This is a genomic window from Myroides odoratimimus, from assembly GCF_038039805.1.
In the GTDB taxonomy this organism is placed as follows: domain Bacteria; phylum Bacteroidota; class Bacteroidia; order Flavobacteriales; family Flavobacteriaceae; genus Flavobacterium; species Flavobacterium odoratimimum_B.
Genome location: NZ_JBBPHK010000021.1, coordinates 1 through 57,671, shown reverse-complemented (window position 1 = coordinate 57,671; position 57,671 = coordinate 1). Strand labels below are relative to the sequence as shown.

Here is a 57,671-nt window from a genome sequence, read left to right as displayed (position 1 = left end):
TTAAAAGGCTTAATCAAAATATTCTGACAACTGAATTGCTATATCCGTAGAGCCTTTACCTATATAGGTTAAAAACATTGATTCAGAACCGTGACCTGTCATATTCATTAAAAACACTGTTGGAATACTTCCATAATTATTGGTAGCAAAAGAACGTCTACCAATATGAGAGCTAACTAATTCCCATTTATAAAAGATACCCTTTTGATTTCGCCAAGAGCCATCTTTTTGTTTTACTTTTGATTTCCCTTCTAAGCGCGTATTAATACCTGCTTCTTTACAAACCTGTTTTATTAATAAATTATAAGATGGCGCACTTAAACTTTTAGGAAATTCTCCTACTCTTCTATCTAGTATATCTATTACTTTTGAGCTTAGTGGTATTGTCATTAGCTTACCTGTCTTTTGTTGAATAAACTCTAGTAAAGGCTTAGTGTCGCCTTTCCTATTTTTCTGATATCGAATCATTGATTTATCAAAACGCATAAAATCAGAAATACGCTGTCCTGTGTAATAAGATATAAGTAACCAGTCTTTTGCTCTCTCTAATTTTCTATTGCTAAACTCTAATTCTTCTATCCATTCTATTTCATGTTTTTCTAAATAAATACTTTTTACACGCTCTCTTTTTGTTCTAACTAATTCCAATGTTCCACTAACTGGAATATCAAAAATCCTAGCATGATTGCATATAGTTTTTATAAACACCAGGTTTCTTGCTATTGTATTTTGAGCATATCCTTGCTCTTTACAATATTCAACAAATTTGAGCGAAAACTTAATATCAATATCTTTTACGTTTAGAACCTCTCCAGTGGATTTCTCAAAACGAATAAGTAAATTTTTAATTGACCTTGCCTTGCTTAGTGTCGCAGTTGTTACATCGCTTCCCTTATCATAGACATATTGATCAAACCAACACTTTAATTCTTCACTAGTCGTTCGTTCTTGTATAACTTCAGTTTTTGGAGTATAATATTTTTCAACAATAGATTCAAGCCACTGTCTTGTATACAATTCAACCTTAGTGGCTTCTTCTAAAACAAGTTTCTTTAATTCTCTAAGCTTCATTGATACTTCCTTTTTTATTTCTTTATAGATAGGATGACTAACGTTTCTTGCAATATGATATTTAACCCAATACGTTTTATCCACTTTAACTCTAGAATCGGCCTCGACAAAAAAGGTTTCATTTTCTACCTTATATAAGAATCTTATTTTTAAAAAACATTCTTCATAATTACGCCTATATATAAATCTAATATTTACCATTATCTTAATAATATAAATCGTTAAACACCAACCATAATCTTAATGATGAAATAGCTTTAATTCATCAAACTCTCATTGAGATAATAACACCTGAAAATGTTTAGGAAATAGTTACTTAATAGAATTAGAGCAACTATAAAATTTGAAGTAGTCCAAATTAACCTCTTATAGTAATAAGTTTTAGCAAGACTGTAGTAAAAGGTTACACTTGGCTATACTATAAGATAATAGGATTAAACCATAAAAGGCTCATTGACTGTAATCAACTTAAGAGATAGATACAAAGCAAACATAGCTAATTAAACAGCAGCAAATTAAAGCAAAACGATTTTTAAGGAATATTCAAGACATTTTGTCTTCTGTTGAATTAACGTAAAAGTTGATTTAAGTTAAATAATATGTTATTTTTAGTACTAAAACGCCAACAAATTCCTCTTAATGACAAAAAATCATCTTTTTAACAAATTAAATAAATTAATTTTTTGCACAAAAAAAAGCCTTAATAATTTGATAATCAAATTATTAAGGCTCTATAGTTGTGGAGTCGCCGAGAATCGAACTCGGGTCCAAACAAGCAATCAGGAAGCTTTCTACACGCTTAGTTTTTTATTAGATTTTCGACCGTTGGCTTGGCAAAAAACAGCCACCAAAAGCTTAGTTCCTAAGATTTCGAAATGCTAGCGAAACAATAGACATCTCTAGGTTTACTTTACGGTTCCCCTTAACAAAGCGCCATAAACCAAGGCTCTTTAGGAGAATTCAGCTCTTCCACCTGGTGGAAACTAAAGGCAATCTTACTATAATTCAGATTAAGCAGCTAAAGCGTAGTTATTTTCGCCGTTTAAAAAGTTCGTTAGATGATATTTACGAGCAATCTAACAACGCTCGACGTGCTTACTAACTAATTCCACTCGCTGTCAATACCGATCGACCCCAATAATTGCCTTAGTTAGCAATGAAGTGCAAAATTACAATTTATTTTTAAAAAATCAAACAAATACTATTTCTTCCTCTTAGAATATTCACATACTGTATTTTATTCGTGAATACCTATTAAAAACTGTATATAATTCTAAAATTATGATTCAAAATAGTTGTGTGAGTCCGAAATAATTCTATATTTGAAAAACCAACCAAAAAACAAACAAACAAATTATGAAATTAGGAATTATTAAGGAGCGTAAATCGCCTCCTGATAGGAGAGTTGTGCTTTGTCCTAAGCAAGTAAAAAAAGCTTTAGATAAATATAACGAGCTGTCTATTAAGATAGAGCATTCAGATATTAGAGTTTTTAAAGATGAAAACTATGCTTCTGAAGGATTAGTACTATCAAGTGATATGACAGACTGTGATGTTCTCCTTGGAGTAAAAGAAATTCCTGTTGATTACCTTATACCAAATAAAACTTATGTCTTTTTTTCGCACACAATAAAAAAACAAGAACATAATCGCAAGCTGTTACAAGCTTGTTTAGACAAGAACATTACATTAATGGATCACGAGACATTTGTAGACGGAAAAAACACTAGAATTATTGGCTTTGGTAGATATGCAGGTATAGTAGGTGCATACAATACGCTAAGAGGCTTTGGGTTAAAGTATGAATTATTCGAATTAGCCAAGGCAGAGACATTGCTTCACAAAGAAGATTTGATCTATCGATTAAAAAAACAGTACTTCCCTCCTATTAAGATAGTTGTAACTGGAACTGGAAAGGTAGCACATGGTATTATGGAGATACTAGACGGGATGAAAATGAAGAAGGTTTCTAAAGATCACTTCTTAACCCAAAAATATGATAGACCTGTATATACACAGATAGGTGTTGAAGACTATTACAAAAGAATAGATGGGACAGAAGGAAACAAACAAGATTTTTATGACCACCCAGAACTATACACTAGTGATTTTGAAAGATATACTCGTGTAGCAGATATCCTGATGACTGGGCACTTCTTTAAAAAAGGAGCTCCTGTTATCTTGACAAAAGAGATGCTAAATTCTCCTTTTAATCAAATTAAAGTAATTGGAGATATCTCATGTGATGTAGATCATGGTCCCATAGCTTCTACATTAAAAGCATCTACTATAGCTGAGCCCTTCTATGGATATCATCCAGGAAAAGGTACAGAAGTAGAATTTGACCATCCTGCTGCAATAACAGTAATGGCTATTGATAATTTGCCATGTGAATTACCAAAAGACGCTAGTGAAGGATTTGGTGAAGTATTTGTAGAACAAGTATTACCTGCCTTCTTTAATGGAGATAAAGATAAAATACTAGCAAGAGCTACTATTACTAAAGGTGGTAAACTAACAGATAGATTCAATTACCTACAAGACTTTGTAGATGGTAAAGAATAAAAGAAGAGGATGCTAAGGCATCCTCTTTTTATTTAAATATAACTTGTCTGTAAAATTCCATTTTACATTAATATTTTAAGTGTAATGTATTTCCATTATACTCCAAAATATAGTACCATATAAAATAATAAATACTAACAATACTACTAGACCAAATAATAGTATAGATTATCTTACTCCTTAACAAGGCTCAGCTAAAAGTTGGAAAGCTATAAAAAGTAAAGTAACAAAACTTTCCTTGCCGCTTATAAAAGTTTTTGGGAAGGGGATTTTATTTGCATTGGTACTACCTTATTTTTGGTACCTACTTTTGATATCTCATTTATGACTAAAAGCAATACAATTACTTTACTTAATCAGACTTTCAATCTCTCTAATACTATTTTTAGCATTATCATTAGTATCATCTAGCTCTAGCGATTTCTGGTAACTCAATAAAGACTTTTTATAATCCTTCATGAGAAAGTAAGCTTCTCCTAAGCTATCGTATAAATTATCGTTATTAGTATCATACTGAATCGCTAATTCAAATACTTTTATTACCTTATCAATCTCTTTTCTATTCAGAAAGTTATATCCCAAATTATTTAAATAGAATGACCCTGAGAGATAATGTTCTTTATCTGCTTCTAACGTTCTGTACTTCTCTAAAGCTACAGTAAAGTTATTTTTAAACTCTTTTTCTAGCAGGGACACTAGGTTTATCTTAGGATAAGTAATTAATGCTGTTTCTATTTTATTATATAATTCTAACCAATCATCTTGCGCAGCATCCGAAGTATTATTCATCATTATTATCATTCCATAACGTGAATCTGGACAAACAAGAATACCACTTTGTACCCCTATTGACGTTCCTGTCTTTCCATAATACGCACCTTCCTTCAGACCGTATCCCACATCCCAGAAATACCCTTTATCATCGCCGTCTTCTTCTTCTTTAAATAATAATCGAGAGGCTTCCTTTATAAAAGGTTGATTGCTTTCTAACTGAAACTTCATAAACTTAGTTAAGTCAGGTAAACTACTTATCATACCATACGATCCACCTAATAGAGGATTTCTTAGTAAAGGAGCTATTTCCCCTTTTTCGTTATAACTTATGGCTAATTGTTTCTTATACCTATCATACTCATTTAAAGAAGTCTGCTTCAAGTTAAGCTCATCTAGTAACTCCTGTAATAGCTCTTTATAAGGCTTGTGATATACCTGCTCTAAAATATAAGTAACTAATTCTGGACCTATTGAGTTATAGTCGTAGAATGTACCTGGTTTCTTATCTAATTTGACCGTTTTTAATTCTTCCAATAGATCAGACATTGTATAACTAAATGGTCTATTTTCATAATATCCCTCTCTCGTCTTCTTATATATTTTATCTAACTCTTTAGGAGCTTTATCTTGAAGTCCCAAAGTATGTGTTACTAAATTCTGAATGGTAATAGGAGTTCCTTCAAACTGTAAATTTGGATAATCTCCTTTTAAATAAATTCTAATATCATCATTTAGTGTAATCTTTTGCTCTAAGACAGCTTTAGCTACTAAAGAACCTGCAAAAACTTTAGAGATAGAAGCAATCTCATAAAGTGTACTGTCACTAGGTCGTTGTTTTGATTTCTTATCTAATTCTCCATAATACTGTTGATAAACTTCTCCATCTCTATAAATAGAAATCGCTAATGAGTTGATATGGCCTTTCTTAAGAGTACTCTCCGCATATTGATCTATGATCAGACATAGTTCTTTAAAAGATTTATCTACTCCCTTTTCTTGTAATATTTGTTGAATATTATAGGGATTCCCTTTCCTGTCTTTATATACATCGTATGCCATTCCTGAAGAAGAAATAAACAAAAACGATAATGGTATTAGTAATTTATAGTTCATATTAAGAAGGATTAGGTACTTATATTCTAAAGTACTATAATACGATTTATTTTTTATTAACTAATAAATAATCACTCCTTTCCCCTTCATATAGAACGAACAAAGCCTATAAACACACTCTGTGCTTATAGGCTTTGTTTAAAATACTTGATTCGTTTTGATATTAAACTACATAGTCAGGCCATTCATTAGGCACTTCACCACTGAATCCCATTTTAGGTAAATTATTGATTTGAACCATATCTTGATCACTTAGTTCAAAATCAAAAATATTCATATTATCAATAATTCTTTCTAGCGTGTTAGACTTCGGTATTGCTATTGTATTATGTTGTAAACACCATCTTAAACATACCTGAGAGATTGACTTATTATGTTTCTTTGCAATACTGATTAATACCTCATTGTTAAACACTTTACCTCTAGCTAGTGGTGACCAGGCTTCTATGACAATATTTTTCTTTTCGCAATATGCTTTTAATTCTGGCTGCCAATACCCTGGATGAAATTCTAACTGATTAATAGAAGGGATAACTTTAGCCGTTTCTAATAAAGCCTCTAAGTGCTCTTCCCAAAAGTTACTTACTCCTATTGATTTTATTTTACCTACAGCTTGTAATTCTTCCATAGCACGCCAAGTATCAGCATTCACTTTTTTCCAATTATCACCGAAGTTTTTATAATTAGCTGGCCAGTGAATTAAATAAAGATCGATATAATCAAGACCTAGTTTTTCTAACGAAATATCAAGTGCCTTTTTTGTCTCTTCATATCCCATATTTTCTCTCCATACTTTTGTAGTCACAAAGATGTCTTCTCTAGAAACACCACTCTCTTTTATACCTTGTCCTACTTCTTCTTCATTCTGATATATAGCAGCTGTATCTAGTAAGCGATACCCTTTACTTAAAGCATTTTTTACTGCTAAAACCCCTTCTGTTTTAGTTGCTTTGTAAGTTCCAAATCCGATTGACGGAATTAGATTTCCATCATTAAGTTTTATTTTATTCATCATGTTTTCTTTTAAATAAACTATTCCAAGTGAACTCTCCTAAAGGTAATATAAAAAGTCTTTTTTTTAAACAGAAATTAACTTTCAAAAGTAAGATAGGTATATCTTTATAGGTCAGTTATAAGGCGCCATTCTTATAAATGACGCTGTGAATATTCACTATAAATTACTTCAATTTATATCTCTAAGTAGCTTTAAAAATTGGAATTATATGAAGGTAAAGAACTATATTCTTAACCAATTATAAAATGGATATTAAACAGAATTTAATGGATTATTAAAAGATACCATATCTAATACTAAAATGAATACAAATCTTTTTAATGTATTTATTTCAGTGATTTAAACAGAGGAAAGTTAATCAACTGTTCATCAGAGGATTTTATAAATTCTTTTGGACTAATCCCTGTAAATTCTTTAAACTCCCTTATATAATGAGATTGATCATAATAATCACTCTGATAAGAAAGTGTCGTTAAGTTCTTAAACCCACTCTCCCTTAACAAATCAAGGCTAGACTGAAATCGTATAATTCTTGAAAACAACTTAGGAGACATCCCTATATGTTGTTTTACAAGTCGTTCTAATGTTCTCTCAGAAGTATTTATTTCATCTTGTATTTCTTTTAATGATCTCCCCTTTTGTAATAATAGAGAGATATAATCTACCTTTTTATTCTCAAACCTATTATACTGAATCTGCTCCAGTAGAAAGGAAGATAATAAACCTATCTTCTGCTCAACAGTATCCGTGTGTACTAGTTGTTCTAAAAGCGTATTAGGGACAATGTCTTCTAAGGCTATATTCTTATTACTAAACTCAATAGCATCAAATTTAAATAATGCTTTTAAAGCTGTAGGTTCTAGATATGCTCCGATTATCCTGAAACTCCCCTCTACACTCTGATCTGTAAACTGACTAAACTGTCCATAGACATAGAGCTGTGGAGCTACTTGATGATATTGATCTAAAAATAAATTAGGCCTATCTTGATAGATTAAGGTAGGTATACCATCAGGAAGTATCTTAAAAGTTTGTTTTTCTGCCTTATCATTTGAGTTCTCTAATACCCAAAAATAACGGACATAATCTCGTAAGGGCAATATTGGGAGGATCTCTCGATAATGCATAACTAAATCTTATTATTACATCAAAGATACTATATTTTTAGACCTTTAATTTCTTCTTTTTATTATACTACAACTATTAATGTAATAGAAAAAGAAATATTATTCTAAATTGCTTGGCTTAAATTGACAAGAATATGATAACGATACAACCTTATGATCCTAAATACTTTGATGAACTAACTTCTTATGAATTAGACGAGCAACAAGCTACGTTTGCTCTTGTGCCAAAGTATATGCTGACTAATCCTGATATTATGGAGAATACAATGCGTACTCAATATTGTATCTTATCTGATGATACCCCAGTAGGCCTATTTTAATTAGATCTTTCTGATGATCGTTTGATTTATACAGATAATAAAGATTCTATTTTACTACGCGCATTATCTATAATACCTAATCAACAAGGCAAAGGAATAGCTAAAGTTACTATGCTTCTATTACCTGACTTAGTAAGAGAATATTATCCTACTGTAAATGAAATAGTCTTTGGGGTTAACTATGAGAACGCTCTCGCTTATAATCTATACTTAAAAACGGGTTATGAAGATTCAGGTAAAACATATCAAGGGATGAAAGGCTCTCAACACTGTATGACTAAAAGTTTATAGTCTTTTAAAAACTTTACAATTATAGTAGGACGAGACAAGACAGGTGTTCTTCCTAAGAGATGAAAGAATTATTACAAGACTAATAAACAAAAAACACAACCTGTACAGTAATAAAAGGATTAATAAAAATCTGTACAGTATTAAGTAGGATTATTAACTATAGCTGTACAGTTATAGTAGGACGAGACAAACTACTAATGGATGCTTACAAGCCTTGAAAATGGTATTAAAGAACAGGATTTATACAGAGAAACTTATTCATCATTCAGATCGAGGATGTCAATACTGCAGCAGTGTTTATACTAAATTACTGATAGAAAACAACATATCTATTAGTACAACACAAAGTGGTGAACCAAGAGATAATGCCATAGCAGAGCGAGTAAATGGTATAATTAAAGGTGAATTTGATTTAAACTATTCAAGTTTAGGTTATCAGAAAACGATTGATAAAATTAAGAATAGTATAGAAGCTTATAACCAAATTAGACCTCATGATAGTTGTGATAGGTTAACTCCAAATCAAGCTCATCTAAAGACAGGTGTTCTTGCTAAGAGATGGAAGAATTATTACAAGACTAATAAACAAAAAAAACAACCTGTACAGTAATAAAAGGATTAATAAAAATCTGTACAGTATTAAGTAGGATTATTAACTATAGCTGTACAGTTATAGTAGGACGAGACAGCTTTAGTTTTGAATGAGTCCGTAGTGAGTCCGTTATGAGTCTGTACTTACTCCGTTAGAATAGCATATTTAACGGAGTAAGTACAGACTTAATCTAGAAAGAATAAGAACCTATTTGCAATTAAATCCAATCAGAAGTACATAAGCTATAGGATAACAAAAAAAGAGCTAACTTGTTTAATTAACAAGCTAGCCCTTATCTCTTTATTGAATATACAACTCACATTACGCATTAGCCAAATACTACAAAGCAATTCTACTTCATAGTTCTTTCATTAGCTCTAAAGCCATACTATAGTATGCTTTTATCACTAATTCAGACCTATTTTGTATAATTACTTTTCGTTTATATGTCTATTGCATAATCTGGGTTTAAAAGTAAATTATTTGGCAGGTGTAATATATTTTACTGTTATTTTATTACTTCCTATCGCATAGTATTTGTTTAATTGACCTTCGTATTTTTTATTAACCCAAAGTTCTTCGATATCATCATAGTTATATACATCAGATAGTACAATTTTTCCATAATCGTCATCTAAACTATCTAAACGGCTATAATCTAACACTTTCTTCCCTTCGTGCTCTATTAACTCCACATTACAACCAGAAATATCTGTAATCGTTAATAGCTTAGAACAGAATCTTAAGTCTAAAGTTAACTTTCCTTCTAGTGATGGAGCTGGTATTACTAGAATAGTCTCTAAGTTAGTCTGTACAGTAAGGTCAAGTTCTTTTAATCCTTTTATTCTATTCGCTTGGAAACCTGTTAATGAATTATCGGCAAGGCCTAGTTTTCCTTGAATATCTAAATAATCAACAGACATTCTATTTAAGCTCTTACTACCTGATAAATTAATATCCTGTATAACAACATCTTCAGAATTTAAATTAATTCGCACCAGTTTAGGAGCATTTAGATTTACATTTTTAAACTTGTGATCTTGAATTTCTAATAATTCTAAACGGCTAGCATTCATTGTTAAGTCACCTTCCATTCCTAATACATTAGCATATAGTTCTTTTGGTTGTGTCTTACTAACGATATCAAATAAATTCTCTTTGATAGCATAACAACGATTTACGTTTAATGTACCTACTAAACTCCCATTTAAATCAATAGACTTAAGGTCATTATTATTAAATAAATCTAGCATTCTCAATTCTTTAGCCCCCTTGATAGAGATAGTTTTAATACTTTGATTATTATATCTACCCATAGACAAGTCTTCTAAACTAGCTGGTACTTCTAGTACTACATCCTCTGCTAGAGTATGGTAGTTTATTTCTAATACTCTTAGAGAAGTAAAGTACTTTAATGTATTCAAATCTTCATTTTTAAGCGCATACTTAGTTCCGTTATAACCCATCTCATCGTGGTTCATATATAAAATCTCGATTTTTTCTAAATCAGATTTTTTAAATATATTCCCACTTACGGCTTTAGGTGCTTTCTCCCCTAAAACAGCAGTAATCGCTTTAGCAAAATTATCTGATAATTCTATCTCCGTTTTTGCTTTTACAGTGATAGATAAGTTAGTAGATATTTTATAGTTACTATCTGCTATAGCAGCTAATACCGCATTCCCTTCTTTTACTCCAGTTATCGTATTATCACTATCTATAGTTACAATATCTTTTCCTTCTACTACCTGAAGTTTAGCTGCTTGTACAAGAGCTCCTTTACTATCAATAATTCTAAAAGGAATTACCTCACCTTCTGTTAACTCTATCTTTCCATCTGCAAAAGCATTTCCATTTTGATCTACTATTTGTAGTGTTTCTAGTTCTTTTACTGAATTGTCATCGCTAGAACAAGAAGCTAATACAACTGTTGATGTTAGTAAGATAGTAGCGACTTCACGAGAGTAGTGTGTCATTGTCTTCATTTAATTTTAGTGTTATAGTTATTATTTAATTAATTTGTATTCTACGTTAACTTTGATAAATCCAGAAGCTTGATAATGGTCTATGATAAACTGAAATGCCAGCTTGTCATCCGTTAATTTAGTTTCTGTTTTATACCAAGTATTATTATTATATTGATCATCTTTTTCTAGAATAGATCCTGAGTTTAGATATTGAACAGGATTTACAGAACCACCTTGTTCAAAGTTTTCTATCGCTATAGGGTTAGCTTCTTTTAATAGTTTTTGAAGTCTGTCCCAAGCTGTGTATTCATATTGAAAAGGAATAATAATGATTGGATTATCATAGGTATCTTTTCCTTTCCCAATAACTTTAACTTCTTTAGTTTTTAAGTCTATCTCTATATCATCTAAAGACATCGAAAAGCTCTCATCAGAAGAGGAACTCAAATTTATTAGTTCCATGATAGCCATAGGAGCTGGCTGTTGTGTCCAGAATTCTTTATCATTAACAGTAAGCTCTCTAAATAGATAATGACAGTATGACTCTATTCCCATAGCATTACTTACCATTTTAAGAATAGGTCTGTCAGCAGTAGCCTTCTCACTTAAAGTAATAAAAGTCTTTCCGTTCACAGGTATTTTTACAGGAGAATTGATAGGAGTCAAATACTCATTCCCTTTAAAATCAATTAACCCTGTTACCTCTAGTTCTCCTATCATAGTATATAGATCAAGGCCGTGCTTCTTATATCCTTCTATTAATTCTTTCTGTGCTGGTGTTAAATCAAGAAGCTCTGCTATCGGTGTTATTACTATTTCAAGTGATTTCTCTAGTTTGATTTGACTATCGTTTTTAGCTATTTCAAGTTTTACATAAGCATTGTTTTTAAGTGCTCTTCTCGTTTTACTGCTAATGGCTAGGACAGCCTTTTTTTGTCCAGGCTCTAGTACTATTTTAGGATTGTCTATTTCGGCAATTACCTGTCCATTCACGACATTACTAGATAACTTGAACTCTAGCTCTACTTTCTCTTTCATAGAACTAACTAAGAGTACATTTACATCAATCTTATCCGTAGAATTATCTTGTAAACTCAGAGTACTCACAGGCATTAAAACAATCTTATTCTCTCCTGTAAATTGACTTTTAGAATTGTCGTCACTAGAACAAGATATAATAGACATTGAGGCAAGGAGTACACTTGCACTTACAATCATTTTTTTAAAAAAGTTACTTTTCATATGTTTTAGTATTAATTATTTAATTGTTTCCCATCTTTCATTCTGAACAGCGTTGGGATTATATCTTAGTTCGCTATCTGGTATAGGCCAAGTCCATCTATAATCTGTATTGGCTACAGTAGATAGTCGATTATTAGAGTCAGGGAGGTATCTTATACTCTCTACATTCCATCTTTTTAGATCAAATAGATTGATCTTTTCTCCAATAAACTCTTTTTGCTTCTCGCTCTGCATAATCAGGTATAAAGAACTTCTAGACTGTCCTTGTTCTATAAGAGGGCAATTAACAGCAGTCAAAAATGTATTTAAATATTGAGTAGCTTCACTTAACTTACCTTGTTCTATTAAACTCTCTATTAAAATGAAATAAGATTCCGTATTACGAGATAAGACGATATTCCTTTGGCTAAAGTCTTTATACTCTGTTTTATACTTTCCTAAAAGGCTTCTGTTTTCCATTTTACCTTCATTATTTAAGGCTAACATTTCAAAAATGTATTGAGATTTATTAGCTCGTATATCTCCTTTAGTAAAAGCCACTAAATGATTGATATATAAATAATCTCCTTTAGTAAGATCATAGCTTAAGTAATCATTGGGATTTTTTTGATTAGTGCGTATCCAGAATACATTTGTTTTATTTTGACTAAAATCAGTATTCCATATACTTCCATAACTAGTTTCTGTATTAGGTAATTCTGGAAACTCTTCAGTCAATGCTCTTGCTGTTTTCTCTGCTAGCTCAAACTCTTTTGTAAAGAGATAAACTTGTGCTTCTAGATTCTTTGCTGCAGCATTTGTCATCAAATAATTATACTGTTGCGTGTGTTTTTTCATCAGATCAACTCCTTGATCAAGTAAACTTTTAATTAGAGTGATAGATTCCTGTTGTGTTAATCGCTTATTATTCTCTACAACTAGATTATCTTTTACTATAATTCCCAATGCTGATGGATCATATCGCTTGCTATAGAGTTGTAATAAATCGAAATAGATATAGGCTTTTAGCACCATAGCATTTCCTTTGATATAATCCCACTCTTCTGTTTTGTTGACTATATACTGTTCGGTAGCTAATAATGCATTAATGTGTACTAAAGCCTTGTAATAAGAGCTCCACACATGTCCTGAGTTATTTCTTATCTCTTGAGCTTGCCAACTGTAAAGCAACTTCGTATCAGGCTTCATGTTAATTAAGTAAGAAGGCTGTAGATCGTTAGAAAGTATTGTAAACTCTTCACCAGATACGGGTAAACTTAGATAAGCCTGCGAAAGAACATTATAAGCTTTAGATATACTATTGATTACTCCATCCCCTGATATCTCTTCTTGATTTTTTTCCTCTAGACTACATGCTGTAAATGCAGTAATAGATAATATAAATACGAATAATCTTTTCATAATTAGAATGTTGCGTTTAATGAAAAAGTAACAATAGGTTGTATAAAGTCATTTAAAGATCCTCGGTCTTTTTCAAATCTATAGGTATAGATATTATCTGCTTGAACATTAAGTTGAAGTGATTTAAAATATCTATTGATAAAAGGATTCTTAGTGAAATTATAACTTAGCTGTACATAGTTAAGCTTGATATAATCTGTTTTATAGATCGTCTTAGAAGTAGCTTGGGCTAGATAATTATGTATATAGCTAGGACCTGCTTGTATCGGATATATTTTATTCTCATCTCCAATTTCAAACCACATATTATCTAATTGTCCTTTTAAAGCATTCTTATCAGAACTTACTTCATCCCTTACAAAAGAATCTGAGTATTTAGCTTTTCCTCCTAACTGATAATTTATATTCACGGATAAAGACCAATTCTTATAAGAGATATAATTATTAAAGAATCCATTATATGGGGCTATTGTATACCCTAGTCTACTCACATGATTAGCACTAAGATCATTAGTTGTATCTATAACATTGCCATCTTGATCTATATACTCAGGTAACCCTGTTATAGAGTGAATCCCATTACTCACTAGACCATATAAAACGCCTAAAGGTTTGCCAACTTCATATTCTGGAAGTATAGATGTCTCATTAGTATAAATACGATCTGTACCATATAGTTTACGCACCTTATTAGCATTATAAGATATCGATGCAGAGGTATTCCATCTAAAATCATCAATAGCTAAAATATCTCCTGACAGTATAAACTCTACTCCTTTATTTTCAAGTTCTCCTATATTCTTAGTATAGGTAGAGAATCCATTACTTGTAGCAATTGGCAAGGCTAGTATAGCCTCTTTAGTCAAATTGTTGTATATGTTTACTAATAAATTAAATCGATTGACTACACCGAAATCAACTGAAACATTGGTAGTATAAGTTTGTTGAGGCTGTAGGTCCTTATTAGGTAATCCACCTAACTCTAGTACTCTATAATCTCCATTAAACGTATTAGAAAGCATATAAGTAGTCGTCACATCTCGTGGTGCAATACCTGCTAGACTAGCTGTATATCCTATAGATCCTTTAAGTTTTAGGCTTGTCAATATATCTTGTGCTTTAAAGAAATCATATTGACTAGGAGTCCACCCTGCCCCTATTGCCCATGCATTATTCCATCTTTTATTACTTGGTAATAGAGAAGCTCCATCTCGTTTAAAACTAGCATAGGCATCATAAGTACCTTGATAGGTATAGCCAACAGCTGCACCGAACCCTAATTGAGTTGTTCTATGTTTATTCCCAAATACCTCTGGTTTATAGCTATTGTTCAAAGCTGTATTAATCCCTGACAAACTGCTTAAATCATCAGCAATACCATGTCCCGATCCTGATAAAGATTTTATATCTGTCAAATAGTAATCTGCATTAATACCCAAGAACAAATCGTGATCTCCAAATTGTTTCTGATAATTAGCACGGATATTGGCGGAGTAATCAAAGTTTTTAGAGTCAATTTCTTTGATATATCCTTTCTCATTTTCGTTCTTTGTTTTTTGGCTATAGGCAGTACTATAGATTCGATCATAAGTTTCTTCTAGGCTATAATCTGCACCAATAACTCCAGACAATTGAAAATCAGGTAATACGTCCCAATACATCACAAGAGAAGAGCTAAAGCGTTTACTTGTCTTTTTTTGTTTAAATTGGTTAATCAAGTCACTATAAGATCTATCTGAATAGCTTGTTAATTTTTTCGTATCTTTAGTTTCATAAGGGTTTAAATTAAAAGCTAAAGATGTAGGGTCATTATCCATTCCATTCCATTCTCTGTATTAGATGTGGATACTCCAAAACTGTTGTTAAGTGATAGTTGAAATGTAGGTGTGATAGTATAATCAAGGTTAGCTCTAGCTGTCAAATGGTTGATATCATTACCTGGTATTCTCCCCCCTTGCTTACTATAATTAAGAGAGTAGAAATAAGTATTCTTAGCCGTTCCTCCACGTACACTAAGGTTGTGAGATTGAAAGTGGTTAGGTTTTATTAATTCTTTAAACCAGTCGGTATTATACTGTCTCAAAGAGTCTAGTTTCATTTGACCTTCGATTAGCTTCTGTTCTAGAAGAGCAGGATTATTAAGATATAATCTTCTAATATTTCGTTCAGAATAGTCATATCCTGGCCTTCCATTAGCCCCTATTCTCTCTTCAAAAGCTAACTTCTCATTCGTATCCATCATCTCTACTGGTCTTGCCCCTCTAAGGGTAATCCCCTGCTTCATAGCGTAACTAAATACAGGCTTTCCATCAAACCCTCTTTTAGAAGTCAATTCTATTACACCATTAGCTGCTTTAATCCCGTATAATGCTGTAGCTGGAGCATCTTTTAAAACCTTGATAGATGAGAAATCACTAGGATTTAAAGTCAAGAAATTTTCTGTAGAAATAACAATACCATCCATCACAAAAAGGGGTTCGTTAGCACTGCCTTTATAGCTAAAAGATGAATTACCTCTCAATCTGATTTCAGGCTTTTTTCCTAGTTCACCACTGTAATTCACTGTTAATCCAGGTACTTGCCCTTGTAATAACTTAGCCATATCAAGTTCTGAACGCTCTGATAACTTGTTCATATCAATTGTCACAACAGATCCAGTTAGATTTCGGACATCTATATCATTGATATTAGTCGACTTGCGAATGATTACTTCGTCTAATTGCTTATAAGTTGGAAGGAGATAGATAATCTGATTTCCCTTTTTAAGACTTACTTCTAAGCTTTCATATCCCTCTTGACTAATTAATACCGTTGAATCGTTTAATTCCTCGATTTTAAATTCTCCTTTCGAGTTTGTAAAATAAACTTTACCTGATGTTATTACTGTGATAATCGCAGTATCGATTCCTTTTCTTGTCTCTAAGTTTAGGACCTTACCTGTATAAACAGGATTTTGTGCAAAAAGATGATTGGCACAAAATAAACTAATCACTAAGATTGTGATAGTTTGTTTTATTGAAAATGACATACGTAACTATTAAGAACTATTCTAAATTGAATCGCAAATTTAGTTACTTTTCAAAATAAACAAAGGTTTATATTGCCTTATTTAGACTAGATATAATTAATTATTCAGAATTTGCGAATTTGAAACAATAGAAAGCGTTACAAATAATTAGGTTTATTTTAAGAGTATCTAACTGTTCTATAACAACTTAAAAAGACTGTTTGTCTAAATAATTATACTATAAAATTGAGATTTAAGAGTAGTCAAAAAAAATGACTCAATATGTCTATCAAGAGTAATTTATAGTCGTTTTCTTGCTTTTAGAGGTGATTTTTATTGTCTATTTAGCTAAAAAAAGAAGAGCAATACTCTTCTTTTCTTCTTAATTTTGCTTTCAAACTAAAAGAGAACACATGAAAGTTAAAGACAAAGTAGTCGATATAGAAACGAATGAAGAGTACATTATCAAAGATATTATAGAGAAAAATAAGTTTATACCTGAGGACTTATACAAGCTTATTTCTGTAACTACGAAGAAAGAAATTCAAGTTTTTAAAAGTACTTTTGAAACTAGTTTTAAATAGTCTTCAAAAGGTATTTAGCACTTTTATAAACCAAAAAATCCTACAAACGTTATTGGTCTGTAGGATTTTTTATGGACTATAAAAACAACCTCAAGTGACTTACTAGATATTAAATCTAATTGTTACTTATTTACTATTAGTAATTTTTCATTTGCTAATACTAAAGCCTCTTCTGCAGTTGAGACTACAAAAAGTTCGTGCCCCCAATACTTAAAGAAGATTTCTTTAAAGTCTATCGCTACTTGGCGTTTTTCTTCATTAGGTTCTACCTGTATCATGGCTAATACATTATTGCGTAGTTCCTCTCTATTCTTTTTCATCCACAGGTTCATCTTCTTCATGTGATCCTTGTTACTCTTAGTGTCCTTTACATCAGGTGCACTCACCTCATTAATCATAACAAATTTCTTCCCTGTTTTTAGTAATGCTTCGTAGTCATTAAAATACTGATCTTGATCATGCCCTTCATTGACAGATTGAATAATTACTTTTACTATAGGGAAGTGCTTTGCATCTAATTGACTCATAAATTTTATTTTTTGTAAAGGACTCCTTTTATGGTCAAATGAAAAATGGACATTCAAAAGAAAGAGATGGATTATTCGAAGTACTTTGTTTATTTACTATTTCTTTGTATGAGTTAATAATGATTCTCTTTCTATAACCACCTCTATAATAGTTCCATTATCTCTTATTATAGATATTTCTTGCTTTTTTACTCTAGGTCCTGTTGATATTTCACACCATTGATTATCAGTAATGAATGTATAATCTCTATCGTTTATTCTAAGTATTCGATCCCCTTTCTGAAGACCTGCTCTATCTGCAGGACTATTTTTATACAAGCTACTAATATATACTTTATTCTCTTTTAGCATTATACCATAACCATGACCTTCAAAATCAGATGTTTTTTCACCTTCCTTTTGCGGAATAAAATATATACTTTTTCCTTTCCAATCCATAATCACTTTATATTCAGATAATTTACCAACACCAATAGCTCTCGTCCTCAATCCAAGGTCAATAACATTATTTTTAATCTCTAAATTTCCTATTCTAAAGCTTTCAATTGGAATATTATAAAAATGAGGAGTCATTACATCACCATAAATACCTACTGTAGACATCCCACTACCATAAGCATACCTTACATCTGGATATTTTTCTATAATCTTATTAAATAAGGAATAATCTAATGAAATGCTTCCACCATAACCGTAATCAATAGTATTATTATATATTTTTATTTTTCCAATAAATGACGTAACACTGGGTACTCCTCCATAGCCAATATACATTTTAGACTTAGCTGTATTCTTTGGGATATCTAAGTTTGTAATATTGTCAGTAAATGTTATTTCTTTTTTTTGATAATCAATCTCCCAGATAGCCTTTCTAAATACATTAGCTCCTAAAAAACCGTCAAATTTCATACATTTAAAGTCTACAACTTTATTATGATCTAGAATTACAGCTCCTACATTCATAAAATTGACTCCTCCTAAAGTCAATGTATCTAATTTAACATAGTCTAACTCTTGTGAATTGATATCAATATCTAATACCTTGACTTTATTGATACTTTTTAAATTAAGCTTTTGAGCTACAGAAGGAATAAACGCAGTAACAGCTCCTGTATCAAATAACATTATATACTCCTCTCCGTCTATAATAGGCTTAACTATAATATGTTTTCCTATTGTTTCGAATTTAATAGTTGTTTTAAAATTACTTTCTTGAAGTACAGTACTATTCATTAATCGTGTAATACTTTGTCCATAAGAAAAGTACATACCAAATAAAAATAGTACAACACATAAAGAAATGATTCTAATATAAAATTTCATAATAAAGGTAAATAATACAATTTGATATTAATAAGTACTAAACAAACGGTATCCTTGGTCTTTAAATTGTATACTATACACAGATATCTCTTTTAAAATGAATTAACAGGAAAAATATATTTAACAAAAGTCCCTTAAGAATACTTTTCTTAAGGGACTTTGTATTACACTTTAGCTGCCCAAATCTCGATTTCTAAATCAATCTCAGGAAGTCCTAAAGCTGAAATATAAGCTACAGTCATAGACGGATTTCCACTTTTAAAGAACTCCCTCCATACGCTATCAAAATAATCCCAATCAATCTCTTTAGTTGCCCAGATATTGACTTTAATAATATTCGCTTCTGCTAATTCTTGACTTTTTAACAAAGAAGCAATATTGCTAAACGTATTGTCTACTTGTTGATTAAAGTCGATTGGTATTACACCATTACCGTCAGTACCTATCTGTCCAGAGAAAGTATAAATCATCGCATTCTTAGGTACAATAGTGATATGTGAATAATTTCCTACTGGTCTTGATAAAGTTGTTGGAGTAATTCTAACTACTTTTTGAATGTCTTGCATAGTTTTATTATTTAATATTCTAGTGCAAAACTAGACTAGGAGTTACAAGTAAAATTGTATAAAACCGACAAGTCTATTTTTTTTTCTTCTTAATCCTATATAAACTTAATGATTATTCTTAAACTAGTTCTGAAATTACTTACTAAACAATATATTAAATGTTTGTATCTATACTACATCCATTAATTACTTCATCTTGTCGTTGAGCAACAATTGAAATATTATCTAATAAATTGCTTAAGATAAGTTTCTCCTTAATAATATCGATACAAAATCAATTATCTTTGTTTAAAATTTACGATATATGCAAGTATCAAAAGATCCATTACACGGAAAGAAATTAGTAGATATTCTAGAAGAATTAGTAGAATACTATAACGGATTCGAAGAGTTAGGCAATCAGATTAACATCAGATGTTTTACTCATGATCCAAGTATTAACTCTTCTTTAAAATTCTTACGAAAAACACCTTGGGCAAGAGATAAAGTCGAAAGCCTTTACTTATATGTTCTACGTCAAAAGGCAAAACAACAAAAATCAAAAGAATAGATTTTGTTTATATTTCTGTTTTTTTAATAGTTTAATTTATTATGATTTACTCTTTACTAAATAGTGCAGAGTAATCATCTTCATATTTTTTCTTTAATTGCTGTTTCGCTTTTTTAACTGCATCAATAGTTACTCCTAGAATATTTGCAGTTTCTTGATTCGTCAATCCCATTTTTTGCAACAATACAATGCGTAGATTAGATTCGGTCAAATCAGGAAACTGAGTAATAATTTCATTAAAATAAACTGCCTGTTCTGCTCTAGATGTTTCTTTAAACAAAACCCAATTCTCCTCAGTCATCAGATGAGAACGAAGTAATTCTTCAATAGCAGGACGCTTTTCCTTAAAGATCTCCTTAGAAGAGTGAGAAGCCTTATTTAACTCATCTTCTAATTTTGCTATTTGTGCAGTTTTTTCACTCAGATATACTTGATAAGATGCTAATGATGCTTTCGTTTCTTTTGCCAATTCATAATAATATATTGCTTGATATAAGCTATCTAATTGAGAATATATTATTCCTAGCCCCATAAAATAGCACTATTATTTATCGTCACCTTTTCCCCTTCTTCTAAAGCTTTTTTGTAATAAATAAATTATAATAATTATTTATTACTCAATAAAAACATAAATGGTTTTAAAATGTATTTTATATCCACAACATACAAATACCGACCTCTGCTCTCTTTCAACCTCTCACTTTTAACCCAGATTAAGCGATAGACATATAAACAAAGCAATTATGCAAATTAGCTCTGAATTTAAGAAAAAGCATACTGTAGTATGGTTTTAGAAGAAATGAAAGAGATATGAAGTAGAATTGCTTTGCAGTATTTGGCTAATGCTTAATCTAGGTTTAACATAGCAACTCCTTTTTTTTATCAAATGATAAATTATTAAATTTATAGAGATGATAATTTTGACCTGTTAAAAAAAAGAGATTGATTATGAAACAAGACAATGTAAACAAAGGGTTATCCTTAGCGAGTATTTTTCCAACAAAAACAAGAATTCGATTAGCTGTAGTATGGCTAATCGTCATCTTATTTATGTTATTCGGAAGTTCTATTACTGGAGTGAGCCTATCCCCTCTATTGGCTACTAGTATTTTCTTAATCTTACTGTTTACGATAGTTGGAGCAGCTTTTGGTGTTGTAAAAGAGGCGGATGAACTCGCTCATAAATTAGGTGAACCTTTCGGAACATTGATTCTTACACTTTCGATTGTATCTATAGAAGTCATCTTAATCTCTGCAATGATGTTAGGCCCAGGAGAGAATCCGACTATTGGAAAGGATTCGATCTTCTCTGTAATGATGATCATTATGAATCTAGTAATAGGACTGTGTATTCTATTAGGTGGACTAAAGTATGGTGAACAAGAGTACAATGCACAGGGAACGATGTCTTACTTGGCCATGATCATCATGTTAGGAGGTATAGGATTAATGTTGCCTAATTTTATTCAAGGTGCTGGCGGAGGTATGTTTAGTGATATACAGGCTATCGTCTTGGCTGTTTTTATTATTATTCTTTATGCTGTGTTCCTATTTTTCCAAATGAAAGGGTATAAACACTTATATGTACAGCCGCTGCAAGGCTCTATGGAAATACCTTTTAAAGATAGAACTATAGCCAATGTACAGTCAGCTGAGGAAGTACAATCAAAAGGTGAAAAATCAGAAATATGGATACGTTCTATTATCCTAATCGGGATGATACTACCTATCGTATTATTATCTCATAATATGGCTGTAGTAGTAGATTACGGGATTAAAGCCGCTAACCTCCCTACTCTATTAGGAGGTGTATTAGTTGCCATCATCGTGTTTACCCCAGAGTCAATGACTGCTGTAAAAGCAGCTTTAAACAATGAGTTTCAGCGTGCGATTAACTTATGTCATGGTGCATTCGTTTCTACAGTAGGACTCACTGTGCCTTCTGTACTAATTATTGGTTTAATTACAGGCAAAACAGTATTATTTGGGATGAATAGTACAGAGACTATCCTATTCGTGATAACCTTATTATTAAGTCTAATGACTTTCTTAGGTAAGCGTACAACCCCTATTATGGGTATTATGCACCTAATGTTATTTGCTGTATTTACACTGCTTATTTTCTATCCATAATAGGGCATTTCTTGTCAAAAAGCATTGATAAAACTTAACCGAGAGATCCACATTCATTATTTCGAACAAGGGTATTACTTATTTTACTCAAAGCTCTCTTTGTGTATGTAAAGAGAGCTTTGAGTAAAATAAGATGAGACAACATACATACGACTTTATCAATTCTTCGTTTGTATATAAATAACAGCTGCTCTTACTTTACTAATGTTTAACTTCCTTAGAATATTAACCTTGTGATAACATTAAAAAGTCTAATCAATAGTGTAATTTGATTGCTAAAAATGAGAAAATCACTAAAAAAATATAAACTTTAAATATTCACTTGGCTCATTAATAAGAGATAACTTATTTTTTATTATATCTATTGTATTTTTAATAAATCCCCTCCCTTAACCCTTTGATAACATAGCAGTAACTTATACATCACAATCACGTAGGTACTTTGTCTCAATGAAAAAACACTATTTATCTATGAGAAAAAGTATAGTTATTTTTTCTTCTTTATTATTACTTTCGTGTGGAGATAAGGATCATTCTATCAAGATGAAAGGTTCTGACACAGAAGTAAATTTAGCAGTAAACCTAGCAGAGAAATACACTCTAATAGATTCTGACTTCAGTATTGCTATTTCTGGTGGCGGTTCAGGAATTGGTATTACTTCTTTACTAAATGGTCAAGCTGATATCGCTAATTCTTCTCGCCCTTTATCAGACAAAGAAATTGCACAATTCGAAAACAAAAATATAAAACTTCGTACCGTCATATTTGCTGAAGATGCTACTGCGTTTGTAGTACATAAAGATCTACCTATAGAGGAAATAGATTTAGAAACTTTAGGCAAAATCATGAAGGGAGAGATTACCAATTGGAAAGAACTAACTTCTGTAAATCTGCCTATTAACATCTATGGTCGTCAGAGTAGCTCAGGTACTCACTCATTTATTAAGAAAAAACTAAAAATAGAGTTTTCTAATGCAGCTAAAGAAATGACAGGAAATGCTCAAATCTTAGAAGGTATTAAAACGGACAAATCTGGGATAGGCTATGTAGGTGCAGGTTATATCTCACATGAGACAGCTACTAGTCCTACTGTTAAGATACTGAGTATTAAAGAAACTCCTACTTCACAAGCTTATTCTCCTATAGACTCCAATGCCATCAATAACAGTCTGTACTTCTTCCAGAGACCACTGTATCAGTTTATCTTAGAAGATTCTTGGAAAAAGGTAAAGCCCTTTATTGATTTTGAAAATAGTGAGTTAGGAAAGCAATTGATCAAAGAACACGGTTATTATATAATAGAACGACCATAATATGAAATATAACGTTAGAATAGGATTGGATGTTACATTTAAGTACATCTTTAAAGCAACTGGTCTTTTAGTACTTTGTTTATTAGGAGGAATATTAGCCATGCTAATATATAATTCTATTTCCTTCTTTATGGATGTAAAGCCCCTTGACTTTATCACTGGGATGGAATGGAACCCTACAGCAAAGAACCCAGTCTATGGAATGCTACCACTTATTTTAAGTACAACAATAGTAACTATAGGAGCTATGCTGATCGCTATACCTTTAGGAATAGGTACAGCTGCTTTTATCTCTGAATATGCTGGTACACGACTAAAGAATATTTTAAAACCAGCTATAGAGATGTTAGCTGCAGTTCCTTCAGTAGTTATTGGTTTCTTAGGAATTGTAGTAGTAAGCCCAGGCTTAGCCGATATGGCAGGGCTTCCTAATGGTCTTAATGCTCTAAATGGTGCTATCTTACTAGCGATAATGGCATTACCTACCATTATTACGATTGCAGAAGATGCCATACATGCAGTACCAAAAACATATAAAGAAGCAAGTTATGGCGTAGGAGCTACCAAATGGCAGACTCTTCGCAAAGTAATCCTTCCAGCAGCCGCTCCAGGCATTATCTCTGCAGTCATGTTAGGTGTAGGTAGAGCCATCGGAGAGACCATGACTGTACTTATGGCGACAGGTAATGCTGCTTTAATTCCTACAGGATTCTTTGACTCTGTAAAAACCATGACAGCGACAATCGCTATAGAAATGGGAGAAGTTCCTTATCAAACAACACACTACTATGGACTATATGCTCTAGCGACTGTCTTATTCTTCATGACACTTATTGCAAACCTAGTAGGAGAATATTTTATAAATAGACTAAGAAAATACCATGCAGTATAATAAACTAAAACTATCCTCTATCGTAGAATGGGGAACATTAGTAGGAACCACTCTTATCGTATGCTTTTTCCTTGTTGTAATCATCCTAGAGATTGTGACAAAAGGAATGGGAAGTTTATCTTGGGAGTTTATCTCTACTATTCCTAAGGAAGGAATGACTAAAGGAGGTATTCTTACACCGATTATAGGTACAGTGCTTATTACCCTTATTACTGCTTTATTCAGTATTCCATTTGGCGTATTCTGTGCGATCTACTTAAATGAATATGCAGAAAACAATTGGCTAACTAGAACCATTAGAGCTGCTATTCGTAATTTATCAGGTGTACCCTCTATTATCTATGGCTTATTCGGATTGGCCTTATTTGTTCAGACGTTATCTTTAGGCACTTCTTTACTAGCTGCAGGATTAACATTAGGGTTATTATCCCTTCCATATATCATAACCACTACAGAGGAAGCATTAATGCAAATACCCAACAGTACTCGTGAGGCAGCGCTAGCAGTAGGAGCTACTAAATTTGAGACTATTAAAGATGTTGTTATTCCTTCTGCGGTACCAGGTATTCTAACAGGTGTAGTATTGACTCTGTCTAGAGCTGCTGGTGAGACAGCTCCTATCTTGTTCACAGGAGCTGCATTTTATATCAGTGATACGAATGGATACTTAAACCAAGAATTTATGGCTCTGCCTTATCACTTATATATGCTATCGACACAACATCAGTCAATAGAAGAAGTAAGACCTATTGCTTATGGAACAGCATTAGTGTTAATTATCGTAGTGTTCCTATTAAACTTAAGCGCATTTTATATCCGTTATAAATTCAGAAAAAATGAAAACTAAATTATCTGCTGAGAACTTAAATATTAGCTTTGGAAGCAAACAAGTTTTAAAAAATGTAAGTGTAGAATTTGAAGAAAATAAAATAACTGCCCTTATCGGGCCTTCTGGATGTGGTAAGAGTACTTTACTAAGAAGTTTTAACCGTATGCACGACTTAGTTCCCTATGCTAAAATAAATGGTTCTATCAAATTAGAAGATATGGATATCTATTCTAAAACCATACCTGTAACGGAGATTAGAAAGCGCATCGGGATGGTGTTTCAAAAAGCGAATCCTTTTCCGAAGAGTATCTATGACAATATCGCTTATGGCCTAAAGATTAATAATCTACCTCATGATAAGAGTGTAATCGAAAAAGCATTGACAGAAGCCTTTCTTTGGGATGAAGTAAAAGATGATTTAAGGATGCCTGCTCATCGCTTATCAGGCGGACAACAGCAGCGCCTTTGTATTGCAAGAGCTGTAGCTCTTCGCCCGGAAGTAATCTTAATGGACGAACCGTGTTCTGCTCTTGATCCTGTAAGTACAATTAAAATAGAAGAACTAATTCTTCATTTAAAAGAGAAATATACTATCGCTATCGTCACACATAATATGCAACAAGCACAGCGTATCGCTGATCAAACTTACTTTATGTATCTAGGTGAAGTAAAAGAAAGCGGTTTGACACAAGATATCTTTGAGAATCCTAAACACGAAATGACTAAGAATTATATCAACGGTGTTTTCGGATAACAAATAAAAATACCAAGTAGACCACTTACCTACTTCGTCATCGATAAGTCAGACTTATCGGTATAAAAACGGATACCTTATTAGGCTATCCGTTTTTTTGTCCCTTGTATATGATAAAATTGATTACCTTCAATAGTTGTAAATAGCTTTCAATATGGCAAAAACAAAAACAGTATATACAGAACAAGATGTCTATGAGTTTATAGACTCTTATGTAGAAAATAAACAAAAGAAAGAAGATTCTCTAGAATTGATTAGATTATTTCAACATTGGTCTGGTTGTCAGCCAAGAATGTGGGGTTCTACGATTATAGGTTTTGGCAATTATCATTATAAATATGCAAGTGGGTATGAAGGCGATACTCCTATTTTAGGATTCTCTCCGCGCAAAGATAAATTTTCTCTCTACGTCTTCTCTGATACCGAGAAAAGTAGATTAGCCTTAACAGAATTAGGAAAGTACAAGATGGGGAAAGCATGTATTTATATAAGCAAAATAGCAGATATTAACTTAGCCGCTTTAGAGATTTTGTGCAATGAATCTATTCATTTTGTAAAACAGCATTATGGGCATTAATTACCTGAGGATGCAGTAAATAACCTTATTTAACGTAAGGTAAATATAAGAATATAAATAGGTAAAATAGTTATAAAGTATTAATTTACAACATTTAATATCCAAAAAAAAGATCTATGTTATTTAATGATAAAATTACTTAAATCAATGATGATACTGATATATACATAAAAGTATATTAGAATGTTTTAGGATAAGGCTAAGCTTGCACTTATTTGAGGATTACTAGGGCTTTTCTTGGAGTTTCCTTGCCTAGAGGGCATCTTTGTCGAAGAATGGAGCAAGAAATCCTCAAGCAATCTCCTAGCACATCGTTACAAACCAAAAGAAAGTTAGCAATAAGTATGAGTAAGCATGAATCTATTTAATTATTAAATGTCACGTAAAACATAGAGTAGACAAAGCCTTAAATGAACACTATTCAAAAAATCATTGATGAGAATAGACTCTACTTGATTAGGATAAAAAGCTTTTGAGCCTCTTCATATTATTATCAAATTTATATACTATATTCCCTTACTATATGATATCCGATTCTATACATATCACGCTTAAAAACAATAACACTGTTACGATACGTAAAGCGACATCTGCAGATGCTGCACAAATACTAAATTTAATTCAACTGTATCTAGATAATGCTGAGTATATTCCTATTAACAGTAGTGATTTTAATAAAACTGTAGAGGAAATAGAAGCTTGGATACAAAAATTAAACAATGCGAATAATTCTGTAATGTTAGTAGCAGAACACAATGGAAAACTTATAGGTAATTTAGATCTTACAGGACATCATAGAAAAGCATTACAACATACGGCTGTGCTAGGAATGGGAGTTTTGTTAGAATGGAGAAATACAGGGCTAGGAACAGCATTATTAAAAAAGGCTATAGATTGGGCTAAAAGGAATACTATTCTTGAGATACTTACATTAGAGGTATATACAGAGAATATAGCAGGCATCGCTCTATACCGAAAACAAGGGTTTAAAGAGGTAGACACTATACCTAACTTTATTAGGGACAATGATAGGTACTATGATAATATGAGTATGTGGATGGCGTTGAGGTAGATACTATTCAGACTTTTTATTTAACCATTTATTCATTTGTTGGATCATTGTAGAGTAATCTACACAATCATAAGTCCTAAAGGATTCCCAATCTTCTAATTCATCTTCTATGGCATAGTGTTCTCCTTCTTCATAAACACCTGTAATAATCTGTCTTTGTATCAATTTTTTTGCAAATTGTTTATCTACTATTCTAGGTAGACCACGTGTACAACTAAATTGATAAAAAGGTTTATAAAAAATTATTCCATCTAATCTGTCTTGATACAAGACTTTATCATCATCACCATAAGGATAATCAAAGTGAGTTTGTCCAAAAGGAGTTCCTTTTAGAGTAAAACCAATAGGTTTATTTCCTGTCAATTCAAAAGCAGCATCCCATTTACCATCATTAGATAATTCTATTTTGTGCCCTTTACCTACTTTAGGGTTTTTATATTCTTCGGACTCATAATTATACCAGTTCAAAGCTACTGCCTTTACTTGATGCTTATATTTTTCTTTTAAATAACCTCCAACAGTCTTTATCTTAAGATTACCAATGATATCATCTATTTTCTCAGCATGAGGTCTATTCTGTATATATAAAGCTTTTTTATGTCCATTAATTGGACGTTGCTTTTCATATAACTCTATAAAGTTATAAGCCATAATACTATCTCGTGTATTCAACTTAGATAAATACTTACGTTCAAAATTTAAATACTTCTCTCTCGTCATTCCTTCCCATTCAAAAGCACAATCTGTAAAACCTATGGTTATCTTCTCTTGAGTAGATAAATCTTTATTTATATCATAGATACCTTTTAGATATTTAATCATATTAAACTTATCCCACAGAGCATTATAATCAAGTTCTCTATATAATAAAACGAACTCCTTTTCGAACTCCTCTTGTTTATTATAATCTCCTTTAACAACGATGTTTCCCCTATTTGTTTGATTAACTACACCTACTTCTGTATATACATGACTGATTTCATTAATAAATCTATTATCCTTTAATATCTCTAGAATCAAATCGTACTGTGTAGACTCTCTATGGTCACGTTCGCCTAGAATAACAATATCATTAGTTTTAAACAGCTCAAAAATATAATCTTTAGGAGACTGTTTTTGCTCTTCTAAGAATTCATAATACTCCTGTACTGTATATTGTGCAGAACAAACAAATGGCAAGAAGAATAAGATGATATAAATTAATTGTCTTCTCATTCTGATACTATTTATTGTATAATATTTTAAGTGTTTTACTCATAGATGCGCCAATTACAGAAGTATGAGTCTCTTCTTCAAAAACTTTAGTTATAATGAAACTGTCTTTTATTTTGTATTGTTTTAAAGCATCTATAAACAAATTAGTACACGAGATAATAACTTCTGGTTCTAAACTACCATAAGATAAGAACACTCGTTTATCTCTTCCAACCAAAGAGTTTTTAACAGCAGAAATCATTTCGTTATTATTCCAAAATAATGAAGCGCTATTTATTCCAAAATGATTAAACAGGTCTGAAGCATTAAGTAAACAATATGCTGCAAATAATCCACCTACTGAATGCCCTGTGATGCCTCTATCCTTAGAAGTCTTATAGTGATTATCAATGTATGGAACAATATCTTGTCTTAAACATTGTAAGAACTTACTAGCACCTCCTGTTGTTACTTCAGATATCTCTAAGCCAAGTCCTGTAGCCACCTCTTCATCTACGTTCAAATCATTAGAGGGAGTATAATCTATCATTCTATTTTTAAACCAAGCGGGTGTAGACTGATCTTTATCACCAATTGCAACTATGATAACATCCTTAATCTCTTGACTAAAATCAAGTAATTTATGCATAGAAGAAATCATAGGAAAAGAATAATATGCATCTAATACATACAAAACGGGATAAACAACATCTGCTTTCTCGTTATAACTAGAGGGCAAAGAAACATATAATTGATATTCGTGATTATTAATACTAGAATGTACGATATGTCCATTCATAGTTAATTGATCATTAGTACTATATTGTCCAAAGCTATCTATACTACTAAATAATAGACAGAATAATAAAAAACAAATCCTCATATTAAAAAGTGACATACAATTATTTCATTTACATTACTTTACATACAAAACTATCTTTATCTTAGTAAATATAATGAAAAACACTACTAACTAAACAATTATGATGAAGATACAGAATAAACTTATCTATCCGATTCTACTATACTGTTTACTATATACTGTTATTACAGCTACCTATTTTTCTTTAAGCTTTATAGGTAATACAGAGTATCAATCAGTACTAGCCTCTGTTCCTTTAATTATTCTAAGTATCCTTTTTATCAAGAAACATACATTACCTATTCGCGTTTCTTTAAAACTAAATACAGATAGCAAGTCTAAGAGAAATCTAATCAAATACACTAGTTTGTTTGCTGTTATTTTTTTGGTAGTCAATAGTCTGCAGATATTTTTATCTGATTCATCTGATATACGCTATGATTACTTAGAACAGATTGGGTTCTTTATTCTGATATGCTTTCCAATAAAAGCCTTAGGTGAAGAAGTCTTATACAGAGGGTTAATCCAAAACTACATTGACAAATACATCAAACCTTCTACTAAAAATATCAGCCCAGGTAACATCATCACTGCTGTATTAATGACTATTGCGCACTTAGGTTTCTTTTATATTATGCCGTTACCTAATGCCATATTAGCTTTTATACTAGTATTCGTTGTTTCACTATTCTTTGGGTATATCTCTAAAATTACCAATCGTAACATCTTATACTGTACTATAATCCATATATTCTTAAACTATATCCATGTAGCTGTACAATGTTTTTACATTCTACTCTTCTTATAGTTTTAGATAAGGATTATTATCCTTATCATGTTCTACCCATATAAGCTTGCTAGTATCATATCCAACTTCTTTTGCTATTTCTAAATACTTCACTTTCAGATCTTCAGGAAAAGTTTTTTCTCTAGATAGAATCCATAAATAGTCAAGATTCTTCCCTGCGATTAAGGCATATTTATAATCTTCGTCTAAAGCAATGACATTATAGCCAGAATAAAAGGGACCAAAGAAGCTTACTTTTAATGCTGCTGTTTCTTTATCTTCTCTAAATTTTGCCACTCCTTTTGCTACAGACCACTCCTTCTCTACATAGTTGTATCCACTATTAAGAACCTCAACATTACCGTCTTTATCTAGGCTGTATTGAGCTGAAGTATTGTTCAAATCTTTTTCAAATCGAAAGTCAAAACGGGCTATCTCATACCATGTGCCCAAATAACGGTCAACATCAAAATTAGTAACTGCTGTAGCTTTCTCTGGAATATCACTATTATTACATGATATTAAGAATGCTCCACAAAAAAATAATAAACTGAAACGAATAAAGTAATTCATAATTAGTACAACTTGAGTTTTATCAAAAGTAAAAAAATTACTTTTAATATCGCTTTTATTATTTAGAATTATTTTAAACAATAGCTTTTTTTTAGATTAAAATGTATCTGCAATATTAAGTTTTTATTCCTTTTTTAAATTTATTATCCTATCTATCATTTTTTTACCGATTTTTGGATTGTCATTAAATAACAACAAACAAATCAAAAAACGCAAAACATGAAAAAAATCACACTTTTATTAGCAATGGCATTAATCGTAATGTCTTGTAATCAAAAGAACAAAGAAGAGAATCAACCTGAAATAATAACTGAACAAACTTCAACAAATTCTGAAGAGATACAAACGCCTAAAGCTGAGTTTAATATTGAAGATATAGCCTATAGCAAAGCTGAAATAGGTACTTTTCCTTTCTTTACCTTACCTAAAGGATTAAAAGAAATGAACAAATCACTTCATAAAAACTTTGATGTATGTTACTTTCCTATTAATGGAGTAATGACTCCTATTGAGGGGAAACTGTATAAAACTAATATAACTGCAGCAGCAGGAGAAGAGTTTTCTCAACGCTATTTTGAAAAAAGCTTAGAGGATTATTTAAATTCTATAGGAGCAGTTAAGATTTTTGAAGGAGAAATTACACAAGAAGAATATGAACGTTATAACAAACAAGATCCTAATAAAGGAGATGAAGGAGATATCGGATATACTGGAGAATTAATTAAGCATTATATTATCCGTACACATAACCATGGAAACGTTTATATCCAGTACACTGCTAATAATGCAGGTGGTAAGCTTAATATCTTACAAGAAGAAGCTTTGCAACAAACAATTACTAAAATTACAGCAGATGAAATAGTAAAAGATCTAACAGAGAAAGGTAAATCTATCTTATACATCAACTTTGACATCGATAAGTCTACACTTACTCAAGATGGTGAAAAAACAGTTGACGAAATAGCAGTAGCTTTACAGAAAGATTCTTCTTTAAAAATTTCAATTGAAGGACATACAGATAATACAGGAGAAGCTTCTCACAACAAAAAACTGTCTACTGATAGAGCTAATGCAGTAATGAATGCTCTAATCAAACAAGGTATCGCTAAAGAGAAGCTATCAGCGAAAGGTTTGGGCGCAGATAACCCTCTAGTTGCTAATGACTCTGACGACAATAAGGCTAAAAACAGAAGGGTAGAATTAATTCGAGTAAAATAGTATAATTAAGTACATAATAGTAGCAAAACTATACTATACAAGGAAAAACAATTGTCTTATATTATAGAGAAAGCCTGTTTTAATTAAAAACAGGCTTTCTCTATATTATATCTTAGATATTTAGAACTTTTTCATGCTCTTAAACAACCCATACACTTGAGAGTATTCAGGTTCTTTTATGACTTTTACTTCTGCCACTCCCTCTAAACGTGCTGAGGTTACATAACGGAGTAATAATAGATAAATTTCTTTTCCTTCTTTATCCACATTTATTTCTAACTGCATAGGTCTATCATCTGCTGTATCTTCATCTGCTAATCCTGCCCAATCATTACTATTATACATATTAATAATATGCATATCATCAGGTCCAAATGGTTCAGTACCTCGTTCAGGATGGGCAAACTTCACCATTCCTCCCATAGATACAACCTTTCCTCCACTGTTTTTATTATACACATCTACACCTCCTAAAAAAGTATATCCTGCAGCAAACAACAGCCCTACAATCGCTGCTCCACGTACTAACCATCCCTCCATAATAATACTAGGATAGATAATTAAAACAATAAAGCCTATTGTAAAAATACCTCCTATTACTTTTTTTACAATATTTGTTCGTTCCTCAAACTTTTCTGGTTGAGCTCTATAAAATTCAAACAATACATCTGGATACTTTTCTTTCATATTTTTTATATTTAATTATTATACATTACTTAACTCAGACATAATAGTCTGGGACATACAAACATTATTATAAAAACTATGCACACTATTCCCATCTATTATTTTTTTATTATCTAACCCCAAAAGCCCCTCAGGTAAATTTACAGCAGCATAAAATTGATTAAATGCATAAGACAACATTATATCTCTTCCATATTTGTTTTTGAGTTCAACTATTTTTCTCATACGAGCTGGTGTTAAAATATATCTAGCTAAAATATCATCACTTGCATACACAGAAAATTCATATTCAAAATCTACATTTTCCATTTTAACTAAATTTATTCCATTTCTATTCTTTAACTTTTGAATATTTTCTGCCAAATAATCGATCTGTTTTTCTAATCGATCCGGTACAATTATTACTATCCCTTCTATATTTTTATTTAAAGGTACTGTACTAAACATTCCCCTAAAATCTGTAGTAATGTCCTCAATTCTCTTAGCAAATATTCCTCGTATCATATAGATAATAACTATCAAAAAAACTCCTATTGATGATTTTGATAACCAGTATACCCATCGACTATTTGTAATACTTATATCATTAATTACTATTCGTTGATTATTTTGAATAGTTTGCAATGCTCCTAATGAATATGCTGTAATTTTATCACGTTCTACATTACCAAATAATCCACTTAACATTAATCGAGAGATAGAAAATTTACCTTTATCTAAACTATATGTTGCGGTTGGAAAAATAACCTTTATAATACTTTGAAGGGCTTCTTGTTCTGTTTGGATATATTTTGAATAATAATAACTAGTTCCTGCTGAACCAATAGTAATCAAAACAAATAATGGAATAATCATATAAAGTATAGTCATATTATCTATTTGACTAAACCATTCACTATAAGTATAAGCTAGGATATTAGTTCCAATAAAAACGCCTAAAAAATATAGGATACTTCCTCCATAAGACAATATTCTGAATAAGTTTAAAACCTTAGTTCTTTCCTTTATCCGTGAGAATTTATTTTGTAATTCCTCTTCTAATTTATCTATTTCACTTGCTTCCATTACTTTCTAAATAAAGCTTTTACATCGACATTTTGTGCTTCTTCTTCACTTATTGTAATTAATTCTGCCACTTCATAATTCTTAGAAGAAGCTATGATAGAGGAAGGAAACATTTCTACATAATTATTATAGTTTATCACAGCGGCATTAAATGATCTACGGGCAGCCTGTATTTGAAGCTCCATTTCTTCCAAAGTATCTAGTAATTTCATAAATTGACTATCAGCTTTAAGATCTGGATATCGTTCTGAGAGTAATTTTATAGAAGGTAAATTTAGTGATGTAGTCTCATCTTTATCACTCGTATTACTTCTTAATTTAGTAACATTTAATAGTGTTTCACTTTCATGATCAACATATTTTTCAATAGACGCTACTATATTAGGGATTAGACTACTTCTCTGTTTTAGCATAACAGATATAGCACTTTCAGATTCTCTTATCCTATTTTTTTTATTAACAAATGCATTAAGTGTAGTAATCCACCATAAAAGAAGAGCACCTACAAAAACAAGAGGAATAACGTAGTATACAACCATAATTCATATCATAAATTTATGATATAAAACAAAATTATTCACACCATAAACATTAGTTCATTGCAAATATAAAAATACTTTTGATTTTTTTTAACAAAAAAAATCAAAAGTATTAAAAAACAAATATATCGCGATGAGTAGAAATAAAAAAAGCCTATATCAATAGTAATCCCTTTGATATAGGCTTTATATTTTATGTCCAAATAACTATTTCTTATTAGCCATTTGGTTCACTATTTCTTATTAGCCATTTGGTTCACTATTTCTTTTAGAAGTCCTTTTCGCTTAACAGCTGCTTCCTGTTCTTTCTTCTTCTTTTTATCTATTTTATCCTTGACAGCCTTTCTATTGGCAGGTGTATTTCTTCCCATTGTTATCTGTATTACTATATACTCTAGTGCAAAGTTATCATACTCCTATCAATCAGCATTACTTCCATCACTAATAAATATGATTTAATTAAAAATCTTTTTCTATAGGGTTACTACTTAAGATCAATTTCTGTTTCATCCCTGCTGGATATTGATCTATATTTTTTGCATTACCTGGATTTAACTCTATCAGTAAATCTATTGCTGTTTTATTATAAAAAACTTTATCTGCTTTCTTTGCTTGTTTTCTAGATACCTCTTCATAATTAGCTAATCCATCTAAAGCATCCTTAGCTAATTTTATATTTTGGCTGTTGGTAAATTCAAAAGTGTACTCTCCTGATGCATCCCATGCCTTAACTACAAAACCTGGTAGATTATTAAACTTATAAGGACCATTTAAGGCAGGAATGTCTGTTGTAAATAAAGCATACCACACACGTCCACCGTAGCTTGTTGTTGCCTCTTGTACCTTATATCCTTCCCATTGAGTTACTTCAGGAGCAATTGTCCATTTAATACTATTTTTATCCTCTTTATAAAAATACTTTTGTCTACTTTGTTCAAGATAAAACTTATTTTCATCAACATTACTATATACAGACCAAGCAAAACCAGATTTAAACTGCCTTAGTTTATTCATTATATCCATTCTAGACAACGATTTATCTGTCTTCGAAGTTGCCATAAATTCACTTCGCTGTAGGCTTCCATAATCAGTAAAGCGAGAATTACTTTGATTAATATCTAGAATAGCTACCCCTTCCGTTATCTGATCTGTTTTTTGAGGATCCTTTAAGATTTTTGTGCTATAAAAGAATCTGCTGATAGCAATAGAATCATTAGATTCTTGTGCAAAAGTGTTACCTACCAATGCTAAGGTTAAAATAAGGCAAAGTTTTTTCATGATAAATATTTAGTTTTTTAAGTGTTTGTTACTAGACTAGTAAACATATAAAAAAACTTCTAATTACCTCCTAAATATCTAATATAAGATATTTAATATTGATTTTATTATCTTTTATAGCACCATAAGCAACACAATCTATTATTTTACAATTTCAACAAAAAGAATATTAATTAATACATATTTTTGTTAAAAACAAAAAACTAATCAAGATATGGGATATTATATTTTTTCTTATGGCATTAAAACAGATCAAATACTAAATGCTTTTGGTTCTAAAGATTCTACACTACAAAAAGAAGTAGAAGAAAATGATGTCTTTCAAGACTATAGTGATTTTGAGGTAGATGATTTTGAAACTGCACCTGGTCAAGCTTTAATTGACATTATCCAAAACAATCCTTTCAACCATAAGTCCAACTATGCTTATGGATATGCTCTAATAGGGCTTTGTGATAATTTAGGAAAAGAACTTCCTTATGGCCAAGAAATTAAACTAGGGTATGAAACAGACTTGATTAACAAGGTCTTAATAGAAGACTTTTCTATAAAAGATATCGAGATTGAAGAATACCTTTTGGCAGACAATAGTCATCCATTTCCTATTCCCAAAATAGATGATTGGCCACTAATTGGTTTGATTAGACAGCCTCAATTACAGGAGTTAAAGACAAAACTCTTATCCCTTAATATTACTGAAGAACAAATCGCAGAACTAGAAGATGATCCTGAGGATAGAGAATTCACTTATGCGCATCTAAAAGGTATCTTAGACAATATTGATTATTGCCTTGATAATAATTTAGAACTAATCTCCTTCTGTCACTAAGAAATACACTGTAAGTAATCAGTCATTGTAGAATTAAAAATAGTACCGTAATAAAACATTGTTTATGGATAATTATATACTAATCTATGTAGGAGGAATAGTTCTTCTCTACTTTTTGTTTGCTAAATTCATACCTTTTATTAAAAAAGCTAAAAAGAAAACTAAAGCAATATTTAATCAAGTTTATATTAATAATCACTAGACTATAAATGACGAACAGTACCGAAAGCTTGCAATTGGTGCTTTATATAGTGAACAACAAACAGCCTATATTAACTCCCTAATTACAGGTTTAGATAAGAATCATATCAATACTATTTTATCACAATGGTGGGGCATAGATAATTCTTCTATGGCAAAGAACAAATTAGATTATTTAGCTAATAAAGGTTTTAACTACTATTTTGATACCGTACTCAAGTGTTTTGAAATTTCAAATGAACTACAAAAAAATACTATCATTCAAAGTAGCTTTAGCAATAATGAAGATATTGAAAAAGCCTATGATCAATTAGACAACCTCCAAGATATCTATGACGACTTAATTAAAAATAATATTATATCGTCAATGTCAGACTTAAGAAGTTATGGTAACATTGGTTGGGATTGTGGGAGATTAGTTTTTCTAAGTAGATTATGTTTCGATGCTGGTTATCTCTCTGAACAAGAAGCATGGAACTACATTAATAAAGCCTATAATATGGCAATTGAGAAATTTAATAATTGGAATGAATTCTCAAAAAGTTATATTATCGGTAGAGGAATGTGGGGCGGAACTGATTGTGGCAATGAAGGAATAATGATGATTGCTGAAAAATTACTCTTCAATAAGAAAAGCCCTTGGGTAAAACTAAGTTTTAAGTAAACCTCCCCCATAAAATACAAACGAGGATAAACTTTACTTATCCTCGTTTTGAGTTATATTATTCTATCCAAAACTGTCCCTTAGAATAAACTCTTGCTTTACCTGCTACGATTACCCTTTCGGCTTTATTCTCACAGTATAGCTCACCTCCTCTTTCTGATATTTGCTTTGCAAAAAGTGTATGCTTTCCTAATCGTGATGACCAGAATGGTATAAGAGAACAATGTGCTGATCCGGTTACGGGATCCTCAAGAATAGTAGATTGAGGTGTGAAATATCTAGAAACAAAGTCACTCTCTTCTCCTACTGAGGTTACTACCACTCCTCCTGGATCTAAGTTGATTAAATCTAAAACAGATTGATTCACTTTAATATTCTTTACATCCTCCTCTGACTCATAGACTAAGATATAATCTCTAGATTTGAAGACTTCTTTAGGCTGTATATTAAGTGATTTAGCGATAACATCTGGTAATGCTGAAGCTTCTGGCATTCTTGATGGAAAGTCCATATAGTACATTCCATCCTTAACCTCTACGATTAGCTCACCACTCTTGGTATCAAATACAATTCTGTCCTTTGGATATTTTAATATACTTGATAGACAGTGTGCTGTAGCTAATGTAGCATGACCACATAAGTCCATTTCTATCTCAGGAGTAAACCATCTCAAATGAATACTATCTCCATTATCTATAAAGAAAGCTGTCTCTGCAACCGCATTCTCTCTTGTTATTTTAAATAATACCTCGTCTGGTAACCAACTTTTCAAGGGTACAACACAAGCAGGGTTTCCATGAAAAATATGTTCTGTAAAGGCATCTATTTGATATAATTCTAATGTCATTATCTAGTTTTTAAAATATTATATTGTTTCTATAAATTGTACGTAAGGAATTACACTGTTTTTGATGGTTTCTACTGAGCTATCCTGCTCTATACCATAGTATGCATAGAATCCTTGATAATCAGCCTTAATGTAATTAAAGGTTACTTCATAAGGGGCTAACAGTTGTTCTAAAGTATATTTATACTTTCCCTCTGCACTATATTCCTGCTCATCAATTCCTGCTGATATAGCTAATCCTATTTTCTTATTACTCATCTTATAACCACTCTGGCTACCATAAGCCCAGCCATAAGTCAATACTTCATCTAACCACGTTTTAAACAAAGGAGGACAATTAAACCAGTAAAAAGGAAATTGAAATACAATATGGTCATAGGCTTCTATCAATTCTTGTTCTTTTTGAATATCAAGTATTCCATCAGGATATTCACTGTGTAAATTATGAATAAAGTATCATTCAGGATATTGCTCTAACTACTTTAACCATAACTTATTTACAATAGATTCTCCAAAATTAGGATGGATTAAGATCACTAATGTACGCATCATTTCTTAGCTTTAATCGTTATTACTACCGCAAAAATAGGGAGTTCAAACAGCTTTTTGTACCTTAGCGGCCAATTGTTAGATACTATCAAAAAAGTAAGTATGACCAAAATTAAGGAGACTTCTACTCATTTCGAAAACAAAAAAGCCCTTGAAAATGAATGTAATGAGGTATATGCCACAAGTATAATTGGAGGGCAATGGACGATGGCTATTTGTTGTTATTTACTTGAAGGGAAGATGCGTTTTGGAGAGATTAAAAAGGTATTACCAAATATTACAGAAAGAGTCCTTACTCTTCAACTGCGCAAATTAGAAGAGAATAAGGTTATTATCCGCACTATCTATCCAGAAGTACCGCCAAGAGTAGAATACGAACTTACACCTATAGGTCTAAAGCTAGCTCCCATCATTAAAGCGTTAGGCAAATGGGGAGCTGAGCATAAAAACCTTGAAGAAGAAACTAAATAAGTGGAGCAAGTTATTTCTCTTTTCTAGATTCTATCTCTTTTCTAATATTTTTAGCAGTAGTGAATAAGCTTATCGCAATTGGAAAAAGTGCAAAAGGAACAGCTATTAAAGCATTGAAACCTTTTGTCAAAGCACTATATCCCAAGAACACCAAGAGAACAAGAAGCATCCCTACCAATAAACCAGCTAATACTTTTGACTGTTTTTCTTTTTGTTTTAATTCTTCAATACTATAATGTGTGTAATCTGTCTTATTCATCTTTTTTAGTTTTAAATGCCTTATCCAACTAGTAAGTAGTTAAATATTCTCTTTTGTTACATTTTTTGTTAAGTATTCAATTAAAATAACTAGCTATAAAAGAATATCCTAACTATTAAAAAACAACCAACAAACACTTTATATAACAACCAACACATTACTTGCCAATAAACTTAGAATCACTTAAAGTAGACATAAAAGTAATTAAAGCTTCTTTCTCTTCTTCACTAAGCGAGATACGATTATTAGCCCCTTTGAAAATAGGGTCTAAGTTATCTGCATCTAATACACCGTTATCAAAGTAATCCAACACCTCTTTTAAAGAACTAAACTGCCCAAAGCTTCCATAAGGTGCAGTATATTCAATGTTACGAAGAGAAGGTACCCTAAAACTCATATAGTCTTTTAAATCACCTGTTACTCTAGCTCTGCCTGCTTCATTACTATCTGGGTTGATAGGAAAACCAATATTTCTAAAGCTTTGATCTGTAAAAAGTGCTCCACTATGGCAGCTACTACACTTCTGAGTAAACACCTTGTACCCATATGCCTCTTGACTAGTAAATTCCTCTTGTCCTAACTGAACACGATCGTACTTACTATCAGCAGAGATTAGTGTATACTCATACTGAGCGATACTTTTATATATTCTTTCTGGAGTCATAGACTCATCTCCATAAGCTTTTTTAAACAGCTTTTTATACTCTATATCAGCTCCTATTTTATCTAGTACTTCTACGATAGAAGAGTTCATCTCTTCATGTGTGATAATAGGTACAATAGGTTGATTCTCTAATTGAAGTTTGCTCCCGTCCCAATTGTAATATTTCATAAAGAGTAAATTCTGAATAGGAGGTGCATTGCGAAGCCCTACCCTTCCTTCTATACCTATTGCTTGAGCGTGATGATCTGCATAAGCTGATTCTTGTATATGACAGCTAGAACAGGAAATCGTATTATCCTTGCTCAACCTTGGATCTGTAAACAGTTTTTCTCCTAATTCAACTCCATATTTTGTAGGTTTATTTTTTAAAGCAGCGGAGTTCCTCTCTGGAAAATAAGTAGGAATTCCTAACTCTATCTCTGGATTGTCAATCACAATATCTTCATACTCACCCTTACTACAGGAGATTAAGCACAGTAGAAGTAATAGTACACTTATTTTTGTTGTTGTTTTCATTTGTAATAGCAATTATATAAAACCCTTTAGAAAACAAAGAGCTGTTATATCCATAACAGCTCTTCTATACTTGTATTTCTTATTTTACACTGATAATAGAGAACATTCCAGTAACATCACTCGTTCCATTTCCTCCTAAATTATCTACGAACTTCACCATTTGTAATGCTGTATGAATATTAGGTGTAGCATTATCATTTGGTCCTTTACCTGTACTTAGTTTAATTGTATTCGATTTCCCAGTTAATAGTTTATCAAAGTCAGCTTTAATCTTAATCGTTGGTGCAGAACTTCCTACCACTGCATGCGTTGGTAAGTTTAAGACTACCTCTCTATAAGCGTCCACACCTTGTATTAGTTCACCATTATCTCCATCATCTAGAGTACTTCCTGTGTGTATAGACATCTGCTTTTTATCAGCATCGTAGAAACCTTCTATCTTAGTAAAACGATATCCTGTTCCCCATTCCCACATCATTTCTGTATCATTAGCCCCAGCATTAGCATAAAAAATAGGAAACTTAATTTGATCAAGAACATTTAGATCACTGCGTACACCTAGACCAAATTTGATTTGTTTATACTCTCCTCTAGGGATATTAGTTAATAAATAATTTAATGTCTCTGTCTTCGCTTGATTCACAACAGTTGCTCCTTTATCTAAATCATTCACATGATAAGGAATCTCTTTTCCATCATTTTTAATTAGACGAATATTACTAATCACATATTTTAATTCAGAAAATTGATGCTCTTGTCCCTCTGCAGATATATTAATAGTAGCAGAAGAAGAACTAGCATCACCTAGAACAATTACTTTATCCTTGAATGTATTTGTAAACTCTAAAGTCACAGTATTAGCAACAGCGTTACTATCATCATTAGAACAAGAAACAACAGCTAATGAAGCTGCAAATAGTAAAAAGCTCTTTATTAAATTTTTCATTTGTCTTATTTATTAGGTTTTTCTTAAAAGTTTATTTTTAGAGACGTGAATATATTACGTCCCATTCTAGGGATATTACCCCAATCTGCATAAGTACTATAGTACTCATTAAGTAGATTCTCTGCTCCTACTTGAAACACTGTTTTAAAATTTTTGATATAGAAAGTGTAATCAACTGAAGCATTCCAAATCGTGTAGGATGGAGTCAAACTCTCTCCGTATTCTGGGCTAAAATCTCGTTGTTTCGCATCACCATTCATAGAAGTCTGTATACTAAAATCTCTAAATAGATAGTGTAAAGACGTTTGATAACTAAACGGTCTAATGAAAGGCAAGTTTCCCTTCTCGTTATCTTGACCTCTAGCATACGTCACACCACCTTTCCAATGCAAATCATCCATAATATGATAGTCTGCATTAAGAGCGAAGTTAAACAGTGTAGCATAGTCTAAAGAAGTATATCCTTTTACTCCTACTGATTGATAATTCATCGGACTACCTAAACTCAATATTCTTCCGATAACATAATTCTTGATATGAAAGTAATTCACCTTAGCTTGTAGTGAAAACTTATCTCCTTTATATCCAACACTTGCATTTAACTCATTAGAAATCTCATTTTTTAAATTAGGATTTCCGATGTAATCATAGCGATCATAACTATTGTAGATATAATATCCATAAGCTTCCGACACAGAAGGCGCTCTATGCCCATACCCTAGACCAACAGAGAAATTAAATCGATTAATATCCATTTCATAACTGGTGTGTAGACTTGGTAAGAACCTTGTTTTCTCTTGTGGGCTTCCTGGATGGAAAATCCAGTTAAACTCTATATACTTTGAGTAATTATAGTTTATTCCTGCTGATCCTCCGAAATTCAGTCTATGATCATCCGAGAACTCTATCGTATTGTTCAATGATACCCCTGCATAGGTCGTTGTTACCCATGGCCAACTATACGCAAACATCGTTTGTTTAGAGCGATCCTGTGGGTACATACGCATTTCTGCAATAGAGAGATTATTATAAGCGTTCAATTGTAATTCAGAAGAATACTTCCCACTTTTAAAGTTTGCTTTAGACAGTAACCCGTAAGTAGTACTCCACCCAGGCATATCCATATGCACCAAATTCTCTGGGCGTGTAGTATCATCCATATAATGCTCTATCGCATTAAAATAAGCCTTGGTATCCCAAACACGTATAAATTTGTCCTCAAATAATTGTTTATAGGATACAGAAGTAATCAATGCACGAGAAAGCCATAAGTCCATGGGTAAAGCAGGGAAACCCACATCTTTAGCAACGTCAAAAATAACATCTGCTCGCAGTGAAGATAAACCACCTGTTTTATAAGCCAATCCTAATGCTGTATTAAACTTTTTATACTGTGAGTGCTTTACCTCATCGTTATTTCCATCTTTATAATTACTCGCCTCTCGATAAGCAATACTAGCGTCACCGGCTAGTTTCTCACTTGAAAACGAAACATTACCAAGATTAAAGAATTGTTTATTATTAAACTCGAATCCACTTTGATAAGCACCTGTCCATACCTGTCCTATCCCAAAGGCTGTCGTTTTTCGTTTAAGGTCAATACTCCCAGCCACAGTAGCTCCATGCATTCCTCCTTCTTGACCAGATTTAATATCTATAGTAGATAGATTATTACTCTCTACATAAGAAGTAACAGGATCCATCTTATCTGTACAAGCACCAAAAATATGCATCCCATCAATAGTCAAGGTAGAGCGTTCTGTACTCATATTATTCAGCATAGGCTCCCATGCATAAGCCCCTCTTTTGATAAAACTTATTTGTTCTGAAGAAGCCAAAAACTCATCGACAGACACAGCCATCTTCATCTCTGTTTCTATTCTCTTCTTAGCTTGAACTAGCATAGAAATTTCGTCTAACACAGTTGGTACACTATCTTGTAGGCCTTTATTATCTTGTGCTACACTCGCTGTTGTAACTCCTAAGATTAATATGGTAATAAAAGGTTTCATAATAATTAAAATAAGGTATCTATATGTAGTTCACTTTTCTTGCCTTCTACACCTGGTGTAAAGTCACTAGGTACATTCGTTCCCTTTAGAATACGACCATGCTGATTTAGCATAATAAAGTTCAATGTCCAGTTACCTGTCATTGTATAGTTCACTACACCATAATAGAACTTATCCTCGCGTTGAACTAGATCTTTATTATTAGGAGAAGAGTGATTCCCCATCGAAGGCTCAGGCATTCTAGGGTCTAGTAATAAGGTATAATTATCAACTACTGTATAAGCATCTTTTAAGCTACTGTATCCAGCATTAAGTTTATATATTCCAGCTACAAGTTCATTTTCTGCTACCTTTGGTTTTATAGGTGCAACTAATGCTATGATATAATCCTCATTGTCAATCCCTCTAAAAGAAGTCATATTAAGATTCTTATTGTTTTGCTTTTCAACGAAAATAAGCTGACTCGCTTTAACACTTTGATTTTTGTCCTTAATTGTAATCTCTACTCTCCAGTCACCTTGAGTATTCTCTTGCGTAAAAACAGAGAAACCTTTATAGACTTTCTCTCCTTTATCATACATCATATCATATAGATTAGGGCATGACTGCATCTTCCCTTCTGCAGTAGTATAGATAGGTAAGAATGTCACTTTTGCATTCTCCACGACTTGCTTTGTAGTTGCATCAGTGATTTTTAATCTTACTTCATTATACCCTTTGTACAGATGTCCATTAAGGGCTTCTAAGCTTATTGTATAGTTGTCTTTTTCGATTGAGACCACTTCCTTAAATTCATTATGCTCAGGAGTCGTAATATTACTTTCTGATTCATAATCTGTTTTATCAATAGTACAAGCTGTAGTAAACAGAAACAGTACTACTATCCACGTTAAGATTCTCATTGTTATATAAAAGTGCGTACATGACTAGGTGAATCTGTATGATTCTCTTTTATAGATCAAATCATACACCTGATCTTTTAACCCAAAATCAGTGTACAGCATTAAGGACATCATCAAGTGTATTGACAATATCATCGGTTAAACTATTTTACTTATTTTACCCCAAAAGCATACAGTAGATGCTTGCCATCATAGAGATATAGACATCGTATTTCTAAGTAGATATAGAAACTCTCCTATAGAATCACTTAGCACCATGTAGTACATACCACAAAAGAGTGATACCTCATACCAAAAAGATACAACTGATTATACTGGTACCTACACATCAATGTACTATACCAATATCTAATCCACTATACATGAAATGGGATATGATTACTTACTATCTAGACCAACAATCACATTAGGTACAGAAACAAATAATCTACTAAAAGTCAATAGTTTATTAGACAGGTGGTCTAAAAAGGAAATTGTTGAAAGTATAAGTATATACACTATCAAGGCTAAAGAACGCCTTAAACGTATAATTCTTAAATAAATGAATAGATGTGTTATTTACAATATCTTGAAAATAAACAAGCTGTATTTCTGCCGAAGCAAAATTGCTTTTACTTTTATCTTTACCGGTATCAGAAGCATTAGCCATCTCTTTAGATAGATGACACATTCCATTACATTCTAACTCTGGCTTATCTCTGTTCACACAAAGTTCATCCTTGATATAATCATATAGCACCACATATTCAACAACCGGAAGTACTGGCTTGAATAACATGAATAGGGATAATATGACGATTGCAAATTTCACGAGTACAAAATTCTGACTATTTTTTCAATCTACAAAATCTAGGATTGTTTATATAAATCAATAGCCTAAAAATATAAATAGAAGTCCCCTGTTTTCAGAGATATAAAGTATGATTCTGAAACAAAAATTAGCCAAGTACTACAAAAGCATTCTACTTCATAACTCCTTCATTAGTTATAAAACCATATTATTGTATGTTTGTATCACACATTTAGATCTATTTTGTACAATTACTTACCGTTTATATGTCTATTGCATATTTTGGGATAATCATAAAAAACAAGCCTTAAGAGTTACTTAAGGCTTGTCTAAATTAACAACAAATGGTCAATACTAAAAGTACATACTTTTGTATTATTAAAACTATTTTCATTCTATAAAGGGATAGAATTACTTTCGTTAAATTCAGTCCACACTCTTTTTCTTTCTTTAAATTCAGGTAAATACTCTTGTCTCATATAGAAAAAACCATCCACTACAGTAGATATATCGCTCTTATATGGGGTCAATCCTATTAATAATGACTTATTAATCTTATGGTTATTAACTATCTCTTTACTCAAATCAGTTCTAGTAGACATAAAGGCGTACTCCTCCTTTATTGATTCTTTTATATATCTTTCTATACTGCCTTTAGCCGCAACGGCTCTTTTCTTTCCTACACCTAAATACCCTTTAAGACCAGTAACACCGCTACTTGGTACAAAAGCAATATGGTAGTACTTCTCTTTATATTTCTGTTTTAAAAAATATCCCATAAACTGCTTGTCCCCCTTTTTAGTGTCTTGAGTAGAATTTTTATCTGCCAATAAGTGGACTGTTGCAGCCCATAAAATCATTTTTTTATTAGAATATTCATTGGTAACTAAATAGTCAACATTTTTAGCCATCATGTAATCCCTGTCATATAACTTATAATTCATACGGTATCTAGACTCTAGATTAACTAAAATCTGTTCCCAGTACTTAAAGTATTTATCTTTAACTTCTAATTTATCTAATGATTCTTTTATTTCTTCAAATTTACTGTGAAGCACTAAAGTATCAGAAACTGGTAGTGGCTTAATTGAATATGATTTTCTTACTGCATGATTTAAAGAAGAAATAAAAATACTATCTGTGGTGATTTCAGAGATAGTTGCTTCATTTAGCTTTGTTATAAACTTTCTGAAATTTTCATCAATTTGACTGTCCAAATGGAAGAAGCTATTATCAAAACCTGCATAAATCAATGGTCTATCTGTTTTTTGTGTCTCAACGATATAATTAAATAACTCAAGCATATCATCTGAAAGCCATACTCCACTTATTGCTCCACTTCTTAGAAAATCATCGCCTGTTACTTTTCTTTGACTAATACTATTATTATAATACTCCTTCGCATCATATAATGGTGACTCTATAGCCAATACGTCAAAACCACATTCTTCATGAAGATATTTCACCATTTTTACTTTAGCTCTATAAGTTTCTCCCATAAAATGAGAAGACTCTCCTAGCCCAACAATACTGACATCTTTTAAATCTGACTTCAACGTAGTTAAAGATTCAAAATTAGAATTGATAAAATCTTCTTTACTTAATTCTTGTACTTGTCCAAAGGATACAGAAAGACCAAAACAGACAAATAATGTAGCTATAAATTCTCTAATCATAAATATTCTTTTTTTTAAAGCAAATTCTCAATTCCTTTTTCTAGTATTAAATCTCTCTTTTCTTTTAGAGCTTGTACAGTAGGGATAACTTCTTCATCTATTCTCACTCCTACTTTCTGAGTATCAGAGCCATCAGGATAATATATCCCGATACCTGAGAAAATAACTTGTATATTCCCTGGTAATATTAGAATACTGATATTACCATCTGCACCAGCTGTCTGTGTACCTATTACTTTTACATTAGGTGATGTCTGTAATCCCATCACATTAAATTCTGATGCACTCATTGTACTTTCATCTACTAGAATAGACACTTTCCCTGGATAGTAATGATTAGGATCACCATACGTCTTACTTTCATCGTCATTTAATTTACCTAATTCATTCTTGCTTGGCATTTTATATTTAACAAAAGGTACTCCTGATTGGGTAAAATATTTCATTAACTCTCCTAAACTAATAATCGGATAAGAACGAAAGTCTAAGATAATCCCCTTTTTAGATTTAAAACGCGACATAATATCAGTCAACTCTTCACTCTTCAAAGCTCCAATATTGAGATAACCTAGATTATTATCTAAGTCCTGATGCGAAATTAAAGGATCAGTAAAAAAAGCAAAGTCATGTAAATCAACAGTAGGTAATGATTCTTTAAAATCGCCTTGTTCACTACGCAATCCTAATTCTAACTCTGCTTTATTCGTTCTCAACATAAAACTTGCTAAATTATATAGCTTAGCGTTATTATTAGAATAAGGATAGAACCCTTCTCTTTCCTGCATTATTTCTTTAACACTTCTTCCTCCGATTGTTTTTATTTCATCACCAATGCGAACTTTGAACTCATCTTCTCTTCCCTTGATTAGTTCTGTGACCACTAATCTGCCTTCTATAAACCTAACTTTAAGAGGTATAATCTTTAGACCTAAATACTCCCCCATCAGCCTATCTCCTTTTGCATTAAAGAAAGAATGTCCATCCCCTAGTTCTTTAGTCAATTTCATCAGGTCAATCTTATATTCTAACTCATCTCTACTAGACAACAACTTGAACATATACTGTTCTAGAACTGTATCCCAATCTTTAGAAATCAAGTTTTTATAAGGATAAAAGTATTCTATCACATTCCAATAACGAAATAGCGCTAATAAACGATAACCGTGATCATCAAAACTAATATCTTTATAACTCTTCTCATTCTCAAAAATTGCATTACCTACATTTGGAAAAAAATCCACATAATAGTGGTTGCTAGGAATTGTCAAGGACTCTTCTCCAAAACGATTTTTCCATAGTACTAATTGTTCTTGGAAGTCATTTCTTTTTACTATTGGTAATATCCTAAAGAGTTCATAATCCCAATTGTAATTACCCTTTGCGATATCTGGATGAGTATACTTAAGTCTCCCCCACACCTTACATAATTCTGCTAACCTCTTTACGCTCGTCTCATTCACTTTATCCACTGTAAACTTAGAACCAGTATCAAACTCATTATCTAGTTCTGCTTTAGGAGGTGATTTTTTAACGTTTTCTAGCTCTTTTAGATTCTTACCATCTAGTGTCACCTCAAAGTCTTTAAACCACACCTCTCCTGTTCCTTGTAATCCTCCAACAATAAAAATCGTATCTGTAGCTGTATCGAGTGGAAGCTTCACACTATATCTTTTCCAATTTGTCGTTCCTACTATCTCATTATGTTCTAGCATAGCATATTTTATAGAACTTCCTCTCTTTAAAAGATTAATCATAATCTTAGCATCTCCCTCTTCAATATCTTTACTTCTAATGAGCGCAGATAGCATAAGAGTATCTCCCTGATACCCATTCGGTATTTTGCTTAACACACTACAATAGGATTGATCATTACCAGAAGATTTTATATACAGAGACTTCTCTTTTTTATTTAAGCTATCTACTACTACACTATACTCAGTAGCTCCTTTTTCTATATACCAGTTATTCTCTAGAACCCCCTTCTCATACAAGTTTTGAAAGCGTACTGTCTGCTTTACTTGTGAGAAACACGTTATAGGAGTTATAAGTAATAATACTTTTAAAAAAGTTTTCATTATCATCTAATTAGAGATTTAAAATTTATTTATAGTGATAATGATTTACATATTATCAACTACCTTACTTGTGTATATAGTACTAAATCTAGTAATAAATAACTTTTATTATCTAATAAGAGCACTAAGTTTAATAAATATGAGTGTTTTCACTCCATATATGTTAAGAGCATATTAAAATATATAATAAATTAACCTCCTACACAATTTTTTAATCTATAGCTATAAAAGGTTAATAATCTATTTTCCTTGCACTTTCTAGGAGTTTACTAGTACTTTGCTTGGGTTTCCTTGCCTAGAAGGCTGTTTTGTCGTAGAAACCTGCAAGAATACCCCTAGTAATCCTAAGGCAAAGCAATAGTAAACCTAAAAAAGTTCTGATGCTATTCCATAAGAAAAAGATCCTTTAACATCATAATACATTTCCTCAACTGTTAAGTTATTTAGGTATGCTTTTTCTAAATAGTCGATTAATTTAATAGTTGTATTTTTAACTGATGTATCAATAGAACACATCAGATGATCTTCATAAAAATACACATCCTCTAGAGGTATATTATTCCACTGCCCTTTATCATTAGACTTAAAGTAACTGTTATTATGATCAAAAGTATTCGTTTCATACAGTTTCTTATAACTATCTAATGATGTAATCTTATCTAGTATAACGGGTGACTGAGCCATTATAAAAGAAGGAAAAAGGAAGATGAATAGCAATAATATTGATTTGATAGAAGTATTGAAAATACTCATTTCTTTAATTTGTTAATGAAGACACTAATTTAAGAATAACATTAACATTACTACTATAATTATTAATACTTTCGCATCGATTATAGCGCCTTAAAACAGGTGCTTTATTAAACTAAATACTTAATGAAACAATTTCTTCAAAGAAAAGACATACAGATTTCAAGCAAGCGATACTTTATCGATGCTATGGGAGCTATGGCCTACGGGTTATTCGCTACTCTACTAGTAGGAACTATTCTAAAGACGATAGGAGAAGAATTTGGCATTTCGTTTTTAAAGGAGGTCGTTTGGCCATTTGCAAATCAGGCGACAGGTCCTGTAATTGCATTAGCCATTGCCTATAGTTTAAGAGCACCACAGCTAGTACTATTCTCATCTGCAGTGGTAGGTGTAGCAGCGTATCAATTAGGTGGTCCATTAGGTGTATTTATCGCGACTATTATTGCTGTAGAAATCGGGAAAGCTGTAGCAGGTGAAACAAGGATCGATATAGTGATAACACCAATAGTCACGGTTTTAGTAGGAGTAGCTTTAGCACAATGGATCGGCCCTAGTGTTAATCAGTTGATGCAATGGATTGGGCAGGTTATCATCTTTTCTACAGAGGCTAATCCTTTAATTATGGGAATGGTTATTGCTGTAGTAGTGGGTATGGTACTTACCTTACCGATCTCCTCAGCTGCTTTATGTCTCATGTTACAACTAGATGGATTGGCAGCAGGAGCAGCGACCATAGGTTGCTGTGCTCAAATGATAGGTTTTGCGACCATCAGTTATAAAGATAATGGGCTAAAGGGAGTACTAGCACAGGGTATCGGTACTAGTATGTTACAAGTCCCTAATATTTATAAGAATTGGAAGATATGGATCCCACCAACCTTAGCCTCTGCTATTTTAGGTCCAATCGCTATTTTGTTCTTTAACATGCAAAATACAGCATTAGAATCAGGTATGGGGAGCTGTGGGTTAGTCGGTCAGATAGGAACCTTTAATGCAATGAAAGAGGCCTACTCTACTTCCTATATTATACTAGTTATACTAGGTTTACAGATTATATTACCGATGATTTTGTCATACCTAATCTACTATATCATGAAAAAGAAACAGTGGATAAAAGATGGTGATATGAAAATATTCTAATTCTGAACTCGTGTTTAAGTGTATTCTCTTCTTGATTAATTAAGCAAGCTGGTTCTAAAACATCAAAGAAGATTTATGGCAATATAGTATAGTTACCCCATTCACTCAATAAAAAACGCTTCGAAAAGTCATCTTTTATACTTTTTTTGTATATTCGACAAATGCAAAAGAAGTATCAAAACGATTTTTCATCACTATACTCTAAAGATAATGTACTGCTCACTTGGGTCTTCAATATTTGTGGAGGCGCGCTGCTAGTGAGCTTATTTGTCCTCCTTGCTTTGTTGCCCTTATTGGTATCAACGCAGATTAAGACATTGGTCATTATAGGGTTATTCTACTACCCTATTTGGGCTATAGTATTATATCGTTTTTACTGTTATATTAGAAGTAAAATGGCTGTAGCCATAAGAAATATCAAGGTAGATGACCAAGGTATCCACTTTTCTAAAAAAGATGGAAGTACTGCTGAAATTCTTTATAATCAATTAGGATACTCTTACCGTTCAGAGTACTATGATGTCTATCTAGTACCTGTAAATAAAACTTACAGACTCGCTGTAGGGATAGATGGTGTCCAAACTGAAATTGTATTTGACGGTGCAGATGTTGGAAGTGTTTATCAAATCAAAAATGCAAGAGCGTTAAGAGCTAAGTTTATAGAGGGTATCGTTCGCTTTAGACCTGATTTAAGAATAGACCCTTCTGTATTTAAAGAGTTCAGTATTCATCCTCAAGACTTCACCTTTGATGGAAAAAGATATATGAAGCATATAGGACAAGGAGTACTTATCACAGGTGGTATCTTAATAATAAGCATATTGCTTGGACTACTTATCATTAAACTGTCTTAAATACTCCTATCTAATAACTTTTTTCACAATAGCACTGCGAATCTTTAGTTTTTATGCTTTTTAAAGCTGTAATAGATAAACACAGCACTGATAAACATCAATAGCGACGCTAATAAAAACGGAGCTCCCGAGAACTTAAAAGGTGCACTCTCATGGGAAAAATAATAGAATAAGTTAGTCATAATAGGTGGTCCAATAATAGAAGTAACACTTACTAAACTTGTTAAAGCACCTTGTAATTCACCTTGTTGATCAGAAGGTATACTCTTACTAATTAAAGACTGAAGAGAAGGGCCGCAAATACCCCCTAAAGAATACGGTATTAAAAAGACTAACATCATCCATCCCTGATTTGCAAAAGCAAACAATAATAGTCCTAATGCATAAAATAAAAGCCCTAAATAGATGCTTTTTTGCTCTCCTAATTTAGGCGCACTCCATCTTATTAATACTCCTTGTACCAACCCAATTAACAATCCTAATATCCCTAATGAGATACCCACTAGCCTTTCTGTCCAACTAAACTTATACATCGTAAAGAAATGCCAATTACTCTGAACTGCATGTAGCCCAATATAGACGAACACTAAAGCAAATACTAAATTGGAAATTTTAGGATGTTTAAATAAAAACTGAAAAGAGCCTATCGGATTAGCACGTTTCCACTCAAATGACCTTCTCTTACTTTTATCTAAACTCTCAGGAAGCATAAAATACCCGTAAAGGAAATTCAGAAGACATAACACAGCTGCTACATAAAAAGGTACTCGCGCTCCATAATGTCCTAATAAACCTCCCAACACAGGTCCTATTATAAACCCTAGACCAAAAGCAGCTCCTATTACTCCGAAATTCTTTGTTCTGTTCTCATCAGTAGATATATCAGCAATATAAGCACTTGCCGTAGAAATACTAGCTCCTGTCAGTCCAGCTATGATACGACCTACAAATAACCATCCTATAGAAGGTGCGAGAGCTAATAAAACATAATCTATCGAAAAGCCAAAAAGAGAAATCAGTAAAATAGGTCGTCTACCATACTTATCACTAAGATTACCTACTACAGGTGAAAATACAAACTGTGTAAATGCATATGCAAAACCAAGCCATCCACCATACGTAGCAGCTTCACTAATATCACCTTGAATAAGCTCACCAATCAGTTTCGGAACGACAGGAAGTATAATACCCCACCCTGTTATATCTAGCAATAGAGTAAGAAAGATAAACCCTACTGCAGCTTTTTTATCTGTTTTTTTCATGTGGTAAAAGTAAACAGAGTGCCAGAATGAGATATTGACGATTTAAGAGGTTTTAAGTACTATTTCTAAGCTTTATTACTCTTCCTCTCGATATAACTTAGGAGACATCCCAGTATTTCGCTTAAAATATCTACAAAACACACTAGTATCTGTAAACTCCAGCTCATTACTAATTTCTTTTACTGATAAACTTGATGATTTAAGTAGTGTTTTAGCGTGTAATATGAGTACATGATCAATCCATTGCAAAGTAGACTTACCTGTATTTTGTTTTAGAAACGACGAGAGGTACTGCGTACTTAAATGTAGTTTATCTGCATAAAACTGCACATTTCTTTGCTTATGAGCATATTTAGAAACCAAAGAGTAAAAGTTATCGATAATTTCGTGTGTTCGATTCTTTGTTTGGCTTTTAGTATTAGGCACATCTTGATACTTTTCTATAATCAAATTAATCAATGCCATAACAAGGTGCTTGAGCATTTCTATTTTATTAGAGCTTTGCTTCTTATTGTATACTTTCTCAATAAGCCTGATTAACTCCTGTTGTAAAAGAAGCTCTTCGGAATCCAATCTTATAATCGGTTGCCAACGAATCTGATCATTCATTACAAATTCTCTTAGTATGGGAAAAGTTGAAATAAAGTCTAATGAAAGACCAATAGTTACTATTTCTGCATCTTCACTTAAAGACTTTGTCTCTATCATAACCTGTGGGGGAACAACAGCTATATCTCCTTTTTTGACTTCATATTCAGAAAAATGAATTTGGGTTTTCATTGTCCCTTTTAATACAACACCTAATAACAGTCCCTCAAACAAACGATTATGTTTCTTATAGTTTTGATTTGCCTTACTGTGTTGATGAAAAACAACAATACCATCTATTTTCCTAGCCGGATCAAGATCATATAGGCTAAAAACATTATCAAGGGTTATAAATAAAGCCATATTCACACATATTTTTATATACTAGCAAGAAGTACTTTCCGTTTTTCTAATACCAGATAGCCAAACTAAAATCTTTTGATATTCTAAAACCTCATTAGTCATAATTACCTTATTTTTACTCTTGTAACTACAAGACAGTATTATATTTCCTAGAAGATCATTAAACCGGTACACATAGATACTAGTCTCTGCATAGAAATTTTTTTCCTAGTGAACTATGTAATATTTTATGGTTATAGAACTGTACATCTTTTTTTAGTAGTTGCTTACTTTAACCAAAAGCATGATATCTCCTTTTCTTAGATTACAAATCTATAAAAACTCAAAAGTACAAAATCTATTTACTTCCATTCTTTTCCAAATACTTCTTGATATTTCCCAAAAAGTCTGTTTATTTCCACTTTTAAAAATTCAAACAACTGAATATCAATGACTAAACATATTGAACACACCTATTTCTTCGGAAGCCCTTCGGAAGAGTTCAGTATTTGTTCGGACTGAGGGGCTGTTTTCCGAAGAACATCCAAAGACTGCCCCATAAATTCCCGAACAATATGCATTTAGGCTTCTAATTTTTAATGGTCTTTTTTTAAATACACTTTTGCATAAAATGCGATATCCTTAAAAACACAAAACCTATAACTCATTGTGAATCATAGGTTTTATACTATCCTAATAACTTTTAAAAAGTGATCATATCTAATTTTTGTGGATAAAGAGGGTTAGCCTCTTTATACCATATGTTTTATAAATAAGGATGTTCACTTTTTTAAATTGTTGCGCGCACCTAATTACGAAAGTTTTATGCTATGATTGGAATCGTTTGATTCTATATCAAAGATATTATTTAATATTGATTTTGAGGAAAAAAAGTTTTTAGTTTATCTCTAATGTATATTTCATCAGATGTTAAGCAACAGGCTTTATTTTAATTTATAATCTTCAAAATCGACTTCTACTTTTTCAAAATTTTCAGTGATTTCTAAAATTGAATTTATTCGAAAAAGACATTCTTGGTTATTTTCAGACATTAGGAAAACAAAACCCCATGTATCTTTTGAAAGAATAAATTCTCCCATTTCGGAATTTACATTTATTAAAATTTCATCATTCATCCATAAATCCTCAAAGTCTACAACTGTGGGCTTTAATATTTTAATTGCATCAAGGAAATCAGAAAGAAATTCTTCTTTTTCGACACCATTATAAATTTCAATTAAAAGTTTCTCTAATCCATATTCTGGACGAAAATGATATTTATACATATTATTTCAGTTGTTTATTTCGCAATGTTAAGATGAGCTTGCTGCTAACGTTACTAGACTTGTCATTGGTAGCAGGAATTAAAATTTTTCATTCAACTTTATCAACATTACAATCAAAACGAAATAAATTAACAATCTTCAATAGAATAGTAATTTATGCTAACTTTTTTTAGAATTAAATATCGAACGTACAAGTTCAACATTACCTATTATTTCACAAAATCTCTGCTATTGGCAATACTATTCAAAATACATATTTTTTATACTTTCTACTAATTTATTTGATTTTGATAGTTCCGTACTATCTAAATCTAATTCCAAAGAATCTATCTTATCTAAAACATTTTTTATTTTTTCATCAAAGTTTCTACTATTGTTAAAATGTAATATTAAATCTATACAAAATTTATCTATTTTATTTGCCTCAAATTTTGGATAATCTAAACTATATTCCAATCTTAGCATCATTAATATAAAATATCTGATTTTCTTATATTTACGATCTATTTCATTTGCTCTAAATTTAGTTTCGAGCTTATTATAAATAATCGCTGCTGTATAGTATGGATATAATTTATGGTTGTCTTTGAATAATTGCTTACCAAACTCATTAAATAATGCTCCAAAATATCTAGTAGCCAAGTGTGGTTTTAGAAAATAAAAACTACCAATCGTTTTTATTAAAGTTGATTTATCAATAATGAGTTTTGGATCCACGTTACTTCCATTATACTGTTTTGAGCGGCGTTCGTAATATAATTTATCAGGGTCATTAAAAGTTTTGAAAAAATCTTCTAATTTTTTCTGAAAATCAGAATATGCTAATAAATCTTCTTCTTTAACTTCTGTTTGTCTATTTGTTGAACGAATAATTTTTGATATAAGATTTTCGTCCTCTGTAATTATCAGTTTCAGAGTCACAAAGATCTTATCGTCTATAAATTCTTTTGAATCTAAAAGTACACGTGAAGTTTGTAACCCATTAATTATCTGATAATTTGTTATTGTTACATTATCTCTAGATGTAGAAAGTTTTTCAGCGACTATTGTAATACCATTATTTAGAACAGAAAAAGCATATTTTAGCTTTTCATCTGTAATAGTGTTTTTTATTTCTTGATTTATCTTATTAAACCCTTGAAAATCTCTTACATTATCATAAAAAATTGAAGTAATAAGTTCCGAGTCTTCTTCTATAAGATTAATAATCGTAGTTGCAGGGATAACTCCAATATAAGCTTCATTTACCTTGTCAATATCAGGAATTAGGGTTTTATCTTTAAAAGCAAATGTTCTCGATATTTTCTGTCCAATTTTTTTATAGTCATTTTGTAAGTTACCATAATCAAAAAATGAAAATTCTATTTTCCCAAAGACTCTTTGGTCTTTGATGTTTTTTAAAATTCGACTTTTTTCAGCTTCTGTGTTTACATCATTTTCGTAATCGCCTAAAGTAGAATAAAAAATATGACATGATGGATTAGATTCCAAATCATTAGCTCTTAAAGTTAAATGTTTAAATAACTCTATAAGATTTACAGCATTTACATTCCATGAATATTTTTGTTCGATTGAAACAAAATCTTCAATTGAATTACCGAATGAACTTATTTCTTTTACGTCGAAATTATTAGAAGTTTTAGCCTGAATAAAATAAACTTCTGCTATAGGCTTTATATTATTATCTAATATTGCATTTAAGTCTTCGATTGAAGTTATAAGATGTTTATTTATTAGAATTGCAAAACCATCTAAACCAAAAGTTCCATTAACACCGATATTTATAGCATTTAGTGAATCCCCATCTATTCTATCTTCTAATCTTTTTTCTAAAATTGTATAATTTACAAAATGTTCAAATAAATCATTTTCCTTTAAATCTTCAAAATCAAATTTATTCCTAAAGTCTTTCAATAAGCTTTGTGTAATTCTATCAATCATAAGTATTTAGTAATTAGTTTTTCAGCATTACGAACGTTTTAATCTTCAAACTTATTAAATAATTCTCAATATGAAGCATGGAAATCCGTAAACCCCTCAATATTTTGAGTCTATCTACTATTTTAATAAAAACAACGACTTCGGAGTAGTTTTCCAGCCCTCTGCAAGAGCAAGTAGTTTTGAAGGTAGGAATATGAGTGTCTTAGATATTTATGAAAGGTGCGCTTTCGGTGCACAAGCGCATAAAAAAAGCCCGATAACGAGTGTTATCGGGCTTTTCAGCGGAGAAAGAGGG

Annotated in this window: 55 protein-coding genes, 1 other RNA gene and 1 pseudogene; 20 read left to right on the top strand and 37 right to left on the bottom strand. The window is 31.7% G+C overall.

Translation table 11 applies throughout. The annotated features are described in order from the left end of the window. Positions 1–9: 9 nt before the first annotated feature. On the bottom strand, positions 10–1,272 hold the full coding sequence (locus AABL85_RS14235) for a tyrosine-type recombinase/integrase (RefSeq protein ID WP_341310562.1): 1,263 nt from the start codon (positions 1,270–1,272) through the stop codon (positions 10–12). 536 nt (positions 1,273–1,808) lie between these two features. Further along, positions 1,809–2,207: a transfer-messenger RNA gene (ssrA, locus tag AABL85_RS14230) on the bottom strand. 220 nt (positions 2,208–2,427) lie between these two features. Here ssrA and AABL85_RS14225 point away from each other — a divergent pair. Beyond that, the gene (locus tag AABL85_RS14225) at positions 2,428–3,636 is read left to right on the top strand and encodes an NAD(P)-dependent oxidoreductase (RefSeq protein WP_341310561.1); all 1,209 of its coding nucleotides are present in this window, start codon (positions 2,428–2,430) and stop codon (positions 3,634–3,636) included. Positions 3,637–3,984: 348 nt separating this feature from the next. Here AABL85_RS14225 and AABL85_RS14220 read toward each other — a convergent pair whose 3' ends face one another. The 3 genes from AABL85_RS14220 to AABL85_RS14210 form a co-directional block, all read right to left on the bottom strand. Beyond that, positions 3,985–5,523 (bottom strand): serine hydrolase, encoded by a 1,539-nt coding sequence (locus tag AABL85_RS14220; protein ID WP_341310560.1) that lies wholly within the window; start codon positions 5,521–5,523, stop codon positions 3,985–3,987. Between the two features lie 163 nt (positions 5,524–5,686). Continuing rightward, positions 5,687–6,535, bottom strand: a complete 849-nt coding sequence (locus AABL85_RS14215; RefSeq protein ID WP_341310565.1) for an aldo/keto reductase — start codon at positions 6,533–6,535, stop codon at positions 5,687–5,689. Positions 6,536–6,864: 329 nt separating this feature from the next. Further along, a complete protein-coding gene (locus AABL85_RS14210; protein ID WP_341310559.1) occupies positions 6,865–7,665 on the bottom strand; it encodes a helix-turn-helix domain-containing protein in 801 nt (266 codons plus the stop codon). Between the two features lie 134 nt (positions 7,666–7,799). Between AABL85_RS14210 and AABL85_RS14205 the strand changes: the two genes are divergently transcribed. The 3 genes from AABL85_RS14205 (at position 7,800) to AABL85_RS14195 (ending at position 8,886) form a co-directional block, all read left to right on the top strand. Next, entirely contained in the window at positions 7,800–7,985 is a 186-nt protein-coding gene (locus tag AABL85_RS14205; RefSeq protein ID WP_341310558.1) for a hypothetical protein, read from the top strand. Between the two features lie 21 nt (positions 7,986–8,006). Next, a complete protein-coding gene (locus AABL85_RS14200; RefSeq protein WP_341310557.1) occupies positions 8,007–8,276 on the top strand; it encodes a hypothetical protein in 270 nt (89 codons plus the stop codon). A 163-nt stretch (positions 8,277–8,439) separates the two neighbouring features. Next, positions 8,440–8,886 (top strand): transposase, encoded by a 447-nt coding sequence (locus AABL85_RS14195; RefSeq protein ID WP_425355299.1) that lies wholly within the window; start codon positions 8,440–8,442, stop codon positions 8,884–8,886. Between the two features lie 461 nt (positions 8,887–9,347). Here the strand turns inward: AABL85_RS14195 and AABL85_RS14190 are convergent, their stop codons facing one another. From AABL85_RS14190 to AABL85_RS14170, 5 genes are read right to left on the bottom strand one after another with little or no spacing between them, the layout of a single operon-like run. Then, a complete protein-coding gene (locus tag AABL85_RS14190) occupies positions 9,348–10,853 on the bottom strand; it encodes a hypothetical protein (protein ID WP_341310555.1) in 1,506 nt (501 codons plus the stop codon). A gap of 21 nt (positions 10,854–10,874) precedes the next feature. Next, positions 10,875–12,077, bottom strand: coding sequence for a DUF4929 family protein (locus AABL85_RS14185; RefSeq protein ID WP_341310554.1), 1,203 nt, complete (start codon positions 12,075–12,077; stop codon positions 10,875–10,877). A gap of 15 nt (positions 12,078–12,092) precedes the next feature. Then, positions 12,093–13,478, bottom strand: coding sequence for a RagB/SusD family nutrient uptake outer membrane protein (locus tag AABL85_RS14180; RefSeq protein ID WP_341310553.1), 1,386 nt, complete (start codon positions 13,476–13,478; stop codon positions 12,093–12,095). A gap of 2 nt (positions 13,479–13,480) precedes the next feature. Next, complete coding sequence (locus AABL85_RS14175) at positions 13,481–15,295, bottom strand: hypothetical protein (protein ID WP_341310552.1); 1,815 nt, start codon at positions 15,293–15,295, stop codon at positions 13,481–13,483. Next, positions 15,271–16,506 carry a TonB-dependent receptor plug domain-containing protein gene (locus AABL85_RS14170; protein WP_341310551.1) on the bottom strand — a complete coding sequence of 412 codons (1,236 nt, stop codon included), beginning with the start codon at positions 16,504–16,506 and terminating at the stop codon, positions 15,271–15,273. The genes AABL85_RS14175 and AABL85_RS14170 overlap by 25 nt, the downstream gene beginning before the upstream one ends. A gap of 392 nt (positions 16,507–16,898) precedes the next feature. Here AABL85_RS14170 and AABL85_RS14165 point away from each other — a divergent pair, with 392 nt between their 5' ends. Beyond that, a complete protein-coding gene (locus tag AABL85_RS14165; protein ID WP_006260376.1) occupies positions 16,899–17,069 on the top strand; it encodes a hypothetical protein in 171 nt (56 codons plus the stop codon). Positions 17,070–17,191: 122 nt separating this feature from the next. Here AABL85_RS14165 and AABL85_RS14160 read toward each other — a convergent pair whose 3' ends face one another. From AABL85_RS14160 to AABL85_RS14150, 3 genes are all read right to left on the bottom strand, one after another. After that, entirely contained in the window at positions 17,192–17,596 is a 405-nt protein-coding gene (locus tag AABL85_RS14160; protein WP_341310550.1) for a hypothetical protein, read from the bottom strand. A gap of 96 nt (positions 17,597–17,692) precedes the next feature. Continuing rightward, complete coding sequence (locus AABL85_RS14155; RefSeq protein WP_341310549.1) at positions 17,693–18,919, bottom strand: aspartyl protease family protein; 1,227 nt, start codon at positions 18,917–18,919, stop codon at positions 17,693–17,695. 164 nt (positions 18,920–19,083) lie between these two features. Continuing rightward, positions 19,084–19,485: a RidA family protein gene (locus AABL85_RS14150; protein ID WP_341310548.1), complete on the bottom strand. Its 402-nt coding sequence runs from the start codon at positions 19,483–19,485 to the stop codon at positions 19,084–19,086. Positions 19,486–19,789: 304 nt separating this feature from the next. Between AABL85_RS14150 and AABL85_RS14145 the strand changes: the two genes are divergently transcribed. Next, the gene (locus AABL85_RS14145; RefSeq protein ID WP_286386104.1) at positions 19,790–20,035 is read left to right on the top strand and encodes a VF530 family protein; all 246 of its coding nucleotides are present in this window, start codon (positions 19,790–19,792) and stop codon (positions 20,033–20,035) included. A gap of 46 nt (positions 20,036–20,081) precedes the next feature. Here AABL85_RS14145 and AABL85_RS14140 read toward each other — a convergent pair whose 3' ends face one another. After that, entirely contained in the window at positions 20,082–20,567 is a 486-nt protein-coding gene (locus tag AABL85_RS14140; RefSeq protein ID WP_341310547.1) for an ECF-type sigma factor, read from the bottom strand. Between the two features lie 416 nt (positions 20,568–20,983). Between AABL85_RS14140 and AABL85_RS14135 the strand changes: the two genes are divergently transcribed. From AABL85_RS14135 to AABL85_RS14105, 7 genes are all read left to right on the top strand, one after another. Beyond that, complete coding sequence (locus AABL85_RS14135; protein WP_341310546.1) at positions 20,984–22,168, top strand: calcium:proton antiporter; 1,185 nt, start codon at positions 20,984–20,986, stop codon at positions 22,166–22,168. 471 nt (positions 22,169–22,639) lie between these two features. Further along, positions 22,640–23,482, top strand: coding sequence for a substrate-binding domain-containing protein (locus AABL85_RS14130; RefSeq protein WP_341310545.1), 843 nt, complete (start codon positions 22,640–22,642; stop codon positions 23,480–23,482). A gap of 1 nt (position 23,483) precedes the next feature. Continuing rightward, a complete protein-coding gene (pstC, locus tag AABL85_RS14125) occupies positions 23,484–24,374 on the top strand; it encodes a phosphate ABC transporter permease subunit PstC (protein ID WP_341310544.1) in 891 nt (296 codons plus the stop codon). Beyond that, entirely contained in the window at positions 24,364–25,221 is an 858-nt protein-coding gene (gene pstA / locus AABL85_RS14120; RefSeq protein WP_341310543.1) for a phosphate ABC transporter permease PstA, read from the top strand. Before pstC ends, pstA begins: the two co-directional genes overlap by 11 nt. Then, complete coding sequence (gene pstB / locus AABL85_RS14115; protein ID WP_341310542.1) at positions 25,211–25,957, top strand: phosphate ABC transporter ATP-binding protein PstB; 747 nt, start codon at positions 25,211–25,213, stop codon at positions 25,955–25,957. Before pstA ends, pstB begins: the two co-directional genes overlap by 11 nt. 154 nt (positions 25,958–26,111) lie before the next feature. Then, the gene (locus AABL85_RS14110) at positions 26,112–26,534 is read left to right on the top strand and encodes a DUF1801 domain-containing protein (protein ID WP_341310541.1); all 423 of its coding nucleotides are present in this window, start codon (positions 26,112–26,114) and stop codon (positions 26,532–26,534) included. A 523-nt stretch (positions 26,535–27,057) separates the two neighbouring features. Beyond that, entirely contained in the window at positions 27,058–27,606 is a 549-nt protein-coding gene (locus AABL85_RS14105) for a GNAT family protein (protein ID WP_341310540.1), read from the top strand. A 3-nt stretch (positions 27,607–27,609) separates the two neighbouring features. Here AABL85_RS14105 and AABL85_RS14100 read toward each other — a convergent pair whose 3' ends face one another. Both AABL85_RS14100 and AABL85_RS14095 read right to left on the bottom strand, forming a co-directional pair. Next, entirely contained in the window at positions 27,610–28,821 is a 1,212-nt protein-coding gene (locus AABL85_RS14100; protein ID WP_341310539.1) for a hypothetical protein, read from the bottom strand. A 7-nt stretch (positions 28,822–28,828) separates the two neighbouring features. After that, positions 28,829–29,698 (bottom strand): alpha/beta hydrolase, encoded by an 870-nt coding sequence (locus AABL85_RS14095; protein WP_341310538.1) that lies wholly within the window; start codon positions 29,696–29,698, stop codon positions 28,829–28,831. An 85-nt stretch (positions 29,699–29,783) separates the two neighbouring features. Here AABL85_RS14095 and AABL85_RS14090 point away from each other — a divergent pair, with 85 nt between their 5' ends. After that, complete coding sequence (locus tag AABL85_RS14090; RefSeq protein WP_341310537.1) at positions 29,784–30,470, top strand: CPBP family intramembrane glutamic endopeptidase; 687 nt, start codon at positions 29,784–29,786, stop codon at positions 30,468–30,470. On the opposite strand, the gene AABL85_RS14085 is transcribed toward AABL85_RS14090, so the two are convergent. After that, positions 30,465–31,022 carry a lipocalin family protein gene (locus AABL85_RS14085; protein WP_341310536.1) on the bottom strand — a complete coding sequence of 186 codons (558 nt, stop codon included), beginning with the start codon at positions 31,020–31,022 and terminating at the stop codon, positions 30,465–30,467. The two genes, AABL85_RS14090 and AABL85_RS14085, sit on opposite strands and share 6 nt — an antisense overlap. A gap of 219 nt (positions 31,023–31,241) precedes the next feature. On the opposite strand from AABL85_RS14085, the gene AABL85_RS14080 reads away from it, so the two are divergent. After that, complete coding sequence (locus tag AABL85_RS14080; protein ID WP_341310535.1) at positions 31,242–32,240, top strand: OmpA family protein; 999 nt, start codon at positions 31,242–31,244, stop codon at positions 32,238–32,240. Positions 32,241–32,360: 120 nt separating this feature from the next. Here the strand turns inward: AABL85_RS14080 and AABL85_RS14075 are convergent, their stop codons facing one another. From AABL85_RS14075 to AABL85_RS14055, 5 genes are all read right to left on the bottom strand, one after another. Further along, positions 32,361–32,927: a hypothetical protein gene (locus tag AABL85_RS14075; protein WP_341310534.1), complete on the bottom strand. Its 567-nt coding sequence runs from the start codon at positions 32,925–32,927 to the stop codon at positions 32,361–32,363. 18 nt (positions 32,928–32,945) lie between these two features. After that, positions 32,946–33,992 (bottom strand): DUF3137 domain-containing protein, encoded by a 1,047-nt coding sequence (locus tag AABL85_RS14070; protein ID WP_341310533.1) that lies wholly within the window; start codon positions 33,990–33,992, stop codon positions 32,946–32,948. Next, a complete protein-coding gene (locus AABL85_RS14065) occupies positions 33,992–34,531 on the bottom strand; it encodes a LemA family protein (RefSeq protein ID WP_341310532.1) in 540 nt (179 codons plus the stop codon). Before AABL85_RS14065 ends, AABL85_RS14070 begins: the two co-directional genes overlap by 1 nt. 233 nt (positions 34,532–34,764) lie before the next feature. Then, the gene (locus tag AABL85_RS14060; protein ID WP_341310531.1) at positions 34,765–34,902 is read right to left on the bottom strand and encodes a hypothetical protein; all 138 of its coding nucleotides are present in this window, start codon (positions 34,900–34,902) and stop codon (positions 34,765–34,767) included. Positions 34,903–34,990: 88 nt separating this feature from the next. Continuing rightward, positions 34,991–35,809, bottom strand: coding sequence for a GLPGLI family protein (locus AABL85_RS14055; protein WP_341310530.1), 819 nt, complete (start codon positions 35,807–35,809; stop codon positions 34,991–34,993). 214 nt (positions 35,810–36,023) lie between these two features. Between AABL85_RS14055 and AABL85_RS14050 the strand changes: the two genes are divergently transcribed. Both AABL85_RS14050 and AABL85_RS14045 read left to right on the top strand, forming a co-directional pair. After that, positions 36,024–36,638, top strand: coding sequence for a DUF7691 family protein (locus AABL85_RS14050; protein ID WP_341310529.1), 615 nt, complete (start codon positions 36,024–36,026; stop codon positions 36,636–36,638). A 205-nt stretch (positions 36,639–36,843) separates the two neighbouring features. Then, on the top strand, positions 36,844–37,503 hold the full coding sequence (locus tag AABL85_RS14045; protein ID WP_341310564.1) for a DUF1266 domain-containing protein: 660 nt from the start codon (positions 36,844–36,846) through the stop codon (positions 37,501–37,503). Between the two features lie 58 nt (positions 37,504–37,561). Here the strand turns inward: AABL85_RS14045 and AABL85_RS14040 are convergent, their stop codons facing one another. After that, positions 37,562–38,350: a PhzF family phenazine biosynthesis protein gene (locus tag AABL85_RS14040; protein ID WP_341310528.1), complete on the bottom strand. Its 789-nt coding sequence runs from the start codon at positions 38,348–38,350 to the stop codon at positions 37,562–37,564. Between the two features lie 18 nt (positions 38,351–38,368). After that, positions 38,369–38,899, bottom strand: a pseudogene (locus AABL85_RS14035) (NAD(P)H-dependent oxidoreductase). 102 nt (positions 38,900–39,001) lie between these two features. Here AABL85_RS14035 and AABL85_RS14030 point away from each other — a divergent pair. Then, positions 39,002–39,370 (top strand): winged helix-turn-helix transcriptional regulator, encoded by a 369-nt coding sequence (locus tag AABL85_RS14030; RefSeq protein WP_006260142.1) that lies wholly within the window; start codon positions 39,002–39,004, stop codon positions 39,368–39,370. Between the two features lie 10 nt (positions 39,371–39,380). Here the strand turns inward: AABL85_RS14030 and AABL85_RS14025 are convergent, their stop codons facing one another. The 9 genes from AABL85_RS14025 to AABL85_RS13985 all read right to left on the bottom strand — a co-directional run bounded on the left by AABL85_RS14025 (position 39,381) and on the right by AABL85_RS13985 (position 49,963). Beyond that, the gene (locus AABL85_RS14025; protein WP_341310527.1) at positions 39,381–39,629 is read right to left on the bottom strand and encodes a hypothetical protein; all 249 of its coding nucleotides are present in this window, start codon (positions 39,627–39,629) and stop codon (positions 39,381–39,383) included. Between the two features lie 157 nt (positions 39,630–39,786). Next, positions 39,787–40,809, bottom strand: a complete 1,023-nt coding sequence (locus AABL85_RS14020; protein WP_341310526.1) for a cytochrome-c peroxidase — start codon at positions 40,807–40,809, stop codon at positions 39,787–39,789. Positions 40,810–40,888: 79 nt separating this feature from the next. Beyond that, entirely contained in the window at positions 40,889–41,755 is an 867-nt protein-coding gene (locus AABL85_RS14015) for an MbnP family protein (protein WP_341310525.1), read from the bottom strand. Between the two features lie 23 nt (positions 41,756–41,778). Continuing rightward, entirely contained in the window at positions 41,779–43,767 is a 1,989-nt protein-coding gene (locus tag AABL85_RS14010; protein ID WP_341310524.1) for a TonB-dependent receptor domain-containing protein, read from the bottom strand. Positions 43,768–43,772: 5 nt separating this feature from the next. Further along, on the bottom strand, positions 43,773–44,669 hold the full coding sequence (locus AABL85_RS14005; RefSeq protein WP_341310523.1) for a hypothetical protein: 897 nt from the start codon (positions 44,667–44,669) through the stop codon (positions 43,773–43,775). Positions 44,670–45,117: 448 nt separating this feature from the next. Next, positions 45,118–45,447 carry a hypothetical protein gene (locus AABL85_RS14000; RefSeq protein ID WP_041891990.1) on the bottom strand — a complete coding sequence of 110 codons (330 nt, stop codon included), beginning with the start codon at positions 45,445–45,447 and terminating at the stop codon, positions 45,118–45,120. Between the two features lie 407 nt (positions 45,448–45,854). Beyond that, a complete protein-coding gene (locus tag AABL85_RS13995) occupies positions 45,855–47,135 on the bottom strand; it encodes an erythromycin esterase family protein (RefSeq protein WP_341310522.1) in 1,281 nt (426 codons plus the stop codon). 14 nt (positions 47,136–47,149) lie between these two features. Beyond that, positions 47,150–49,210, bottom strand: a complete 2,061-nt coding sequence (locus AABL85_RS13990; RefSeq protein WP_341310521.1) for a S41 family peptidase — start codon at positions 49,208–49,210, stop codon at positions 47,150–47,152. 366 nt (positions 49,211–49,576) lie between these two features. Beyond that, positions 49,577–49,963 carry a hypothetical protein gene (locus AABL85_RS13985; RefSeq protein ID WP_341310520.1) on the bottom strand — a complete coding sequence of 129 codons (387 nt, stop codon included), beginning with the start codon at positions 49,961–49,963 and terminating at the stop codon, positions 49,577–49,579. Positions 49,964–50,086: 123 nt separating this feature from the next. On the opposite strand from AABL85_RS13985, the gene AABL85_RS13980 reads away from it, so the two are divergent. Further along, entirely contained in the window at positions 50,087–51,103 is a 1,017-nt protein-coding gene (locus tag AABL85_RS13980) for a PTS sugar transporter subunit IIC (RefSeq protein ID WP_341310519.1), read from the top strand. Between the two features lie 161 nt (positions 51,104–51,264). Further along, on the top strand, positions 51,265–51,957 hold the full coding sequence (locus AABL85_RS13975) for a hypothetical protein (protein WP_341310518.1): 693 nt from the start codon (positions 51,265–51,267) through the stop codon (positions 51,955–51,957). A 44-nt stretch (positions 51,958–52,001) separates the two neighbouring features. Here AABL85_RS13975 and AABL85_RS13970 read toward each other — a convergent pair whose 3' ends face one another. The 4 genes from AABL85_RS13970 to AABL85_RS13955 all read right to left on the bottom strand — a co-directional run bounded on the left by AABL85_RS13970 (position 52,002) and on the right by AABL85_RS13955 (position 57,376). Further along, complete coding sequence (locus tag AABL85_RS13970) at positions 52,002–53,219, bottom strand: TCR/Tet family MFS transporter (protein WP_341310517.1); 1,218 nt, start codon at positions 53,217–53,219, stop codon at positions 52,002–52,004. 75 nt (positions 53,220–53,294) lie between these two features. Then, positions 53,295–54,170, bottom strand: a complete 876-nt coding sequence (locus AABL85_RS13965; protein WP_341310516.1) for an AraC family transcriptional regulator — start codon at positions 54,168–54,170, stop codon at positions 53,295–53,297. Positions 54,171–55,093: 923 nt separating this feature from the next. Continuing rightward, entirely contained in the window at positions 55,094–55,435 is a 342-nt protein-coding gene (locus AABL85_RS13960; RefSeq protein ID WP_341310515.1) for a hypothetical protein, read from the bottom strand. Between the two features lie 240 nt (positions 55,436–55,675). Then, positions 55,676–57,376: an AIPR family protein gene (locus AABL85_RS13955; RefSeq protein WP_341310514.1), complete on the bottom strand. Its 1,701-nt coding sequence runs from the start codon at positions 57,374–57,376 to the stop codon at positions 55,676–55,678. Between the last annotated feature and the right edge of the window lie 295 nt (positions 57,377–57,671).

Coding starts and splice junctions, on each gene's coding strand:
- AABL85_RS13955 (WP_341310514.1), bottom strand. CDS start 57,376: ATGATTGATAGAATTACACAAAGCTTATTGAAAGACTTTAGGAATAAA.
- AABL85_RS14150 (WP_341310548.1), bottom strand. CDS start 19,485: ATGCAAGACATTCAAAAAGTAGTTAGAATTACTCCAACAACTTTATCA.
- AABL85_RS14015 (WP_341310525.1), bottom strand. CDS start 41,755: ATGAAAAATTTAATAAAGAGCTTTTTACTATTTGCAGCTTCATTAGCT.
- AABL85_RS14025 (WP_341310527.1), bottom strand. CDS start 39,629: ATGAATAAGACAGATTACACACATTATAGTATTGAAGAATTAAAACAA.
- AABL85_RS14155 (WP_341310549.1), bottom strand. CDS start 18,919: ATGAAATTTTATATTAGAATCATTTCTTTATGTGTTGTACTATTTTTA.
- AABL85_RS14160 (WP_341310550.1), bottom strand. CDS start 17,596: ATGAGTCAATTAGATGCAAAGCACTTCCCTATAGTAAAAGTAATTATT.
- AABL85_RS14110 (WP_341310541.1), top strand. CDS start 26,112: ATGGCAAAAACAAAAACAGTATATACAGAACAAGATGTCTATGAGTTT.
- AABL85_RS14055 (WP_341310530.1), bottom strand. CDS start 35,809: ATGAAAAAACTTTGCCTTATTTTAACCTTAGCATTGGTAGGTAACACT.
- AABL85_RS14020 (WP_341310526.1), bottom strand. CDS start 40,809: ATGAAAACAACAACAAAAATAAGTGTACTATTACTTCTACTGTGCTTA.
- AABL85_RS13980 (WP_341310519.1), top strand. CDS start 50,087: ATGAAACAATTTCTTCAAAGAAAAGACATACAGATTTCAAGCAAGCGA.
- AABL85_RS14205 (WP_341310558.1), top strand. CDS start 7,800: ATGATAACGATACAACCTTATGATCCTAAATACTTTGATGAACTAACT.
- AABL85_RS13990 (WP_341310521.1), bottom strand. CDS start 49,210: ATGAAAACTTTTTTAAAAGTATTATTACTTATAACTCCTATAACGTGT.
- AABL85_RS14130 (WP_341310545.1), top strand. CDS start 22,640: ATGAGAAAAAGTATAGTTATTTTTTCTTCTTTATTATTACTTTCGTGT.
- pstA (WP_341310543.1), top strand. CDS start 24,364: ATGCAGTATAATAAACTAAAACTATCCTCTATCGTAGAATGGGGAACA.
- AABL85_RS13995 (WP_341310522.1), bottom strand. CDS start 47,135: ATGATTAGAGAATTTATAGCTACATTATTTGTCTGTTTTGGTCTTTCT.
- AABL85_RS14135 (WP_341310546.1), top strand. CDS start 20,984: ATGAAACAAGACAATGTAAACAAAGGGTTATCCTTAGCGAGTATTTTT.
- AABL85_RS13965 (WP_341310516.1), bottom strand. CDS start 54,170: ATGGCTTTATTTATAACCCTTGATAATGTTTTTAGCCTATATGATCTT.
- AABL85_RS14170 (WP_341310551.1), bottom strand. CDS start 16,506: ATGTCATTTTCAATAAAACAAACTATCACAATCTTAGTGATTAGTTTA.
- AABL85_RS14185 (WP_341310554.1), bottom strand. CDS start 12,077: ATGAAAAGTAACTTTTTTAAAAAAATGATTGTAAGTGCAAGTGTACTC.
- AABL85_RS14030 (WP_006260142.1), top strand. CDS start 39,002: ATGACCAAAATTAAGGAGACTTCTACTCATTTCGAAAACAAAAAAGCC.
- AABL85_RS13960 (WP_341310515.1), bottom strand. CDS start 55,435: ATGTATAAATATCATTTTCGTCCAGAATATGGATTAGAGAAACTTTTA.
- AABL85_RS14005 (WP_341310523.1), bottom strand. CDS start 44,669: ATGAGAATCTTAACGTGGATAGTAGTACTGTTTCTGTTTACTACAGCT.
- AABL85_RS14060 (WP_341310531.1), bottom strand. CDS start 34,902: ATGGGAAGAAATACACCTGCCAATAGAAAGGCTGTCAAGGATAAAATA.
- AABL85_RS14210 (WP_341310559.1), bottom strand. CDS start 7,665: ATGCATTATCGAGAGATCCTCCCAATATTGCCCTTACGAGATTATGTC.
- AABL85_RS14165 (WP_006260376.1), top strand. CDS start 16,899: ATGAAAGTTAAAGACAAAGTAGTCGATATAGAAACGAATGAAGAGTAC.
- AABL85_RS14180 (WP_341310553.1), bottom strand. CDS start 13,478: ATGAAAAGATTATTCGTATTTATATTATCTATTACTGCATTTACAGCA.
- pstB (WP_341310542.1), top strand. CDS start 25,211: ATGAAAACTAAATTATCTGCTGAGAACTTAAATATTAGCTTTGGAAGC.
- AABL85_RS14100 (WP_341310539.1), bottom strand. CDS start 28,821: ATGAGAAGACAATTAATTTATATCATCTTATTCTTCTTGCCATTTGTT.
- AABL85_RS14220 (WP_341310560.1), bottom strand. CDS start 5,523: ATGAACTATAAATTACTAATACCATTATCGTTTTTGTTTATTTCTTCT.
- AABL85_RS14085 (WP_341310536.1), bottom strand. CDS start 31,022: ATGAATTACTTTATTCGTTTCAGTTTATTATTTTTTTGTGGAGCATTC.
- AABL85_RS14090 (WP_341310537.1), top strand. CDS start 29,784: ATGATGAAGATACAGAATAAACTTATCTATCCGATTCTACTATACTGT.
- AABL85_RS14190 (WP_341310555.1), bottom strand. CDS start 10,853: ATGAAGACAATGACACACTACTCTCGTGAAGTCGCTACTATCTTACTA.
- pstC (WP_341310544.1), top strand. CDS start 23,484: ATGAAATATAACGTTAGAATAGGATTGGATGTTACATTTAAGTACATC.
- AABL85_RS14010 (WP_341310524.1), bottom strand. CDS start 43,767: ATGAAACCTTTTATTACCATATTAATCTTAGGAGTTACAACAGCGAGT.
- AABL85_RS13970 (WP_341310517.1), bottom strand. CDS start 53,219: ATGAAAAAAACAGATAAAAAAGCTGCAGTAGGGTTTATCTTTCTTACT.
- AABL85_RS14215 (WP_341310565.1), bottom strand. CDS start 6,535: ATGAATAAAATAAAACTTAATGATGGAAATCTAATTCCGTCAATCGGA.
- AABL85_RS14145 (WP_286386104.1), top strand. CDS start 19,790: ATGCAAGTATCAAAAGATCCATTACACGGAAAGAAATTAGTAGATATT.
- AABL85_RS14050 (WP_341310529.1), top strand. CDS start 36,024: ATGGGATATTATATTTTTTCTTATGGCATTAAAACAGATCAAATACTA.
- AABL85_RS13985 (WP_341310520.1), bottom strand. CDS start 49,963: ATGAGTATTTTCAATACTTCTATCAAATCAATATTATTGCTATTCATC.
- AABL85_RS14095 (WP_341310538.1), bottom strand. CDS start 29,698: ATGTCACTTTTTAATATGAGGATTTGTTTTTTATTATTCTGTCTATTA.
- AABL85_RS14070 (WP_341310533.1), bottom strand. CDS start 33,992: ATGGAAGCAAGTGAAATAGATAAATTAGAAGAGGAATTACAAAATAAA.
- AABL85_RS14065 (WP_341310532.1), bottom strand. CDS start 34,531: ATGGTTGTATACTACGTTATTCCTCTTGTTTTTGTAGGTGCTCTTCTT.
- AABL85_RS13975 (WP_341310518.1), top strand. CDS start 51,265: ATGCAAAAGAAGTATCAAAACGATTTTTCATCACTATACTCTAAAGAT.
- AABL85_RS14225 (WP_341310561.1), top strand. CDS start 2,428: ATGAAATTAGGAATTATTAAGGAGCGTAAATCGCCTCCTGATAGGAGA.
- AABL85_RS14140 (WP_341310547.1), bottom strand. CDS start 20,567: ATGGGGCTAGGAATAATATATTCTCAATTAGATAGCTTATATCAAGCA.
- AABL85_RS14080 (WP_341310535.1), top strand. CDS start 31,242: ATGAAAAAAATCACACTTTTATTAGCAATGGCATTAATCGTAATGTCT.
- AABL85_RS14235 (WP_341310562.1), bottom strand. CDS start 1,272: ATGGTAAATATTAGATTTATATATAGGCGTAATTATGAAGAATGTTTT.
- AABL85_RS14105 (WP_341310540.1), top strand. CDS start 27,058: ATGATATCCGATTCTATACATATCACGCTTAAAAACAATAACACTGTT.
- AABL85_RS14040 (WP_341310528.1), bottom strand. CDS start 38,350: ATGACATTAGAATTATATCAAATAGATGCCTTTACAGAACATATTTTT.
- AABL85_RS14075 (WP_341310534.1), bottom strand. CDS start 32,927: ATGAAAGAAAAGTATCCAGATGTATTGTTTGAATTTTATAGAGCTCAA.
- AABL85_RS14000 (WP_041891990.1), bottom strand. CDS start 45,447: ATGTTATTCAAGCCAGTACTTCCGGTTGTTGAATATGTGGTGCTATAT.
- AABL85_RS14175 (WP_341310552.1), bottom strand. CDS start 15,295: ATGGATAATGACCCTACATCTTTAGCTTTTAATTTAAACCCTTATGAA.